Below are 56,005 nucleotides of genomic sequence, written 5' to 3'. Positions count from 1 at the left end.
GCGGTGCTGGCGGCCACCGAGCGTCTGCATGGTGAGCTCGAGGCTGTCGGCCAGCTCGTGCGCGGTCAGCTGCGCATGGGGCTGCCCCCGATGGTGGGCGGTGCGTTTTTCGCGCCGGTGGTGGGCGCTTTCCGCGAACGCCATCCCGGTGTGGAGCTGATTCTGACCGAGGACGGCGCACGCGACCTGGAGCGCGGCGTGGCCAATGGCGAACAGGAGCTGGCGGTGACCGTGCTGCCCTGTGCCATCGAAAACCTCGCCACGCTGGAATTTTCGAGCGAGGACTTGTGCCTGCTCGCTCCGGCCGGATCGGTCTGGGGCACGCGGGAGTCGATTGCCATCGGCGAGCTGCGCGACGAAGCGCTGATCCTCTTCAACACCGGCTTTGCGCTAGCCGACCGGATTGCCGCGGCCTGCCGCGAAGCCGGTTTCGCGCCGCGCGTCGCGGCACGCAGCGGGCAGTGGGATTTCATCGCCGAACTTGTTTCGGCCCGGCTGGGGCTCGCGCTGCTGCCGCGCCGCCTGTGTGAGCGACTCGATCCGGCCCGTTTTGTCTGGACGCCGCTGCTGCGACCGCGGATTCCCTGGCGGCTGGCCATCATCTGGCGCCGCGAGGCCTATCTTTCCCACGCCGCGCGGGCTTTCCTCGCGCAGGCGCGCGAGAGCTTCGGTCTGGACGGGGATCCGCCCACCGCTGCCTGAGTGCGGCGTGGAAGGCGGCCCGGTTCTTGCCGCGCGCATCGTTTGCGATCTGTTACGGCGGCCTCAATTGAATTGACCTCCGTTGATCCGGCGCTAGAGTGAAGCCATTCGGGCGCGCTTGCCATGCACGAGCCAGTGCGGGATTCTTGCGCCGCATTTCCAGTCCAGCGCAGCTGTACCCCCATACTCATAAAAGGAGTTCCATCGATGTTCAAGAAAACCGTTTCGCTTGCCGTGGCCACCGTCTTCACCCTGAGTACCCTTTCCGGCTGTGCCAGCCTGGCCGACAGCAAGGCCGGCAGCACCGGTGCCGGCGCAGGGGCTGGCGCCCTGCTTGGCGCCGCCATCTCGAAGGGCACGGGCGGCCGTCATACGGCGCGTGACGCAGCGATCGGCGCCGCGGTCGGCGCCCTGGGCGGCTATCTGTGGTCTTCCCACATGCAGAAGCAGAAGGCCGAAATGGAAGCGGCTGCCGCCGGCACCGGCATCGAAGTGACCCAGACGGCTGACAACCAGCTCAAGCTCGAAGTGCCGAGCGATGTCTCCTTCGACACCAACCGCGCCGACATCAAGCCCAACCTCGCTCCGGTGCTCGACCGCTTCGCCCAGACGCTCAACGCCAACACCGCAACCACCGTGCGCGTGATCGGTCATACCGACAGCCGCGGCTCGGACGCCATCAACAATCCGCTGTCGGTCAATCGTGCCGCCAGCGTGCGCGAGTACCTCTCGGCACGCGGCGTTCAGGCTTCGCGCATCTCGATCGATGGCCGCGGTTCGCGTGAGCCGATTGCCGACAACAACTCCGACGCCGGCCGCGCCCGCAATCGCCGCGTCGAGATCTTCGTGGCCGAAGCCGCACCCGGCGGCAACAGCGCAGCCCCGGCGGGCAACGGCTACTGAGCGCGATCGCACTGCCGCCTGAAGAAGCCCGCGCAAGCGGGCTTTTTTGCATTTCGGGCCGGATCATGGAACCCTGCAACGGTGTCCATCCCGGGGAGTCCCTTTCATGCATGAAGATTCCGGCAGCAGAGCAGGCAACACGGACTGGCAGGCGCTGCAGGTCGCCAATTTCAACACGTTGAATCTGGCCCGCGCCGGGCATGCCTTCTATCCGAACGAAGAGGGCTATGACGAACATGAGTACGCCCGCAAGGTGGCCTGGCTCGGCGAGCAGATCCGGCGCCTGAATGCCGACGTGGCCTGTTTCGAGGAGGTGTGGGACACCTCCGCGCTGCACGACGCTGCCCTGGCCTCAGGCCTGCATTACCCGGTGGTGATCGCGCCCGGGGCCGAAAACGGCGCCGAGGGCACGCCCCGTGTCGGGCTTGTCACCCGCTTTGATCTGGTCGAGGTGACTTCGCTTGCGGCGTTTCCGCCGGGCATGAGCCTGCAGGTGCCCGAGCTGGGAGAGTACGGCCACTTCGAGCGCCCGGTGCTGCACGCGAAGCTGCGCACGCATGGCGGCACGACCTTCGATCTGCTGGTGGTCCATCTCAAGAGCAAGCGCCCCAAGTTCCTGCTCGACGCGGCAGGCCATGCGCTGGAGGACCGCAATGACCCGGCGGTGGTGGCGCGCGCCACGCTGCGTTCGCTGATCATGCGTGGCGCCGAAGCCGCCGCCTTGCGTGCCACGGTCAGCAGCATCCTGGCCGGCACCCATACGCCGCTGGTGCTGGTTGGCGACCTCAACGACCAGCCGCATTCGGTGACCAGCCAGATCATCGCCGCCACTTCCGAAGTGGTGTTTGACCGCAGTGCGCGTGATACCGCGCTCTGGCACGCCTATGACGTGCAGACCGGCAGCAGCCTGCGCCGCGATGTGGCCTACAGCCATGTGCATCAGGGCTCGCCGGAAATTCTCGACCAGATCTGGGTGTCGGAAGAGTTCGTGGCCGGCAGCCGCTTTGCCGTGGGCGATGTGCGTCGTGTGGACTACTTCAACGACCATCTCAACGAGGGGCGCGACCGCACGCGCTCTGATCACGGCTTCGTGCGTGCCGTCCTGCGCCTGCGCAGCCAGAGCGCACGACGCGATCCGGCCGCCGAACCCGCCCGGGGCTTCTGAGCCGGGCCGCGCTCAGCGGTCCTGCAGCGCGAGGCGGATGCCGAAGCCGATCAGCGCCAGGCCCGCGAGCCGGGCCGCCCCCTGACGCAGGCCGGGCAGGTGACGCAGACGCCGGGCGACCGCGTTGCCGCCCAGCACCAGCAGGCTCTGCCAGATCAGGCTCAGCAGGCTCACATGCAGCATCATGACCGCGAGCGTCATGCCGCTGGAATGCTCCGTCATGAACAGCGGGAAGAAGGCCATGAAAAACATGATTGCCTTCGGGTTCGTCATGCAGACCAGGAAGCCTTCACGGAAAAATGCCCAGCCGGATTGCTGGCGGGCTTCCGCCTGATCCGCGTGGCCTGCGCCCGCAAACAGCAGCCGTGCGCCGAGCCAGCACAGCCAGGCAATGCCCAGCCACTGCAGCGCCGCGAGGATCTGGGGATGCGCGCCGAGCAGGGCGGCCAGCCCCAGGGTGGCCGCCAGCATGAAGAGCAGGTCGCCGGCGAGCGTGCCGGCAACGGCTCCCATGCCGGCGGAGACGCCTGCACGTGCGGTGACCTTGAGGATGGTCAGCGTGCCCGGACCGGGAATCAGCTGGAAAATCAGGATCGCAAGCAGGAAGCCTGCGTAGTGATGAATGCCGGACATCGTCTTGCCTCCCGTGTCGCGGGCACCCGGATGCGCCCGCCAGCAGGCAGTGTAGCGCCGGCGTGGATCAGATGGCGCTCTTGCGCTTGCTGTTGTTCTTGCGGCTCTGGGCCGGCGCGAGTTCGGAGGCGCGCGCGGCGGCGTTCCGCGCCGAAGCCTCGCTGGCGGCTTCGGCCTGCTCCTGCAGCGCGATGGCATCGAGTGCGCGCTCGATTTGGGTGACGATTTCCTGCGCGGTCGCGCCATCGACCAGGAAGAAATTCTTGCGCGCCACCACGTCGACGCGTGTGAGCGTGGGCGAGAGGGGCTGCATTTCCATGGTGATCTCGAGGCCGCTGACGCGTGCCTTGGTGACCTGGCCCCGCTCGATGGTCGCGACTTCGCTGACTTCCAGCTGCATCTTGCGCGAAGCCAGGCGGGCCGCGTCATCGACGCGCGTCAGCGGTGCGCTGAAGGTGCGGCTGGCCTGACCATTGACCTGGTGCGTGATGCCGGCACCGGCGCCGGCGCCGGCCAGACTCACCGCCACGGCCGCACAACCGCCGAGCAGGCCCGGCAGCAGCAGGCAGGCTGCCAGCAAGAGGCTTCGGGATATCTGGACGCAGCGGGCGAGGATCGGCATGGCAAGGACTCCGGGTGACGAGGGAGACTTGCAGGGCGCGTGCCATTCCGCCGCTTTCGGCGTCCGCGCTGACAGATGTGCGGGCTACGATTACGAGCGGTCGGATCCGCACCGCCGGGCGCCTGGCGCACCGTTTCCGGCGCCGCCGGCGCGGCGGCAGAGTGCCGGAAATTGTCAGTTTGCCGGGCGGACTGCGTCAGCCTGGCGCAGGCCTCAGCCGGGGCGCACCTGATTGACCAGGGGTTCGCCGCGCGCGAACGCGCCCGCGTTGCCCAGCGTGGTCTCGGCGATGGCACGCAGGGCCTCCAGGGTCAGGAAGCCCTGGTGGGAGGTGATCAGCACATTGGGGAAGATCATCAGCCGGGCGAGCTGGTCGTCTTGCAGCGGGCGGTCGGAGAGGTCATGGAAGAACACGCCTTCCTCCATCTCGTATACGTCCAGCCCCACACCGCCGACCTGGCCGCTCTTGAGCGCCTCGATCAGGGCCGCGGTGTCGATCAGGCCACCGCGGCTGGTGTTGATCAGCACCATGCCCCGCCGGGTTTTCGCGAGCGCGGCCGCATCGATGATGTGGTGGCTCTCTTCGGTCAGCGGCAGGTGCAGCGACACGATGTCCGCTTCGCTCAGCACGCGATCCAGGCTCGCATATTCGAACCCGACCGACTCGGCGATGGCCGGGTTCTGCCAGGGGTCGTAGGCCAGCAGGCGGCAGCCGAAGCCGCGCGCGATGCGCATCGCGGCCTGGCCGATGCGGCCCGCGCCCAGCGCGCCGAAGGTCTTGCCGTGCAGCGTGAAGCCTTCTAGATTGTCGAGCGAGAAATTCTGTTCCCGCACCCGGTTGTAGGCGCGATGCGTCTTGCGGACCAGGGTGAGGAGCAGCGCGAAGGCGTGCTCGGCGACGGCCTCGGGCGAATAGGCCGGCACCCGCGCGACCGCGATGCCGGCCTGCTCGGCCGCTGCGAGGTCGATGCCGTTGAAGCCTGAGGCGCGCAGCACCACCAGCCTCACGCCGAGCTGCGCGAGCCGGGCCATCACCGGCGCGGTCAGGCGGCAGTTGACGAAGGGACAGACCGCGTCGAAACCGGCGGCCAGCTCGACGGTCTTGTCGTGCAGGCGTTCCTCGAAAAACTCGAGAACATGTTCGCCGCGGCTGTTGGCGGCCGTCAGGGCGTTCTCGTCGTAGGCATGAGTGTCGAACACCGCAATGCGCATGGCGTACTCCTTTGCATGAGGGGAACCCGGATGCCGGACCCGGGGGATCCAGTATGCACCGGTGCGCCGCCATCGTGGCACATGCTCCCCGCATGCCCCCGGCATGCGGCGGGGCCCGCCGGCGGCAAGGACGGCGTCCCGCCGCCTTCGTGCTTACTTCACGAAGCTCTCCGCGATCGGCCGGCGCAGCCGGATGAGCCAGAGCGTGGTCGGCTCCCCGTTCGGCACGACGCTCAGCTCACCGTCGTTGTCGAGCCGGCCGTCGCGCACGGTATAGGCCGAGGCCTTTTCGCCCTTGCTGCCGCTTACTTTGGTGCTGAGTCCGAAGTCGTTGTCATTGATGACCGCGAAGCCGCCCGGGATCAGCGCCAGCCCTTCGGATTTCTCGGCTGTCCAGCCCAGCTCGCGCAGATCCACCAGCGGGCGGGGGCGCAGCATCCTGACGCCGGCGAGCTCGCCTGCGGTGGCGTATTCCAGCGGCTTGCCGGCCGGGGTGTTGAGCGCGCTGATGTCGTCGGCAGCGGCGATGTCGATCAGATAGATCGCGTTGCGCATGCCTTTGCGGCCCATGCCCTGATCGATCACCGCAAAACGGGTGTCGTCGATGGCGACGATGTCGCCGAGCTTTTCATCCCCGGCCCGGGCGAAGTGATCGAAATCCACCGGCCAGGCGAACTGGCGCGTCGCGCCGGTGGCCGGATCGAGCTCCAGGAGGCGGATGAAGCGGGCGCTGTTGCGCGTCTTGCCGTCCACATCCAGCGTCGATTGCACCGCGGCATAGAGCCTGCCTGAAGGCGTGATGGCCAGCCCCTCGAAGCCGCGATTGGGCTGGCGTGAGGCGAGGATCGCCGGCAGGCCCTTGCCCGGCGCGTACTGGCGCAGCACATTGCCCCGGGCGTCGGCTTCGGTCAGGAAGGGGCCGTATTCGTCGACGATCCAGAAGTGGCCGGCGCGGTCGGTGCGCAGGCTTTCCGGGTCGATGCCGACGGCGCTGAAAGGCAGCGGGCGGAGCCGGTCGTCCAGCGCGATTTCGCCGGTCGAGCCGGTCTGGCCGGGCTTGAGCGGCAGGCCGGAGGCGGGTGTGCCGCCGTAGTTGAGCGGAATGCTGCGCACGACTTCAGCCTGCTGGCCCGGGCGAACCCGGATTTCCGCGATGCGCGGCACGAAGTCGGGCGCCAGGAAAACCTTGCTGGCCTGCCGCCGGCCATGCACGTCCACATCCGGCGAGTCGCCATTCGGGCCGCGGTCGCCGATGCCCCAGAAAAGCAGGCTGCCGTCGGCTTCCGTCTTGTTGAAGCTCAGGCCCGAGCCCGGCGCATAGGGCAGGCTGCCACCGAAGGCGGAAGCAAACTTCCCGGTGTAGGGCAGGCGTTCGCGAGCCGGCAGGCGGACTTCATAGCGATCGACGCTGGCGACCACCGGATGGGTGAGGGGCACATGCTCGAAAGCCTTGCCCTGCAAGGGGTCGAGCGCATCAGGGGCGCGGGGTGACAGTGCGCAGCCGGCCAGGGCGGCAAGGGTCGCCAGGCCAAGCAGGCGCAGCGGCGGGGGCAGGTGAGACATCGGCGGACTCCATTCAAACCCTGCAGACTGGCGTCCGCAGATGACAGGCGTGTGACCCGGAGGCATGCAGTCTAGCGCCGGCACAGCATGGGTTGTATTTCGCCGCTTTGCGAAATATGATTCGCTGACTGACGAATTAAATGCCGCCATGCCCGAACTCACCCCCGCCGACATCGACGAGATCCTCAAGGCGCTTGCCCATCCGCAGCGCCGGCAGATCCTGGTCTGGCTCAAGACCCCCGCAGAGGCCTTTCCCACGCACCAGCATCCTTTCGATGCGGGGGTCTGTGCCGGCAAGATCCATGAGAAGTCCGGCCTCTCGGCTTCGACCATGTCCGGCCACCTGGCCGTGCTGCAGCGTGCGGGCCTGGTCAGCACGCAGAAGATCGGCCAATGGATCTACTACTCGCGCAACGAGTCGTTGATCGCGCTCTTCAAGCGCGAGATGCCTGATGTTTTCTGAACCCCGGATTTCCCAACCCCTGCAACGAAGGACGCACTCATGAGCATTCTGTTCGAACCGATCCGCGTCGGCGGCCTGACCTGGCCCAACCGCATCGTCATGGCCCCGCTGACCCGTTGCCGCGCCAGTGCCGGCCGCGTGCCCAACCCCCTGATGGCGAAGTACTACGCCGAGCGCGCCAGCGCCGGGCTGATCCTCTCCGAAGCCACCTCGGTCACGCCGATGGGCGTGGGCTACCCTGATACCCCGGGCATCTGGTCCGACGAGCAGGTGGAAGGCTGGAAGCTCGTGACCCGTGCCGTGCATGCCGCGGGCGGCCGCATCTACATGCAGCTGTGGCATGTGGGCCGGATTTCCGACCCCGAATTCCTCGGCGGCGAACTGCCGGTGGCGCCCAGCGCGATTGCTGCCGAAGGCCATGTCAGCCTGCTGCGCCCGATGCGCAACTATGTGGTGCCGCGCGCACTGGAAACCGGCGAGATTCCCGGCATCGTCGAGGCCTATCGCAAGGGCGCCGAAAACGCGAAGCGTGCCGGGTTTGACGGCGTGGAGATCCACGGTGCCAACGGCTATCTGCTCGACCAGTTCCTGCAGGACAGCACCAATCGCCGCACCGACGCCTACGGTGGCAGTCTGGAAAACCGCCTGCGCCTGCCCCTCGAAGTGACCGATGCGGTGATCGGCGTCTGGGGTGCGGAGAACGTCGGCTATCACATCGCGCCGCGTTGTGATTCCCACACCATGGGTGACAGCGATCCGCTCGCCACCTTTACCGCGCTGGCGCGCGAACTGGGCCGGCGCGGCGTCGCTTTCCTGTTCGCCCGCGAATCGCAGGATGCGCCGCGCATCGGGCCGGCCATCAAGGCCGCATTCGGTGGCGTCTACATCGCCAACCAGGGGCTCACGCGCGACATCGCCGAGGCCCTGATCGAAGCGGGCGAAGCGGATGCGGTGTCCTTCGGCAAGGACTTCATCGCCACGCCTGACCTGCCGCTGCGCCTGCTGCATCGCGAAGCCTTCAATGCCCAGCGGCCGGAGAGCTTCTACGGCTACGGCCAGGCGGACCAGACCGTGGGCTATACCGACTACCCGCGTCTCTGAGCGGGCTCCGGGCTTCCCGGCCGGGTCGCGTCAGCCGGGCCGGGGCAGCCCGCGTCAGCAGGCGAACTGCCGCACGGTGCTCTTGAGCTGCAACGCGCTCTCGGCCAGGGAGCGCGCCGAAGCCTGCACCGACCGGGCGACGCCGTGGTTTTCTTCAGTCATCTGGGACACGGATTCGAGTCGTCTGGAGATGTCCTGACTCGCGTTTTTCTGCTCGACCAGCGCATGGGAAATCTCGGTGATCATCCGGCCTAGTGCCCCGGCTTCCTCTTCGATGTGGCTGATCGCTTCGCAGGCCGTGCCAGCCCGTCCGGCACCGGATGCGGCCAGCCGGTTGGCTTCCTCGATGCTTGCGCGGGTAGATTGGCCGGCTGCCTGGATCGCGGTGATGACCTCGGCAATTTCGCCGGTGGAGCGGGCCGTGCGCTCGGCAAGCTTGCGCACCTCGTCGGCCACCACCGCAAAGCCGCGTCCCTGCTCGCCGGCGCGCGCCGCCTCGATGGCTGCATTGAGCGCGAGCAGATTGGTCTGGTCGGCCACTTCCCGGATCACCATCAGGACTGAGGCGATCTGCTCGCTCTGCGCGCTGAGCTGAGCCATGGTGCTGGCGGAGGTCGTGACCGTCCGGGCGATCCGGTCCACATCGCCCGCCGTGTTGCGCACTGCGGTGACGGCCGAGGAGGCGTGCCCGAGGGATTGCGCCGCGCTCCGGCTCGCGCCGCTCGAGTGGCCTGAAATCAGCTCGATGCTGGCCGCCATTTCTTCCATTGCGGCGGCAATCGCCGACGACGCTTCAGACTGGACGCCCGCACTGGTGCTGACCAGATCTGCCGCTCGCTGGAGTTCGTCTGCCGCGGCAGAGACATGCACCGAGCTCTCGTCGATCTTGCCGATCAGCCGGCGCAGCGCGTCCTGCATGCTGCTCATGGCGGCCATCACGCTGTCCCGGTCACCGGCGCTCACCGGAACAGGCTCCCTCAGGTTGCCGGCCGCAATCCGCCCGGCAATGCGGGCCACGTCGCCCGGCTCGCCGCCCAGCGTGCGGGTGAGGTTGCGGATGATGGCCAGGGCGAGGCTTGTTCCGAGCCCCAGGGCCAGCAGCATGATCACGAGATCTTCCCGGGTTTCGTTCGTGAAGGCTTCATGGGCTTCGTTGAACGCTTCCCTCGCTCCTTCCTGCTGCAGCTTGGCCAGTGCCTTCAGCCCTTCGTTGACCGGATCGATGATCGGGTAGAGCGTCTCAGCAATGAAAGCCTGCAGCGCCGGGCGGTCTTCCTGGCGCACGATCAGGCGCAGACGGGCCAGTGCTTCCTCGGCCTGCTCGAGATCATGCTGGACGCCTTCGGCGAGACGGCGCTCGTCGCCCTCGGTGAGGCTGCGAGAGAAGGCCTCCCAGTTGGTTTTCATCGTGCTCTCGGCGTTTTCCAGGCGCTTCTGGCCGTCGGCCCAGCTCATCGAGCCGTCGGCGAGCTTGTGGGCCGTTTCGCTGGTGGCAATGATGCCGGCTTCCCGGATGCGCATCAGCTCGATCAGGCCCTGGATGCGAACGTCGTTTGTCTGCCGGAAGTGCGCCAGCATGTCCTGACCGGTCCGGTAACCGAGAAAACCGATCAGCAGGGCGGCGGCCAGCAGGCCGGCGCAGAGGAGGATGAGCTTCTGGGCAAGCGTGAGGCCTGGTTTCATCGTTCTCTCCGTTCGGTCAAATGACAGGCCGGATCCGGCCTTGTCAGCGCTTAACGGAGACCCGCATGCAGGCTGAAGCCCTGTATCACAATCTTGCGATTGCCGCCGCCGGCAGGTGCAGCCGCAGGCGAGAAAAAGCCCGCCGGGCAGGGGCCGGGCGGGCTTGGGGCCGAAGTGCTGCCGCGCTCAGATGCGGGCGGTCATCAGCTTCACGATCAGGTCACGCGTGGCCGGGTCGTTCATGAAGGGGCGGTAGATGGTGGAGACGCGCGAGAGCAGGATGCTGCTGTCGCCATAGTCGAGGAACTTCACGCCTTCCTTCTCCAGGCGGGTGCGGGCCTTGGCCAGGCGCTCGGTCCAGAGGTCGCGGTCGAATTTCGAGGATTCGCTGCCGGCCTTGAGCAGGGCAACACGTTGCGGCTCTGACAGGCTGTTCCACCAGGCCTTGGACACGACCAGTGCCTCGAACTGCACGATATGGTTGTTGCCGACGTAGTAGTAGGGCGCGCGCTTGTAGTGGCCTTCGCTCTCGTAGGACATCAGGTCGTTTTCGGCCGCATCGATCTTGTGGGACTCGAAGGAGCTGTTTACGTCCTTGTAGGGCAGTTGCAGCGGCGTGCCGCCCAGCGAGGTGATCAGATCGGACAAGTCCTTCCGGGCCGGAATCCGGATCTTCACATCCTTCATCGCGCCCACCGAGCCGAGCTTGGTCTGGGAGTAGATGGCGCGGGCACCGCCGTCATACCAGCCCAGGTGCACCAGGCCGGCCGCGTCGAGCTTGCGGGCCATGTCCTGACCCAGCTGGCCTTCGAGCAGGCCGAACATCTGGCGGGTGTTGCGCAGGATGAAGGGCAGGCGCATCACGTTGGCCATCGGATCGATCCGGCCGACCATGCTGCCGGAGATGACGGCCACCTTGATGTCGCCCTTGCGGATGCGTTCGAGGAACTTGCCCTGATCCTTGCCGTCGTCGATCGGCACATACTTCGGTGCTTCGGCGCCGGTCGTGGCCTGAACGCGTTCGATGAAGCTGGCCAGGGCGACGGTCGTCGGATGGCCTTCGGGCTGGGGCGTGTAGGCCACCAGCGGGGCTGCCTTCAGGGGAAGGCTGGCAAGGAGGGCCAGGGCAATGAAAAAGCTGCGCATGTTCGCTGTATCCGGGTAGAAGACAATTGACTAACGGCGGCCGGTGAAGGCGCTTGATCGATTGTCACAAAATTCCGCGAATCTGGCGTTTGCTTTTACACATCCGGAAAGTATTGTTCCGGCAGGACGGATGCCCGCAGGAACCCCGTCTGTAGGGGAAAACACCGATCTCGAAAGGGCGGGACGACAAGCGGCAAATTGCCGTTCGTCTCCGACAGAAGGCGCAGGAAGTGGCGCCCTGGAAACACTTCGGGGTGGGGCCACCGGTTTTCCGGCGGCCCTGGCGATCAGATTCGGGTCGTCATCAGACGGATCATCAGGTCGCGCGTTTCGGGGTTATCCATGTAGGGGCGATAAACCGGCGTCAGGCGCGAGAGCAGCATGCTGCTGTCACCGTATTCCACGAACTTCACGCCTTCCTTCTCCAGACGCGTGCGCGCCTTGGCCATGCGCTGGGACCACAGGTCGCGGTCATGGCTGGCCGACTCCAGGCCGGCCTTGCGGAGGCCTTCGCGCTGGGCTGCGGAGAGCTTGTTCCACCAGACCTTGGATACCACCAGCGCTTCGAACTGCACGACGTGGTTGTTGTTCAGGTAGAAGTAGCGCGCCCGCTTGTAGTGGCCTTCGGTTTCATAGGAGAGCAGGTCGTTTTCGGCCGCGTCGATCTTGCCGGCTTCAAAGGCGCCATTGACTTCCTTGTAGGCCAGTTCGAGCGGCTTGCCGCCGAGCGAGCTCACCAGATTCGAGAGGTCACGGCGACCCGGAATCCGGATCTTCACATCCTTCAGCGCACCGATCGAACCGAGCTTGTCGCGGGAATAGATGGCGCGGCTGCCACCGTCATACCAGCCCAGCACGACCATGCCGGCGGCATCAAGCTTGGCCGTCATGTCCTGGCCGACCTGGCCGTCGAGCAGGCCGAACATCTGGCGCGAGTTGCGCATGATGAAGGGCAGGGTCATGACCTTGGCCATCGGCGCCACGCGGCTGATGATGCCGGCGGTGATCACGGCCGCACCCACGTCGCCCTTGCTGATGTCGGCCAGCAGTTTTTTCTGGTCCTTGCCGGCGGTCACCGGCAGGACTTCGGCCGCTTCGCCGCCGGTGACCTGCTGCACTTTTTCGAGGAAGCCGCGCAGCGCCACGGTGCTGGGGTGATCGTCGGTCTGCGGCGACCAGGCCGCCAGCGGGGCGGCCTGAGCGGAAAGATTGAGGGCGAGGGCCAGCGTGGCCAGCGTGAAGCGGAGCATGATTGTTCTCGGTATCAGGGTAGGGATGTCCGAATGATGCCCAAGATCTAGGGTAAACCCTAATCATGTGTCGATATGAAGGCATCAGGCCGGCTTATCCTGTTGCATGCCAGCCACGTCCGTAGCGCGTAAAGCGCCATCTGTCGGACCTTCCGGCGCAAGGGGGGACGATGGGCCCGCGGGCCGCCAGCCGAACGATTGCCGTTCGTCCGCGACGGGCGTTCATCCTGACGGACGGTGTCGGGCCGGTCGGGGTCGCGCGGCAGATGACCGCAGGTCGGCGGCTTCCGGTTCCCGCGGTCGAAAGCCGGTGGTTCGCCGCCGTCCCGTTCCGCGCCCGCAGGCGGTGCTTCAGCGGCCCGGTGTCTCGCGTGCGGCTGACTCCATCGCGGCCGCCAGTTCGAAGTCCAGCGTGGTGATGCCGCCGGCATCATGGGTGAAGAGCGTTACGCTGACGCGGTTATAGACATTGCTCCAGTCCGGATGGTGATCCATCGCTTCGGCAACATGCGCGACCCGCGTCATGAAGGCAAAGGCCTGCCGGAAGTCGCGGAAGCGGTAGTGCTGCAGCAGCCGGCCGTCCTGCAGCTGCCAGGGGCTGGCACTGTGCTGGTTCAGGGTCTTGAACGCCTTGAACAGCGCCGCATCATCCAGAAGTCCGGGTCGCATGATCTGCTCCGCAAGAAGGATCGCCTCCGGCAGCAACCGGCATGGCCGGGCTGCGCGATGATCAGCGCGACCAGATCGAGGTGTCGATGCGGCCGCTCAGTTCAGGATAGTCCGCCGCATGGAAGACCGGCCTGCCGTGTGCCTGCTTCTGCCCGAAGTAGTCCCGGCTGAGTTTCACGACCGTGCCCGAGAGCAGCACGATGGCGACCAGATTGATCGTGGCCATCAGGCCCATCGAGGCGTCGGCCGCATCAAATACCGTGCCGACGGACTCACAGGCACCCCAGACCACCATCGCGAGGCCGGCCAGGCGCAGCGTGGCGATGCCGGCACGCTTGCCGAGACCGAGGAAGATCATCGAATTCTCGGCATACACATAGTTGCCGATGATCGAGGTGAAAGCGAAGAAGAAAATCGCGATCGCGACAAAGCTCTTGCCCCAGCCGCCTACATGCGCTTCCACCGCCGCCTGGGTGAGCTGCACGCCGGTCAGGCCCGAGCCGGGGGTGAGCAGGTCCGAGAGCAGGATCATCAGCGCGGTGCAGGTGCAGATCACCAGGGTGTCGATGAATACGCCCAGCGCCTGCACGAAGCCCTGGCTGCAGGGGTGATGCGGCGCAGGCGTGGCGATCGCGGCGCCATTCGGGGCAGAGCCCATCCCGGCTTCGTTGGAGAAGAGGCCGCGCTTGGTGCCGTTGAGCATCGCGGCGGCCAGCGAGCCGGCCGCACCGCCTGCGGCTTCCTGCAGGCCGAAGGCGCTCTTCACGATCATCAGCAGCACCTCGGGCACATGGCCCAGATGCGTCACGATGACGTAGAGCGCCACCAGCACATAGCAGATCGCCATGAAGGGCACGACCAGCTCGGCCACCCGGGCGACGCGGCGCACCCCGCCGAAGATGATCACGCCGGTCAGCGCCGCGAGCACGACGCCGGTGGCGAGCTTGTCGGTGCCGAAGGCGCCCTGCATGGCGTCGGCAATCGAGTTCGCCTGCACCGCATTGAAGACCAGGCCGAAGGATAGGATCAGCGCGATCGAAAAGATCCTGCCGGCCCAGCGCGCATTGAGGGCCGCGCTCATGTAGAAGGCTGGCCCGCCGCGATAGGTGCCGGCGGCGTCACGTACCTTGTAGAGCTGGGCCAGCGTGCTTTCGGCAAAGGCGGTGGCCATGCCGAGGGCGGCCACGACCCACATCCAGAAAATCGCGCCGGCACCGCCGAGATAGAGCGCCACGGCTACGCCGGCGATATTGCCGGTGCCCACGCGCGAGGCGAGCGTGGTGCACAGCGCCTGGAAGGGCGTGATACCGGCGCTGTCCTTCTCGCCCGCGGTCAGGATCGAGCGGAAGAACTCTCCGGGATGCCGCAGCTGCGGAAAGCCCAGGCGCACGGTGAAGAAGATGCCGACTGCGAGCAGACCGTAGATGAGGACGTATCCCCAGAAGATGTTGTTCAGGACATTGATCACGCTGGTCATCGGGCAGCTCCGGAAAGAGGGGCATGAACATCCCCGCTCCGGAGGCTGGCTGCCGGTGAGGGGAGAGAATTGTCTGCGACGCGTTACGGCTTGCCCGGAGCCGGGGAGCGGCTTGCGCATGCTGCGCGGAGATGACCGGCAGGCGGCGGGACGGGGCCGCGCTGGGGTCGGATCGGGCGCCGTGAAGGCGGTTAGCGCATGGCCGCAGGATTCTTGCATCTGCGGGCCATGAAAATGCTGCGGGGAGCGTGTGTTTTTTAAGCCGTATGCGAGTGGGCGTGACGGATCTGGCGCTCAGCCGGCGTGGCGCCCGCCCGCCTGCAGCGCGAGCAGCTCCGCTTCGCTGAACCCGGCGGCGCGCCGTGCGTCCAGATTGAAGGGGCCGCGCGGCAAGCTGGCGCCGTAGTCGCTCGCCAGGCGGTCGAAGCAGGCGACCGGGTCGAGCCCTTCCTCGGCGCAGAGGAGCTTGTACCAGCGGTTGCCGATCGCGACATGGCCGATCTCGTCGCGCAGGATCACGTCGAGAATCGCTGCCGCCGCCGTGTCACCCGCGCCCAGCAGCTTCGCCTTGATGGCGGGGGATACATCCAGCCCGCGGGCTTCGAGCATGCGCGGCACGAGCGCCAGGCGGGCGAGCAGGCTGTCGCGGGTTTTCTGCGCCATCTCCCAGAGGCCGTTGTGGGCCGGAAAGTCGCCATAGGCATGGCCGAGGCTCGCAAGATGGTCGCGCAGCAGGCCGAAGTGGAAGGCTTCTTCCTTCGCCACCCGCAGCCAGTCGCGATAGAAATCCTCCGGCATGCCGGGAAAGCGCCAGAGGATGTCCAGCGCCAGATTCACCGCATTGAGTTCGATATGCGCCAGCGCGTGGATCAGTGCGGCGCGGCCCTCAGGCGTGCCCAGCGAGCGCTGCGGCACGTCACGCGGCATCACCAGTGGCGGGCGTGCTTCGCGCCCCGGCAGGGGCAGCACGGGCGTGTGGGCGCTGGCGGTGTCGAGCGGGATGTCAGCCGGAATGGCCTCGACCGCCGCGCATTTGCGGGCGGGCGAGGCTTCGGCGAGGGCGGCAAGCGCCAGCTGGCGGAGTTCGGGCATGCGGCATTCTAGCCGCGCCGGCCAGCCGCTTCAGCGGCGCAGCAGGCGCAGGCCGTTGCCGACCACCAGCAGGCTCGCGCCCACATCGGCGAACACCGCCATCCACATGCTGCCGGTGCCCGCCAGAGTCAGGGCGAGGAAGACCGCCTTGATGCCCAGCGCCAGCACGATGTTCTGCACCAGCAGCCGGTGGGTGCGGCGCGAGAGCCGCACGAAGGCCGGCAGCTTGCGCAGGTCATCGTCCATCAGCGCGACGTCGGCCGTTTCGATGGCTGTCGCCGAGCCGGCCGCGCCCATTGCGAAGCCGATGTCGGCGCGCGCCAGCGCCGGTGCGTCGTTGATGCCGTCGCCCACCATGCCGACCGCGTCGTCCGGGCCGACGCGGCTGGCAATCGCCGCGAGCTTGTCTTCCGGGAGGCATTCGCCGCGTGCTTCGTCGATACCGGTCTGCTTCGCAATGGCGTCGACCACTGCCTGGTTGTCACCGCTCAGGATCAGGGTGCGGATGCCGAGCGCATGAAGGCTGGCGACCGCTTCCTGACTGTGCGGACGCAGGCTGTCCGCCACGCTGAAAAGCGCTTCGACCTGCCGGTCGCGCAGCAGCGCGATCACGCTCGCCCCTTGCGCTTCGAGCGTGCGGATGCGGGCTTCGAGGGCTGCGTCGCACAGACCGAGTTCGTGGATCAGGCGATGGTTGCCCAGCTGCACCACGACGCCGCCGGACAGGCCGCGGCTGCCACGGCCGGGCAGGGCTTCGAAGGCTTCGATCTCGGCCGGCGTGACGCCATCACGCAGGGCGGCTGCGCTGAGCGCGCGGGAGACCGGGTGGTCCGAGCGTGCCGCCAGCCCTGCGGCGAGGCTGCGCAGCAGGCCGGGCTCGGTGTCGCCCAGCGGCAGGAAGCCGGTCTGCTCTGGCTTGCCATGGGTCAGCGTGCCGGTCTTGTCGAGCGCGATCCAGCACAGCTTGCGGCCAGCTTCGAGGAAGGCGCCGCCCTTGACCAGGATGCCTTGGCGCGCGGCGGCGGCCAGTCCGCTCACGATGGTGACCGGGGTGGAGATCACCAGCGCGCAGGGGCAGGCGATCACCAGCATGACCAGTGCCTTGTAGATCCAGGGCAGCCATTCGCCACCGCCCAGCAGCGGCGGCAGCACCGCCACGCAGAGCGCGACGATGAACACCGCCGGGGTATAAACGCGGGCGAACTGGTCAACAAAGCGCTGGGTTGGCGCTCGCGCGCCCTGGGCCGACTCCACGGCGTGGATGATGCGGGCCAGCGTGCTTTCAGTGGCGGCCGCCGTGCTGCGGAATTCGAAGGAGCCGGTTTCATTGATCGTGCCGGCAAACACCGCGTCGCCCGGCTGTTTCTCTACCGGCAGGCTTTCACCGGTGATCGGCGCCTGATTCACGCTCGACTGGCCCCGCGTCACCAGACCGTCCAGCGCAATGCGCTCACCCGGCTTCACCCGCACGATGCTGCCGGGCGGCACGCTGGCGGCGGGCTGGTCCTGCCAGTTGCCATCGGCCCGCCGCACGGTGGCGGTTTCGGGCGCCAGGCGCATCAGGCCGGCGATCGCGTTGCGGGCGCGGTCGAGCGAGCGCGCTTCGATGAGTTCGGCCACGGTGAAGAGCAGCATCACCATCGCCGCTTCTGGCCACTGTCCGATCAGCAGGGCTCCGGTGACCGCGATGCTCATCAGCGCGTTGATGTTGAGGTTGCCGTGGCGCAGTGCCACCCAGCCCTTGCGCCAGGTGCTGCTGCCGCACGCAATGATCGAGACCAGCGCCAGCAGGGCTGCAATCCAGCCGGCCAGGCCGGCGAAATGGCTGGCTTCCGATGCGATGGCGGCCAGCGCCGAGAGCGCGAGCGGCCACTTCGGCCGCGCAGGCGCTTCGGCGACCGGGCCGGTGGCGGCGGTTTCAGGCGTGAAGCCCAGCGAGCGGATGGCATCCAGCACGGCCTCCAGCCGGTCCGCGTCATGGGTGACGGTGAGCACGCGCTGCATCAGGTTGAAGTCCAGTCCGCTGACGCCCGGCATGCCGCCGAGCTTCTTGCGGATCAGGCCTTCTTCGGTCGGGCAGTCCATCTGCATGATGCGGATCGGCGTGCGGACGCCGTCGGCAGCCATCTCGGGCTCGGCCAGCGCCAGCAGGGCAGGGCTGGCGGCCGGTGCGCAGCATGCGCCAGCACTGCAACAGCCGCTTGCCGCGCCGGCCGCCGCCGGCTGGGGATGCTCATGTGCATGGTCCTCAGCCCGTGCGTGATCGTGATCATGGTCGTGACTGCAGCAGGTCGAGGCGCCGTGATCCGGGGCGTGGCGATGGGTATGCGGGCTGGCGGACATGAGGGATTTCTCCTGAAGATGTCCGTATTGCACAAGCTGTAGCTACTATAGAGTCAACCCCTGTTTCAGGAGCTGCATCATGAAGATCGGCGAGCTGGCCAAAGTCGCGCGTTGCCCGGTGGAAACCATCCGTTATTACGAGCGGGAGGGCCTTCTTGCGCCGCCGCTCCGGTCGGCCGGGAATTTCAGGCTGTATGGCCCGGCCCATGTCGAGCGCCTGCGCTTCATCCGCAACTGCCGCGCGCTCGACATGAGCCAGGACGAGATCCGGCGTCTGCTTGAACTCTCGGACAACCCGGCCGCTGCTTGCGGGGCGGTCAATACGCTGTTTGACGAGCACATCGCCCATGTGGAGGAACGCATCCGCGAGCTCTCTCAGCTGCGCGAGCAGCTCGCCGCGCTGCGGCGCGGCTGTCAGAACGATGCGCGGGTGAATGACTGTGGCATTCTGCAGGGGCTGGCGGAGATGGACTCCGGCCCGCGCGGCACTCGCCACACGCATCTGGGCTGAAGGCGCGAGGCCACCGCCCTCAGTGGCTGACCGACTTCAGCAGCGCCTGCAGCTGGGTGTTGCGGCGCGTGATGCGGGTGACGCCGTCGCGCTCGGTGCTGTCGCGGTGCACATCGAAGAAGCCGCTGTTGAAGCGCGACATGGCGCTGCTGTGCTGTTCCACGGCGTTGAGCAATTCGTCGACGCGGTTCTCGAAGCGGGCCGAAAGGATGTCGCGGGTCACGATTTCATGCACCGATTCCGAGATCGCGTTGATGCGCTCGGCGTGTTCCTCGGCGCGCGCCACGCTGCCGCTGATCTCGCGCGCGAGCGTGGCCACATGGGCCTGCGAGGCATGAAGCTGGTCGAGGTCGGTCGAGGAGGTCACATCGATCACCTGGCCCACTTCGTCGATGATGCCGCGGATGCCGTCCAGCCTGCCGCCGATTTCCTTGCTGAATTTCTCGGTGCGCTGTGCCAGCTTGCGCACTTCGTCGGCGACGACCGCAAAGCCGCGTCCGGCTTCCCCGGCACGGGCCGCCTCGATGGCCGCGTTGAGTGCGAGCAGCTCGGTCTGGCTGTTGATCTGTGCGACCTCGCCGATCATTTCATGGGCGGCATGCACGCTGTTGCGCATGTGGTCAAAGCGCTCCGAGATGTGGCTGCCGCTCTTCCTGAGGGCTTCCACCGTGCTCACAAAACCCTGGATGGTGCTCTGGGTCTCGTCGGCAAAGGCATGCAGGCCGGCGCTGCGCGCATGGTTCGCGTCGCTCGCGGCGAGTTCGGAGAGTTCGTTGATCAGGCCGCGCAGGGCCAGCTTGCGTGAGCCGCCGCGGCCGGTCTGGTTGTCGCTCTCGAGCCCTTCGCGCAGGTCCTGCACCGCGTCGCTGACCACCGAGCGCACCTTGAGCAGGGAGTCGTTGAGCGCGACGAACTGGGTGCTGCTGTTGTCCGCCACATTGGCGCAGAGCTCGTCGTAGCGCAGCACGCTTTCATTGATGCGGGCCATGTGTGCGGCGGCTGCCATGCGGGCCCGGTTGCGGGCCTTGAAGCTCAGCATCAGGGCCGCGCAGGTACTGGCCGCAGCCGTCAGCGCCAGCAGCGCGACGCTCCAGCCCGGCGCCCCTGCATAAAGGAGGATGGGAATCACCAGGCTCGTGGCCAGGGTGCCCAGGCTTGCTATGTCGTCGGCGCGGAACTGCATTGGATGCCTCTCGCAGGAAGGTTGCTCCTCCGGCTAACGGAGAACGGCTCCGCTTCTTGAGTGCCCGGCCGTACAGGGTTTCCCGTGGCGTGGACGTGAAAAGGGCCGCAAGCGCGGCCCCCTTCAGGCATGCCGGAATCCGTCCGGCGCGGGCTCAGGGCCGCCAGGTGTAGGTCGGCGGGGCCGTGACTTCCACCACCGGCGCGGTGCGGGCAGCTCCCTGGGCCGTGTCGGCAGCCACCGAGCTGTCGACGAAACCGTAGAACACACCCTTGGAGAGCGATACGCCGCGCTCCTCCACATCGCCATAGAGCTGCGCGGTGCCCGACAGCGTGATGCCGGTTTCGTAGGCGCCGGGGCCGTAATACACGGTGCCGACCTTCGCACTGCCGGTGACCGCCGTGTTGCCGGAGAGCACCGTCAGCCCGCCGACCACGGCGCTGCCGCTGACCGTGCCGTTGAGGATGACCGCGTGGTCTTCGATGCGGGCGTTACCCGACACCGTGCCACCCAGCACCTGGGCATAGGGGCCGACATAGGCGGTGGAGGCGACGGACGCCGCGCTCGCCACCCAGCCGCCGCCGTTGCTGTGCCAGGCGCCTCCCGTGGTGGGCGTGGCGGCGCCGGTCTGGAAGCCTTCAGGCATCGCGTTCTGGAACTGCACCATCCACGGATAGCGATAGACGGAGTAGTACATCTGGTCCCAGATGATCTGCTGCATCGTCAGCGGCGCGGCCATCACCACCATCCACAGCGACTTGTCGCCGGTCTGCAGGCAGAAATTCACCTCGCCGTCCGAGCCGCTCTGCAGGGCGCTGTAGCGCGACTTGCCGTCGGCATCGATCGCGACTACGCCCCAGCGCCAGCCGGAGTTGGCGTTCGGAATGCTGGAAGGCTGGTTCAGGTAGCTGCCGAAGGCGGTGTTGACCGGCGAAGTCTGCACGACGCCACGGAAGGTGACCTTCACGGTGCTCGCGCCGCTGTCCGGATACAGGCGGACCAGGTTGTAGCCCCAGCGCTGCGGTGCCCAGGCGGCCGGCACCGAGAAGCGGCGCAGGCTCTTGTCCATCGGGTCGAGGCGGGTCACGCGCAGGCGGCGCACGCCGCTGCGGTCGTCATAGGAGCCGTACTTCGCCCGATACACCGTGCCCTGGTCTGTTCCGTCGTGGTTGCGGTAATCCCAGTTCACGTTGTGCAGCGCCCATTCGCCGAGGAAGTCGTTGAGCTGGCTGACCGACCAGCCCATGTTGCGGGCGAGCACGGTGAAGGGATCCTCGTTGAGGTAGCCGCTCTGGCCGGGCTTGAGTGACTTAGTCCAGATGTCATTGACGGCCTGGTAGCAGTAGCGGTCCTTCAGGTATTCCCAGACCTGCCAGTTGCAGTAGCGGTCGCGGGTGGAACCGAGGTAGAGGTGCGGGCCGTTGACCAGCATCTCGGAGCAATGCACTTCGCTGCGGAACTGGTCGAGCTGGTGCGCCATCCAGTTGGCGTGGCTTTCCCAGATCCAGCCGACATAGGGCGAATCACGCATGCCTTGCGACGAGCCCTGCAGCGCATGGGCGAACTCATGTGCGAGGCCCCAGTTGTCGGCCAGTGCCAGCGGGCCGATCCACATGCCCATGTCACGCGTGCCGGTCACGCCGCCCGAGAGCCCGAAGGTGGAATCGATGTGGATATTGGCCTTGTACTTGGTGGCGGTGTCGCAGTAGGGCTCGGTGAAGCCCACCTTGTTCATGTAGGTCTCCCAGATCGTTTCCAGCATCGCGCCAGCGGCCTGGGCTTGGGCCTGGGTAGCTGTCGTGCCGTTCCAGCGGAAGGCGAAGTGGGCGGTCTGATACTGCACGGCGGGCATGCCGGACGGATTGGTCACGCCCCAGGTGCCGGCGACGCAAGTCGTTTTCGGCACGCTGCAGCTGGGCCAGCTGGTGCTGCCGCTGCCGGCGGTGCAGCTCGCAGTGGTCGTGCTGCTGCTCGACGAGGACACGCTGCTGGATGCGGCCGCACTGCTCGCCACCGAGCTGCTGGCGGATGAAGCCTTGCTGGAGCTGGAGACCGCCACACTGGAGGCTGAAGACGCCTTGCTGCCGGAAGACGACACGGCCGCCGCACTGGAGCTGGACGAGGCCTTGCTGGAACTGGCAACACTGGCACTGCTCGCCGCGCTCGAAGAGGCCTTGCTCGAACTCGAGGACACCGCGCTGCTGGAGCTGGCGCTGCTGCTAGCTGTCGGGATCGAGCATTCGTTCACGCCCCCGGTGATGCGGCCGCCGAAGGTCGCGTTGCTGCAGACAAAGCTGCCCGACAGCGTGCGGTAGAAGAATTTGTCGGCGCGGCCGAAGGCGACATTGCTGCTGGCGGCCAGCGTGCAGGTCTGGCCTTCCTTGCAGATCGTGACATAGCCCGCGGGGCGGTTGGCCGCATGGCTGGCCGTGGCTCCGAGAGCCAGCAGCAACAGGGCTGCGTGGCGTAAGGCTTTCATCTCGCTGAACTCCCTTTCCGGCGCCTCGCGTTGAGCCCGGGCGGGCGAGTGGGCGCATATGACGGCGGATTATGCGGGGCTGCCATGCCGCCGATCGTCGCCCGGCGATCGGCGCGCGGGACGGATGCGCTGGCGGCGCAGGAAGCGGGATGAGCGGCAAAAACCTTTTCGCCGGCAGAGGCAGGATTGCGCTCCGGCGGGTCTGTGCGGGCGCCTGTTTTTAATCTCCGCACGATGGTTGTTCCGCCCGCCGCGTGGCAAGCTTGCTCCCTCGCCGGGTACGCCGGCAGGCTTGTTTCAGGATGGAGGAATGGCATGAATCCGCAACACGGGCAGGCATCAACGCCTTCCAGCAACCGCAGTGCGCTGATCGCGCTGACGGTGCTGTTCTTCATGTGGGGGTTGATCACCTCACTCAATGACATCCTGATCCCGCATCTCAAGGCACTCTTCACGCTGAACTACATGCAGGCCATGCTGGTGCAGTTCTGCTTTTTCATGGCCTATTTCGTGATGTCTTTCCCGGCGGGCGTGGTGGTCGAGAAAATCGGCTACAAGGGCGGCATCCTGATGGGCCTGCTGATCGCGGCCAGCGGTTGCCTGATGTTCTACCCGGCGGCCGGCATGAAGTCCTATCCGCTGTTTCTCGGTGCGCTCTTCGTGCTTGCCAGTGGTATCGCCTTCCTGCAGGTCGCGGCCAATCCCTTCGTGACTGCGCTCGGCTCGCCGGAAACCGCCTCCAGCCGGCTCAACCTGACCCAGGCCTTCAACTCGCTGGGCACCACGGTGGGCCCGGCCCTGGGCGCGGCTTTCATCCTGGCCGTCGCCGTGAAATCGGCCCCGGAGCTGCAGGCCTTGTCTGCGACAGAGCTTGCCGCGTATGAGCAGGCCCAGCTCAACGCCGTCCAGCATCCCTATCTGGTACTCGCTGCCGTGCTCGGTGCGATTGCGGTGTTCATCGCGGTCTTCAGGCTGCCCCGGGGGACCGGCGAAGCCGGTGCCGACGATGGCGACGCGCTGCCGGCCCGCCGCAGCATCTGGCAGTACCCGCATCTGGTGCTGGGCGCGCTGGGCATCTTCGCGTATGTGGGGGCCGAGGTCTCAATCGGCAGTCTGCTGGTCGCGGTGATGGGGCAGCCCTCGATCGCAGGCCTGCCGCCGGAGGTCGCCGGCCGCTACCTGTCGATCTACTGGGGCTGCGCGATGGTCGGACGCTTCGTCGGCAGCGCGCTCATGCAGCGGATTCCGGCCACCCGCCTGCTCGCCTTCAATGCCTTGTTCAACATTGCGCTGCTGGCCCTGGCGATCCTGCTGCAGGGGCGGCTCGCGATGTGGGCCATGCTGTCGATCGGTCTTTTCAATTCGATCATGTTCCCCACGATCTTCTCGCTTGCGGTAGCGCGCCTCGGCCGCTTCACCAGCGAAGGCTCGGGCATGCTCTGCATGGCCATCGTGGGCGGTGCGGTAGTGCCACTGCTGCAGGGCTGGGGGGCGGACAGCTTCGGCCTGATGCCGTCCTTCATCATTCCGGCGCTGTGCTACCTCTACATCGCCTGGTATGGCAGCGCCGGCGCGCGGCCGCGCTGAGCGCCTTGCCGCTCAGGCTTCGCTTCGCCGCCCCGCCGGGCTTGCGATCCGGTGGTCGTGGGCAAAGCGCAGCAACTCGGGCAGCTGCAGCGGCGGGCTGAGGTAGAAGCCCTGCGCGTTGGTGGCGCCGAGCTTGCCCAGCAGCGCATATTCGGCGGGCGTCTCGATGCCTTCTGCCAGCACGCTGCAGCCGGTCTGGCGGCCGAAATCGATCAGCGCGGCGGCCAGCGCCCGGCGGGCCGGGTCCTGGTCGATGCCGCGGGTCAGGCTCACGTCGAGCTTGATCATCTCGGGATGCAGATTGAGGATGTGCCGCATGCTGGCGTAACCGGCACCGGCATCATCCACCGAGAGCCGCATGCCGCGCGCGCGCAGCCGCGCAATGCGCTGCATCAGGCCGGCATAGTCGCGCACCCTGACATGCTCGGTCAGCTCGAGCACGATCCGTGTCGGATCGACATCCTGGAACAGGGCGTCGAAGCTGGCGTCCATGAGGGTTTCGGGTGAGGCGTTCACCGCCAGGTAGAGCGAGTCGGGCAGTTGCCCGAGCGCCTGCAGGGCATTGCGGATCGCACTGGTTTCGAGCGCCAGGCCCATGCCTGCCTCGTTTGCGTCGCTGAACCAGGTTTCCGGGTCGGCGTCCGGTCCGGAGGGAAAGCGCGACAGGCTTTCCACGCCGACAAGCTCGCCGTCGCTCAGGCGGCAGATGGGCTGGAACAGGATCTGCGGCCCGCCCTGGTCGAGAACCGCGCTGACCCGCGCGCGTTTCTCTTCCTGCACATGCTGGAGGCAGATCTGGCGCTCGACCTGGAAGGCCACCAGTTCGCCGAAGGTTTCCATGATGCGCAGGTCGCGCTCGTTGAGCGTGGGTTCGGCCTTGAAGCCGAAGCAGCAGAAGGTGCCGTAGAGGCGGCCGTCCGAGAGCCGCACCGGCACCGAGATGTGTGCGCCGATCGGTACCGCCGCGGTCTCGGGAATCGCCACCGCGGCCGGCACCTGGGCGGTGTCGGGGATCAACCGGGGCAGGATGCCTTCCACCACGCGCTTGCAGTAGCCGGCGTCCAGCGGAATGGCGTCTCCGGTCTGCACCGGCGTCCAGCCCGCCGCGTCGACATGCCGGAAGATCCGGACGTCGTCCATGAACTCGGATACGAATGCGACATCCATGTCGAGATGCGCGCGCACCGCACGCAGGATGCGGTCGATTTCCGCCGAGATGCCGTCGGCCGGCACCTGGGTCGGCAGCAGCCTGGCCAGTGAAGCGGTGTCTGAAGTGTTTCCCATGCCCGGCCTCCGGGGGATTGGATGAGCCCCACTATGTGGCAGGCCGCCCGGATCCGGGCATGAACAGGCGGGCAGACACGGCTCAGGGCTTACCCCGGTGCCGTGCGCTGCGCGGCTGGCCCGAGCGGCCATCCGGCAAGGGCTGCGCGTGCGGCGCGCGGCACACTGCGGCCTGATCCTGTTTCAAGCCGAATGATGAAGATGCTGCCTCGCCACCCCTTGTCCGCGCTGACTGCTGCGCTCCTGATCCTCTTGAGCGCCTGTGGCGGTGGAGGTGGCGGTGACGGCACTGCCGGCACGACCGGTTCGGTGGCTTCGTCCTCGCAGTCGTCTGCGCTCAGTACCTCCTCGGTGGCTTCCTCCCGGGCGGCCTCGTCCGCGGCTTCGGCGTCCAGCGCCTCGTCGGCGGCGTCATCCAGCGTTGCCGCCGCGGTCGATTACGGCGTGAGCGCGAGCTTTGCCGCCAGTACCGAAGACCTGCCCAATCCGGAGCGCGGCTTCTATCGCTGGACCTGGGCGGGACTGGACGCGGTGACCTCGGCCGACATGAAGGATGCCTACACCAGCGGCTATCGCCTGGTTTATTCGCTGCTGCGCCTCGACAGCTACCGCAGCACGACCCTGCCGGACAGCCTGCTCACCAAGCTGGATGCGAGTTTTGCGAATGCCCGCGCCAATGGCGTGAAGCTCGTCATTCGCGCCGCCTACAACTATCCGGAAGACGAAACCGGCTACCAGAATGCGCAGGATGCGAGTCTTGCCCAGGTGCAGGCGCACCTCGCGCAACTCGCACCGGTGCTCACACGCAATGCCGATGTGATCGCCTTCGTGCAGGCCGGTTTCATCGGTGCCTGGGGCGAGTGGCACACCTCGTCGAACAATCTGCTGACTGCCTCGAGCCGCGCCAGCGTTCGTGATGCACTGCTGGCCGCGGTGCCCGCCAGCCGCTTCGTGCAGATCCGCTATGCCGGCTACCTGATGGAGTGGACACCGACCCTGCCCGCACTCTCGTCGGTGCTGGCCGGCAATTACCGGCTTGGCATGCACAACGACTGCTTCCTCGCCAGCGACACCGACGTCGGCACCTATTCCGACAGTGCTGCCACCCGTGCCACGCAACGCAGCTACGTCGCCTCGATGAGCGGGCTCGCGCCCTTCGGCGGCGAGACCTGCAATCCCGCGGACGAGAGCGGAGCCGTGGCCCGCACGAGCTGTGATGACATCCTCGGCGAAGGCGCGCGCTATCACCTGAGCTACCTGAACGACGAGTACTACCGGCCCCTGTTCCATGAAAACTGGACGAGCCAGGGCTGCATGGCCGAAGTGCGCCGCAAGATGGGCTACCGCCTGCAACTGGTGAAGAGCAGTCATCCGGCGAGCGTGGCGGCGGGGGCGGCCCTGCCGCTGTCGCTCACGGTGCTCAACGCCGGCTGGGCGCGCCCTTTCAATCCGCGCGGCATTCGCGTGCTGCTGCGCAACCGTTCGACGCTGGCCGTAACGCAGATCGATGCCACCGGCTCGGACCCACGCGGCTGGCTGCCCGGGGACACCAGCGTGGCCGCACTCACGGCGATGGTGCCGGCAGGGCAGGCGGCAGGCACTTACGACCTGCTGATCGCCTTCCCCGATCCGCTGCTGGCGTCTGATGTGCGCTACGCGATCCGCCCGGCCAACGCCGACAACAGCAGTGCCGGGCAGGGCTGGGACGCCACGCTGGGCGCCTTTGCCACCGGCAGCAGCCTGAGCGTGACGCGCTGAGACGCCGGGCGTTCGCGGGAGTCCGTGTGGAACCCCGCGCACGATGTGCTTCCGCCCTTGCCGGACGCAGGGGCGGGGACGCGCTACAATGCGCGCTTCATTTGACTCCCTGTCCGAGACGTCTGACGTGACCGCAACCATCCTCCAGAAGATTCCCGCCGGCGAGCGCGTCGGCATCGCCTTTTCGGGCGGCCTTGATACCTCCGCCGCCGTGCACTGGATGCGCGGCAAGGGGGCCGTGCCCTGTGCCTATACCGCCAACCTCGGCCAGCCGGACGAATCCGACTACGAAGAGATCCCGCGCAAGGCCCGCGCCTACGGCGCCGAGATTGCCCGCCTGATCGACTGCCGCCCGCAGCTGGTGGCCGAAGGCATTGCCGCCATCCAGTGCGGTGCTTTCCACATCAAGAGCGGCGGTGCCACCTACTTCAACACCACCCCGCTGGGCCGTGCAGTCACCGGCACTGCGCTGGTCGTGGCGATGAAGGAAGACGGCGTCAACATCTGGGGCGACGGTTCGACCTACAAGGGTAACGACATCGAGCGTTTCTACCGCTACGGTCTGCTCGCCAACCCGGCGCTGAAAATCTACAAGCCCTGGCTGGACCAGAGCTTCATCGACGAACTCGGCGGCCGCAAGGAAATGAGCGAATACCTCATCGCCAACGGCTTCGACTACAAGATGAGCGTCGAGAAGGCCTACTCGACCGACTCCAACATGCTCGGCGCCACGCACGAAGCCAAGGATCTGGAGTTCCTCAACGCCGGCATGCACATCGTCAAGCCGATCATGGGCGTGGCTTTCTGGCGTGACGACGTGGTCGTCAAGAACGAAACCGTGACCGTCCGTTTCGAAGAAGGCGTGCCGGTGGCGATCAACGGCCAGACCTTTGCCAGCGCGGTCGAGCTCTTCAACGAAGCCAACATCATCGGTGGCCGTCATGGTCTGGGCATGTGCGACCAGATCGAGAACCGCATCATCGAAGCCAAGAGCCGAGGCATCTACGAAGCCCCGGGCATGGCCCTGCTGCACATCGTGTATGAGCGGCTCGTCACCGGCATCCATAACGAAGACACCATCGAGCAGTACCGCATGAACGGCATGAAGCTCGGCCGCCTGCTGTATCAGGGCCGCTGGTTCGACCCGCAGACCCTGATGCTGCGCGAAACCGCCCAGCGCTGGGTGGCCCGCGCCATCACCGGTGAAGTCACGCTGGAACTGCGCCGTGGCAACGACTACTCGATCCTGAACACCGAGAGCCCGAACCTCACCTACGCGCCGGAGCGCCTGTCGATGGAGAAGGTGGAAGACGCAGCCTTCACCCCGGCCGACCGCATCGGCCAGCTGACGATGCGCAACCTCGATATTTCCGACACGCGCCAGAAGCTCGGCATCTACAGCCGTACCGGCCTGCTGGGTGCGCAGTCTGAAGGCAGCATTCCGCTGCTCACGGGCGGCGACGAGCAGAAGTAAGCGCGAGCGTTCGCCGCACCGAAAAAGCCCGCCGTCATGGCGGGCTTTTTGATGAACGCTACCGGGCTGGACTCCCTCAGCGTGAAGGCTCGCGCGACCGGCAGGCGTCTCATGATCGCTTCTCACCGGAAGGCGGCAGTGCCGCGCGGGCCTGCCCGAAGACTCACCATGCGCCGTGGTCTCCGCCAGCAAAACCGCCTGCACTCGGCAGGCAACAAAAAACCCGCCAGCGGCGGGTTTTTCGTGGATCAGGCCTTGCAGCGCAATCAGCCGGTGATGCCCTTGACGTAGGCGATGATGCCTTCGTCGGTGGCGTTTGCGAAGAAGTATTCCTTGAACTTCTCGCCAGCGATCGCACCCTTGACCAGTTCCTGGTCCAGACCCTTCAGGCCGCTGACCAGATCCTTGGTGGTGGAAGCCTTCACATCCTTCAGGATGCCACGGTTCTTCGCCATGATGGCGGCGCGTTCCTTCGGGTAGCCCAGGCCACGCTCGCCGTCGAACAGCTTGCGGTACACGTCTTGCAGGTTCAGCTCGGCAGCCCAGCCGAAGCCCTTGGCGTAGGGCATGGAGATGGCGTTGCCGTCGTTGATCTGGCCGAACAGGAAAGCGTCGGTCGGGTCGATCACCAGGCCGCAGAACACGCCCGGGAAAGAGTTCAGGGCCAGCATGGCGCCCATGCCGGTGCCGCAGCCGGTCACGACGAAGTCGGCAGCCTTGGAGTTCAGCAGGATGGCGGCCAGGATGCCGTTCTGGACATAGGTCAGCGAAGCCTTGTCTTCAGCGCCGTACATGCCGTAGTTGAAAACCTGGTGGCCCAGGGGCTCGGCAACGGTCTTCAGTGCGTTGAAGATGATTTCGTTCTTGGCTGCCTGGCTGTTCTCGTTGATGAGTGCAATCTTCATGGAAGGCTCCCTTGGAAAATGTGACGCATGAGGTCGTCGGTTACTGGAATTCTGCCGCTCTGGCGCCCGCCGGGCATCCCGGTGCGAAACAGGGACTTTGATGCCGGACGGGGTGGAAAGAGGGGCTAGGGTAAACCTGAGCCGCCTGCAACGCAAACTGATTTTGGCTTGATGCGATGCAGCATGCGCAGGATCAAGCCGGCAGCGCGATCCGCGCCATCCGGCGGCCCGATCCGGCGGCCCGTTCCACCCCGCACCGGGTGCTGATAGCATTTTCGGGCTGCGGGTATTCCGCAGCGGGCGGCCAGGCTGCCCACACTTCCAACAAGGCAAGACCAGGAGACGGAAACATGAATCACGCACTCATTGCTGCGGGCCTCGGCCTGCTCATCTTCGGCGGCCAGGCCTCGGCCGTCACCATCACCGGCTGCGGCACCGAGACCAGCAACCTTACCGCGTCCAAGGTGTATTACGTCACCCCCGGTGGCTCGGCCAGCGGGGCGGGCACCAGCTTTTCGGCGCCGATGAGCTTCTCGGCCGCGCTGTCGAAGGTGTCGGCAGGCCAGATGATCCTGCTGCAGCCGGGCACCTATACCATTCCCTATACCGCAGGCGCGAAGAACACCATCACGCTGTCGAAGTCCGGCAGCGCCAGCGCCAGGATCTACATGGTGGCGGCCAACTGCGGCCGCGCGGTGATCGACTTCTCCTTCCCCGCCAACACCTATGTCGATAGCTCCTACGGCTTCTATGTGACCGGCAGCTACTGGTACTTCAAGGGCATTGCAGTCACCCGCGCCGGCTATCAGGGCGCCTACGTGACCGGTTCCTACAACACTTTCGAGAACACCGCCTTCTACAACAACCGCAACAGCGGGCTGGAAATCAACAAGGGCGGCTCATATACCAATGTCATCAACACCGATTCCTACATGAACTACGACCCGAAGAAGCTGGGCGGCATGGCGGACGGTTTCGCTTCCAAGCAGACACAGGGCCCCGGCAACTATTTCTATGGCTGCCGCGCCTGGAACAACTCGGATGACGGCTTCGACACCTTCGACAGCACCGAAAAGGTCGTGATCGAAAAGAGCTGGGCCTTCAACAACGGGGTGGACAGCTGGGGCTACGGCGGCTTTGTCGGAAACGGCAACGGCTTCAAGCTCGGCGGCAACAACGTGGCCGAAAACAACGTGATCACCCAGTCGGTGGCCTTCGGCAACACAAAGAAGGGCTTCGACCAGAACAGCAACACCGGCAGCGTCACGGTCTACAACAACATCAGCTACAAGAACGGCATCAACTACGGCTTCGGCCAGGCGGTGGCTTCAGGTTCGAAGCACATCTTCAAGAACAACATCTCGCTCTCCGGTGGCAGCGCAGACAGCATCGCGAACGCCACCTCCACCAACAACACCTGGAACACCGGCCTGGCCGCCAGCAGCTCGGATTTCGCCAGCCTGGACACCAGCCTTGCTACCGCTGCACGCAATGCCGACGGCAGCCTGCCGAGCAACAACCTGTTCCGTCTTTCTTCCTCCAGCAAGATGATCGACAAGGGCGTCGACGTCGGTCTGCCCTATCTCGGATCGGCGCCTGACCTCGGCGCCTTCGAGCGGCAATAAGCACTCGCTGCGCGAACTGCGCAGCCTGCCGGGCCGTCCGCGCGCATGTCTTGCGCCCGGGCGGCCTTTTTCATGCCGGTTGCAGGCGAAGGACGTGCCCGCAATGTGCGCAGTGTTCAGTCGCTCATCACGATCCGGCCGCGGCCTTCACGCTTGGCCCGGTAGAGCCGGTCGTCGGCGATCCGCACCAGCCCCACTGCGGCGCCGCCAGCAGCGTGGCCCACCGCAGCGCCAAGGCTCAGACTCACATCGATCCGCCGGCCTTCATACATGATCTGCGCGTGGCTGACGGCCGCCAGCAGGCGCTCGGCCACCTGCAGGGCGATGCCGGCGTCCGCGTTGTGCAGGATGATCAGGAATTCCTCGCCGCCCACCCGTGCCAGCCGGTCTTCCTCGCGCAGCTGGGCCTGCAGCAGGCGCGCGGTGGTGCGCAGCACTTCATCGCCGCCGAAATGGCCGTGCGCGTCGTTGATGGCCTTGAAGTGGTCCAGGTCGCACATCAGCACCGCCACCGGGCGGGGGTCGCTCATGCGCTGCATGTAATCAAAGATCGCCCGCCGGTTGAGCAGGCCGGTCAGCGCGTCATGCTCGGCCAGCGCAGTCAGCGTGCGTTCGAGCGTCTTGCGCTCGGTGATATCGAGAATGGTGCCGACCATGCCGGTGATGCTGCCGGTGGCGTCGCTCAGCAGCGCTTTGTAGAAGAGCACATCGCGCCGCTCGCCCGACTGTGTGATGACCTGCGCTTCGTACTGCTGCATCTTGCCGCTCGCCATCAGGGCCTCGTCGGCATCGAAATAGATCTTGGCCAGATCCGGCTCCCACAGATTGAAGACGGACTTGCCCGCGATCTCGTCCGGCCGCTTGCCGACCAGTGTCGAAAAGGCCCGGTTGCAGCCGAGATAGAGACCGTGCCTGTCCTTCACGAACACCGGGGCAGGCAGCGCATCCAGCACATCCTGGATCAGCTCGGGCGACAGAAGGGAAGGGGGGAGGGATTTCATCAAGTGATACGCGAGGGAAACTCCTTCGAATCACGGCCGCGCGAGGCTGAGCTTGAGCCGGGTTTCCGCCAATGCAGCCCGTCCCGGCGCGCGGGGTTCAGGTGATGGTCGCCGGCGTGCCGATACAGCCGCGCAACAGCGCATGTCGAGATCGCAGCAAGCCGATGGCGAATTGTGCGCATTCCTGCCGGAAGCCGCGGGCGCGCAGCCCGGCCCGCAATCATCGGCTTGCGGGAGGGCGGGGCGTGCAGCCGGTGGCCCGCTCCTCCTTAGGCTGCATGTGTGCCCACCACCAGCGTCAGAGGAACGAAATCGTGAGACCGATCCGGGATTTCGTCATCACGGCGCTCGGCGCGGCAGCATCCGTCCATGCCATCAGGCTGCTGGTCGCGGCCATCCTCTGAAGGGCTGCAGGCGGTGCGACAGCCGGGGTTCACCCGGCCGCGCCGCGATCGCATTCACCGCCAGCGCGAAGGGCGCGGCGCTTCCTCATACTGCGTGGTCGGCAGCTCGTCGAACTCCAGCTTCATCGCCTGCATGCCGGCCGGCTCACCAGCCGGGCAGCTTGCCGCCAGCGCCGCACCGCAGCGCCCGGCATGGCTGCGCTGACCATCGTGCAGGATGTAGGCGGTGAAGAAGTAACGTTCGCCGGCCTGGTACTGGCTGGCCTTGCCGAGGCTGAAGGGCAGGCGCGTCGCCTTGCCCTGCACATGCGCCTCCAGCGGCGTGCGGCTGCGGTCGACCAGCTCGGCGGCACGGTCTGCCGGCCCGATGTGGTAGAGGCTCAGCTCCAGCTCGCTGGCCGGAAAATCAGCCAGTGCGGGGTCGATATGGATCTCCCCTTTCAGCCAGGGGAGTGGATCCGGCGCGGCATTGAGACAGGCGGACATGCCCAGACTCAGCGCCGCGAGAAGAAAGCTGCGAAGCAAGCGTGCCATGAGTGCATTCGATCCATTCTTCGTTGGGGGAAACTGCCAGTGTTGCCTCGATCGCGGCCGGACTCAAGCTTCCGGCCGCGTCTCGGTCTCAGCGTACGGTGACGGTCAGATCAAAGCTGCTCATGCGTCCGCTCGCCGAGGTCGCATAGAGCCGGATGGTACTCGTGCCACGGCGCGAGGGCTTCACCAGCAGCCACTTGTCTGCACTGCTGCTGCCATTCGCGATGCCCAGGCCGGAGATGCCCACCACGGCGCTGTTGCTGATGCTTGCGGCATAACGCGTCGCGCCCGAGAGCTCCGTGCTCGTGCCCTGGATCGCGAACGCCAGGCTGCCGGTGCGGCCCAGTGTCACGCTCAGCGTGTTGCTGCTCGGGGTGATCACGAATGCCTGGCTGGCCGTGCTGGACGAGCTGCTGGAGCGGCTCGATGCGCTGCTGGAGCTGGCCGCCTTGCTGCTCGACGACGATGCGGCCGACGAAGCACGGCTGGACGACGCGCTGCTCGCGCTCGACGCCCGGCTGCTGGAGGACGAAGCCGCCGCAGACGAGGAGGACGAGGACGCACGACTGCTGGACGACGAAGCCCGGCTGCTCGAGGCCGACGAGGTGGCCGAGCTGCTCGACGAGCTGGCCGGGTAGAAGTGGTTCAGCGCATCCACGTCACCGGCGCTCAGCGTGGTCGACTGGCCGAAGGAGTTCAGCCCCACGCTGCTCGAGACCGGCACCATCGTCGGCTTGCCGTTGCTCGAGAAGGCATATGCGTCGTAATGCATGATCGAGGCGAAGTCATAAGCGCCGTAGGCTTCCGATTCGGTGGCCGGCAGCTTGTCGAAGTTGTACTCCATGCCGCTGGTGATGTTCGCCAGATTGATCGTGAGGTAGGCATCGCGGTCAGCGCGCTGATGCTCATGCTGCCAGCCCAGCGCGTGCATCACTTCGTGCGCCACGACAAATGAATATTCGCAACCGCTGCCGAGCGAGATGTCCTGCTTGCCGCCGATCATGCCCACATAAGACCAGCAACCGCTGCCGGCGGTGAAATTCACATAGTTGGCTTCGCTCGTGCGGGCCACGAAGCGGATCGGGCTGCGTGCGGCGAGCATCGCCAGACCATCGGTGATCGCCTGACGGCCCTTGGTGTTCATCGAGCTGTCGATCACGTAATAGAGCACGTTGTTCGGCCAGCGGCTCACGGCACGCGTCACCCCGTTCGAGCTGGAGCCGGCCGGCGCCGAGAGCGACACATTGCTTGCCGCGATCTGTGCCTGGCGAGCCTTGGCCGCTTCCGGCGAGCGGTGGGCGAGCAGGCGGCCGAAGTCCGGCACACCGTGCTGGCGCACATAGTCGGCATTGCCCAGCATCATGTCACCGCCCAGCATCGCCGAGCCATTGATCACCTGATAGCGCAACTGGCTGCTGCGGCCCTGGATGCGGGCTTGCTGCACCGGGGCGGCGATGGCGCTGTTCGCAGCACGCGCGGCTTCCGTCTGGCTGGCGACCGAATGGCCACGGTGGGCGGCCACCATGGGGTGCTCTGCCATGGCGCTGCCGCAGAGCAGGGTGAAGCCGAGCGCGAGCCCGAGTCGTGAAGACACATGCATTGAAAAACTCCCTGATTGTTGTGCCGGGGCATGAGCCGCGTCTCATGCCTGATCCGTCTGAAAGCGTCGGAACCTCAGACCGCAGGCCATTGGCCGGCGCTGCCGCCTGAACTTTTATGTTTCTGATTTGCCGGAATTTTCCCTTGCGCCACCGCTGCCACTGCGCGAACGCCGCCGGTCGCCGCTGAAAGCGGTGTGGCGGGCATGAGCGGCCGCTTATGCCGAACGAGTGGAGGAAATGCCTTCCCTTTCGGGCTGGAATGCCCCGTTCCGCGCTGATTTTCGAGGGGCTTGACGCCTCGCCGTCCGTCGGACGGCGCTGTCGATTGTGATGACTCCGGCATTTCTGCCGGATTGGCGGCGCCTGCCCGGGGCGAACAGGGCGCGCCGGGCCCGGCGCAGCCTCGCCGGCGGGGTCGCCTTGCGAAGCTGCGTCAGCCCCGTCGCGTTTTTTCTGCAGAAGCCGCGCGGCACGGAACGCCTCGGCCCGGCACCGGGTCTGTCAGAGCGAAGACGATGCGCCGGAGCACTCCGGCCCGTCTGGCAGGCCAGGGCGGCGCCATGCGGTGCGTGTTGCATGACGTTGTCCTGAATGTCGAAGCCTTTCCACTTCATCCGAACCACGGGAGACACACCATGCGATTCCTTCGCGATTTCTGCATCACCGTTCTGGGCGTCGTCGCGTCCATCTTCGTCATCAACATCGGCATCGCCTCCATCCTCTGAGCGACAGGTGCCGGATCAGCCGTGCGCAGGCCAGGGCTCGCGCACTGCTGATCGCTCGCCGGGCAGGCGTTCGCCGGCTCGCGGACCCGGCGCCCTGCAGGCAGGCACCCTCTCACGCATCCACCGCCGCACTCACCGCTTCATGCAGACGGCCACGCCCGCATCCGCCTGTCATGCGCCGGACGGCCCGCAGACCGCGCCACATGTTTCTGTTTCGAACACGCCGGGCGGCGCTGCGCACAAAACCACAGCAGCGTGAAGAAAGTCCGCCCGCGCATTCGCCATCCTGACAAAAGGGGCTTTCCGCTTCCTACAATGAGCGCACAAGCACGCCTCAAGGCAAGGCGGCACATCTGACGCATCACGGGGGAGGGCATGGCCACACGGATTCCGGCGTTCAGCACTCGCACACACGCGGGCAAGCCATTGCCTGTGCGGCCGCCGCTGCGCAGTGATCCGTACAACTGTCAGCGTTCGTGTCCACGCGACCCACGCGGCGCGGATCGCCGTACCCTCGGCCAGGCCATGCTGCATGCGAGCCCGCACACCGCCGCGTGGCCGCTGGCTCCGCTTCGCATCGTGATTCCGCCTCAAACCGTTCTCTCCGCGCGACACATCCTGGCCCCGACCGGGCTGGAGGACTCATGGCCACACTGATTCCCGCCTACGGCAGTTGCGCCGGGCGCATGCAGGCGGGCGAGCGGCGCTTTGCGCAGCGCCTCGAAGCCAAGCTCGAAGACGACTACCTGTGCTGGTACGACGTGCCGTTGGGCGGCGCGCGCAACGATCACCCCGATTTCATCGTGCTCCATCCCCGGCGCGGCATCCTGGTGCTGGAGGTCAAGGACTGGAAGGTCGATACGCTGCAGTCCATGACCCGCAGTGACGCAGCCATCCTGACCCCGACCGGCCTCAAGCATGTCGCCAATCCGCTGGAGCAGGCGCGGCACTACGCGCAGGCGGTTTCCAATGTGCTGCAGCGCGACCCGCAGCTCGTCTTCAGCAGCGGGCGCGAGCAAGGCAAGCTGCGCCTTCCCTGGGCCTATGGCGTGGTCTTCAGCCACATGACACGCAAGCAGTTCACCGAGGGCCAGCTCGGCGAGGTGATTCCGGAAAACCTCGTGATCTGCATGGATGAGATGACCGAATCGGTCGAGCCGGAAGCCTTTCAGGAACGTCTGTGGCAGATGTTCCGCATCCGCTTCACCTGCCTGCTGAGCCTGCCGCAGATCGACCGCATCCGCTGGCAGCTCTTTCCCGAAGTGCGCATTGCCGCCCCCACGCAGGGCGGGCTGTTCGAGAGCGTGGCCGAGACTGAGGCCGAGCCCGTCCAGCTGCCGGACATCATGCGCGTCATGGATCTGCAGCAGGAGCAGCTCGCGCGCAGCCTGGGCGAAGGCCACCGCGTCATCCACGGCGTGGCTGGCTCCGGCAAGACGCTGATCCTTGGCTACCGCGCCGAGCACCTCGCGCGCGCCGCCACCAAGCCCATCCTCGTGCTCTGCTACAACAAGTCGCTCGCGGCCCGGCTCGAAGCCTGGATGAAGGCGCGCGGCGTGGCGGACAAGGTCAATGTGCGCTCTTTCCACAGCTGGTGCTACGCCCAGCTCAAGGCCTACCACGTCGACATGCCGGTCAAGGGCGAAGACAACGACGCCTACTACGCCGCACAGGTGCAGGCCGTGATCGACGCCGCCACGCGCGGCCAGATTCCCGGCGGGCAGTACGAAGCCGTGCTCATCGACGAAGGCCACGACTTCCGCCCCGAATGGCTCAAGCTCGTAACAGGGATGGTCGACCCGGCAACGAATTCCCTGCTGGTGCTCTACGACGACGCCCAGTCCATCTACGACGCCGGCAAGAAGCGCAACTTCAGCTTCAAGAGCGTGGGCATTCAGGCGCAGGGCCGCACCACCGTGCTCAAGGTGAATTACCGCAACACCCGCGAAGTGCTGGACTTCGCCAAACAGTTTGCCGCCGAATGCCTCACGCCCAGTGAGGCCGACGAAGACGGCGTGCCGCGCGTGGCGCCGATTTCCGCCGGGCGGCATGGCGAGGCGCCGCTATTGATCAAATTGTCGAAACAGCAGGATGAAGGCGAATGGATCGCCCGCCACCTGAAAGAAGCTCATGAGGCGGGCACGCCTTGGCGGGACATGGCGGTGCTCTACCGGCATTACCCGACCTGCAAGGTAGTGCGCGCCGCGCTGAACCGCCTCGGTATTCCGGCGACCTGGAAAGATGACATTCGTTTTGATTCGAAGCAGGACACCGTGCGCCTGCTGCCCTTCCACAGCAGCAAGGGCCTGGAATTTCCGCTGGTGGTGATTCCGGGTGCGGATTCGCTCACGAGCGAGGATGAGGAAGAGGCGCGGCTGATGTATGTGGCGATGACGCGGGCGACGGAGAGATTGGTGGTGGTGGGTTCGTGAGAAACAAGGCCGCTTCAAAGATTGGTTTAGTTAACTTTTTATTGAAAGCTACTTATGTCCCTGAATTTTGATGTTGTTATAGATTCTCCGGAATACTCTGTTGATATGAAAACCGGATTGGAGACGCTCCAAGGAGCCTCTGACTCAATCAGATTTATATCTGAAACAATAGTTTCAGGAAAATGCCCGCAGCGACTTAATCACAAAGACAGTATAAGGACTAATTTAAAAAAATAGTTTTTCAGGGTCTTATGGCCAAATTTTTAGCTTAGATATATACGACCAAACTCTTAAATCAAAATTCAACCGAATTGGTCGGCAGTCTTTTTGTGAGCTTGTTTCCTATTTTTTGAACGAATCTGTATATGTTTATAGCGGAGATTTGTCTGAAAAATCAGAAGAAATACTAACCAAAATTGGCGAAGCATCTGAAGATCTTTTGTCTCAGCTTAGACACTCACCGTTGGTAAATATTCACGCCGCTTCAAATAGGTTTGATTTTTATACAAAAATTCGAATTAGGCGCTCACGCTCTGAGCAGACCATCCTCGCTCTGTTCAATAGAGATACGGCTGACGCGCTTTTGGCTGAAGAGTCTTCCGAAGTGATTGAGATTGTTGCCGGGATTACAAGGCTCAACATAAACACAGGAAATGGTCGCCTGGAAATTATTGACGAACGCGAAACTGTAGCCTTTGGGTTTGATAGTGAATATAGGTTTATGAATGTTTCTGGAAAGAAAGTATTTTCAGAAAATTTAAATCACAACAACGGTCTAGAAAAAGATCGCTGGGAGTATCTCAGGCTTAATGTGTCTCCTGTAAGGCTTAGAAACGGGAAGGTTGTAAAATATATAGTCAGAGGGTTTTGAGCTATGGTGAATAGATACATTTTTTTCGCTGCTATAGCTGTTTTTCTTGTCGGTGCCTTATATTCTGTAAATTTTTTTTATTTCTTCGGCGGAGCGCTGTCAAATGATGGTGCGAATTGGGATCAGTTTGGCGACTATTTTGGTGGCGTTTTAAATCCGATTCTTAGCTTTATTTCAATATTTCTTGTTGTTAGGTCTTTGGTTCTGCAGAGCGAAGCAAATCAGGCTGGAGAAAGAGGCGAAAGAATTAGGGCGTTTGAGTCATTGTTTTTTAACATGATTGATCGTCAATCGGCTGGTTTTAGCGATTTTTCAATAAGAAGCAAAGGAAGAGTTCTAACTGCATCAGAAGCGGTAAGGTTTATAGAGGGTGAAATAGAAAGAATATCTTCGAATAGCATTGAAGAAATACCAAACGCAATAAAATTTTACGATGACGGTGATGAGATATTTAAGCTTTCTAGAATGTTTTATGTGTCAGAAAAAATAGTTCACGAAAAATTATCTGATGAAAATGGATTTTCAAAAAAAGACAGAGAGATGTATTACAACGTTCTTATAAACATGTCTGATTTTGCGCTCCTTAGATTAATCATGATTAGTATGAGATTTTTGTCTTATAAGTCTTCTGATTTTTTAAGAAACAATTCTGAGTTGGTGTTTGTGATGAATGGTCTCGGTTTGGATTACAAAATGTACGGGGAGATGCCGTAAATTTTCACCGCGCAAAAAGGGGGCACCGCGTACGGCGGGGTCGTACCGCGTACGGCGGGGTGGCTGAAGCGGCCCGATTCGTAGGGTGCGGTGCCAACCCCACCGGTTGTTCCCCCGTACGTGACCGCGTGCGATGTTCCGGTTGGCGGAGTTTGCACTCCGCCCTACGCCTGTCGCCTTTTTTTGCGTTTTGTTATTCGTGACCGAACCGATGTTTTCGGCGATCGCGTAAGGTGGCGTCCGGTTCGTAGGGTGGGGTGCAAACCCCACCGGATGTTTCCCCCTGCACGTGACTACGCGGTGTTCCGGGTGGTGGAGTTTCACTCCACCCTACGCCTATCCCCTGTCGCCTTGTTTTCGCGTTTTGTTATTCGTGGCCGATGTTGTCGGTGAGGCTGATATTGCCCCAATCGGCTGGGTAGGTGCCGGCGGCTAGGTGGTGGTGGAAGCTGGAATGGGGCCAGTCGATCACGCGGGCTACATGCCCGTGTTTCACCGGGTTGAAATGTACGTAATCCATGTGCGCCTGAAAGTCTTTTTCGTCGCGGATCAGGTGTTCCCAATACCGGCGCTGCCAGATGGCGCGCTCCTGCCGCTTGCGGCGGGTGGCGCTGCGCCATTCGGTTTTCGGGATGGCGAATGAAAACTCCTGCTTGATGCGCATCCAGCGGGTGGCGAAATCGGCGTCGCCTTCGGGCAATTCGAGGATGCAATGCAGGTGATCGGGCAAGACGACGAAGGCGTGGATGTGGAACGGATATCGCTGGCGCACCTTGCGCACGGCGGCACGCAGGCTGTCGATGTGGCGCACGAGTAAATCATTGCCCCGCCGTTCAAGCAGCGTGACGGTGAAAAAATAGGTGCCGCCTGGGCGCCAGATGCGTCGGTATTCGGGCATGGCGGGAGTGTGCCGCAGCCTGCGTGGCGAATCCGGAATCGTGCCCGCGAGTGTTGTCGCCGACGACGGGGATTCGTAGGGTGGGGTGCCAACCCAACCTGATGTTTCGCCCGTGCGTGACGGCGTGCGTTGATCCGGGTGGCGGTGTTTTCACTCCGCCCTACGCCGTTCTACAAGTTACTACGTCATTGATTGTTGAGGCTGCTGATGTGCTACGGCCTGGATTGTCGGAAGGCGCTGCGCTTTTCCGACCTGCGCGGCTGCCCTTGACTGACTATGTTGCCCAAAGCCGCGATAAAGCCAGCCGCAACGCAGCGATCTGCGTGGCCTGGGCCAGCGGTGATGACACACAACAGGAAATCGCCGCAGCTTTCGGAATGCATTACGCAAGCATCATCCGGATCGTGACCGCGTCTGAAATGCTTTAATTCAAGATCTGACTCTGCCACGTGTAGTGACCCGACTTCTTCGGTCCTCCGACATTGACGATTGACCTCTGCATGCCTCCTCGTTCGCCTTCACGCAGATTGCTGCATCTTGTGCTTCTCGCTGCCTTGCCACTTGACGCCTGGGACGGTCCGCGAACGACTTGGCCTTCCACGATTGCCCTGATCGTCCTCATGGCTGCGCTGCTCGGTATCCGGATGGTATGGCGACGCTTTACCGGGAAGGAGGGCGAAGAGCGTGAGGCGCGCGAGCGGCCTCTCAAGCCGTCACCCGCAGGCGCGTTGGCTGTCATCGTGCTCGGTGCTGGCGGCAGCATCCTCGGCCTGGTGGCCCACCTTCTCGGCCAGGCGGGCGGCATGCTGGCGATCCTGAGCAGCGTGCTTCCCTATGCCATCGGGATTCTGTGTCTTGGCCTCTACCTGGCATTCAGGGCTCGTTAAGGTTGCGCAGCTCAGCTCAGCTTTTGAATGGCCCTGTGCTCGACCTCGCTCCCCGGATATCGGCAGTCCGTCGCCAGGTGAAGCTCGCCGGCGCTTCCTTGCCGCGAGCATCCGGCGTCCGCGCGGCCAGGATCCGCCTGGTGGGCAGTTGAGCAGGCAATGGGAATGCTCAGCTGCTGGATTCCGGAGGCCGAAGCAAATAAGGGGAAGCCTGATCCCCTGCGCTTTGCGCGTTCTTATTTCTGAAGCGTGCAGCGCGCTTTGAGGGCGCTCTCTGTTTTCGTGCCGCAGCCGGTATTGCCGCGCCTGATGTAGATATCCAGCGCACAGGTTTGTGATTGCGCGGGCGTGCTGCTTGTCCAGTAGTCTCCTTCCCAGCCTTTGCTCTTCATGCAGGCCTGATAGTTCTCGTTTGCCTCATTTTCGTCCGGAAAATAATCGCCGGTCAGCGTTCCGCCGCAGGCTTTTATTTCTTTCTGGATTTCAGCCTCCGTTGGCAGACGGGCGCCTTTGCCTGCGCAATAGGCGCTGGCTGCGTTCCAGTTCATTTTCTCCGTCGCCTCTGCAAGCCATTGCGGTTCTGCCGCCAGGCCGAGCGTGCTGAACAGCGCCAGGCCCAGAGAAACCAGGCGAGGAAGAGTGACAGACGACTTATGTTTCATGGCAGGTAGTTCTCCGTGTTGAGGTCATGACAGCTGCGTGTTCCCACGTTTTTTCAAGCGTGGTCGGGCGCGACGTCGAGGGCATTCCCTGTGGAAGCGATCTTCGATGCGCCCACCCAAGGGATGGATAGCCGGTGTGAGGCATGAAGGCAAGCTCGTCCCCCGGGTGCCTCGCGCCAGGTCGCAGGGCAGCACTCTGGCGGGGCCTCCTCCCTTCCGGGGACGACCTCAATGAATCTTCGCCAGAAGGCGGGGTGGGGCGAGCCGCTTTGCGTTCCACCCCGGGGGTATCCGGGGCGCGTGCCACGCCCGCCTTGCTCTTGCTGCGCAGAGTGGCCGATGCGCCCGGAGCGCGAGCTTTCATCCGGAGGTGTTCCGCGCCGCTCGCAGCTGCCACACTGTCGGCTTCTTCAGTCGAAACGAAATGGAAACGTCATGGAAGCCATCCATCTGCTGGTGCTGATCGAAACTCAGCCGGGCAAGCGGGCGATTCAGATCGAGGCCTTTGAAGCGCTCAGGCCGCTGGTGCTGGCCGAGCCGGGCTGCATCCAATATGAGCTCTTCAGTGATGACGAGGATGAAAACCGGTTCATCCTCGTTGAAAAGTGGGCGTCCCGCGAAGCGCTTGTCGCGCATGGCAAAACGGCGCACATGGTCGCGGCGGTGGCGAGGAACCCTGGCTTCCGCGCGAAACCGGCAAGCGTCATCAGGATGAGTCCGGTCGGCAACTGATCCGCTCACACCACGCGCTTCGCGCACGCGGCCGTGGCGGCTTCGCCTGCCGCCTTGATTCAGGAAGGTGGGCGCGGGATGGTGCGCTCAGGCGCTGCGGCCAGCCCCCGGGTGACTCGCCGGAAGCGCCCGGCTTCGCTGGCAGCGGGTTCAGAGATCGGCATCAATCACTGGATCGCTCAACCATTCGCTGATCAGCTCAACCGTTTTTTCGATGAGCGCGTCGACGGATCGGCAGGTCGTGACGCCACGCCCCGATGTGGTGTGCGAATGGAAGCTGCCGACGAGCAGCTTGCCGTCACGCAATTCGCCCGACATGTTCATCCACTTGGGGCCGGAGAAGCCACCGCCGCCGAGCGCATGAACGTTGTTCACGCGCAAGATCAGGCGCCGCCCGCTGTACTGCTCGATGTCGATGCTTCGCGCTTCGAGCCGGGCACGCGAGGGCCTGTCGCTTTCATTGAAGGCCTTGACCAGGCGTGTGACCAGCGCCGTCTGGAATTGGCAGTCATCGCGCACGGTGTCGTTGATGGCGTCGGCATGAGCGATCAGCACCTCAGTCGCCACGACAATGGGTTCATCGGGGTGGAGGCCGGTACAGCCTTCCGCGCAGGTCGGCAGCCGCGTTTGCGACATCCATTCGCCAGCGCTTTCGCCAAGCGATGCGCCGATCCCGTTGAGGGTGGAGCAGGCGGTCTGGCTCTCGGTGAAGGAGGCGTCTTCCTCGAAGTCGCGCGTGGCGAGGAGTTTGCCACCTTCGCTGACGTTTGCCCGCATGCGCACGGTGTATCGGCTCTTTCGCGAAGAGCGCTCGAGTTCGAACCCGATCACCTGGATGGAGAGCCGGGTGTCGCCGGCTGTTGGCGTTCCGCTCAGGGGGATGAGGGCCCCTCCGGAATGGGCCAGGGCGGCTTTGACGATGGCGGGCTCCCAGACGCAGGCCGCGTTCTCAGACCGCACCGCGGGCAGATAGGTGATCGTGTCCTCGACCTGGACCGCGCCGCAAGCGGCGCTGACCGTGAAGACGCCGATGATCAGGATCAGGAAATGACGGAGCAGGGACATGGCGCTTGAGCCTGAAGTTCATTGATGGAGAGAGCGTGCGATCCGGACAATGACCATGACAAATGCAAGGATTGGCTGGCCGAGCGATTGCAGCCGACCGGCTGGCCGGCATCAATGCCTGTGACGAGCAGCGCTGCGTGATCCAATGCCGCCAACCGGCGGGTTTTCCGGATATGCGCAGATCATACCCGGACTGCTGCCGCCGTTCCGGATCATCACGTATCCGCGGCAAGACGGCCACCGCAGCACCATGCGCCAGCCGCCTCAGCCTGAATGCCGGTTTGCGCTGCCAGCCTTGACCAGCGGAACAATCTCGGCCGGCACGACGGGCCTGGAGAAGTAGTAGCCCTGTACCTGGTCGCAGCCGATGTCCTTGAGCTTCTGCAGCTGTTCAGGCGTTTCCACGCCTTCGGCGACGACCTGCATTGAGAGCGCGTGACCGATCCGGACGATGCCGTTGACCAGCTTGAAGGCTTCTTCGCTGTCGAGCGCGGAGACGAATGAGCGGTCGATCTTCAGCACATGGAATCTGAAGCGGGCGAGGTAGGAGAGGGAGGAATAGCCGGTGCCGAAATCGTCGAGCGAGATTCGGATGCCGAATTCCGACAACTCCTGAAGCGCGAGGATGCCGGAGTTGATGTCGCTGATCATCACGCTCTCGGTCACCTCCAGCTCGACGCGCTCGGGCTTGCAGCCGGCCGCGCGGACTTCGCGCTTCATGAAGGCCGCAAAGCCTTCGGTGAGGAAATGCGGGGCGGAGACGTTGATGGCGATGGCCAGATCCAGGCCGGATTCATCCAGCCATCGTTTCTGCTGGGCCAGCGCGGATTTGATGACCCAGTTCTCGATCTCGACGATTTGCCCGTGGCGCTCCGCGATGGGGATGAAGCGATCCGGCGGCACCGGGCCGAATTTTGCACTGTGCCACCTGAGCAGGGTTTCGACCTTGCCGGGCCGGCCGCTGCGGGTGTCGACGATCGGCTGATAGACCAGCGAGAGTTCGTTCGCGGTGATGGCGTTCTGGAGCTCGGCCCCGAGCCTGATTTCGTCTTCGCAGATTTTCTTGTCGAAGACCGAATAGTTCTTGCCGAAGTAATTGATCAGCTGGTTGATTTCGTTGGCGACGAGCCCGAATTCGTTATTGATGGCCGGAATCCTGATGCCCAGGTCGAATTCCTTTTTCACCTTCATCAGCGCGAGCTTGATGGTTTCTGCGGAATTCCGGATTTCGTCCTCCATCATTTTCGAGTGACGGAAGGTGATCAGGATCCGGATGACCATCGCGACCAGCACCGAGGCGAAGAGGGTCACGATCCAGAAGCGCAGGCGGTTCTGTCTGGCGGCGAGTTCGTTCTTGAGATAGGCCAGGTGAGAGTCGATCGCGAGCACCGAATCGCCGGATTGATTCATGTACTCCCACCTCAGGTAATTCTTGGCGGCGGATTCGTCGTAGTACTCGGCGTTGCGGACGACGATGAGGTGGCGCTTCCAGGTTTCGTAGATCGACAGCTTGTCTTTCTCGTACAGGAGTTGTTCCGCCTCTTTTCTGGGCAGCACGCTGTAATTGTCCAGCTGGCTTTCAAGCTCGTCGAAGCTCTTGAAGGATCTTTCCTTGTGAACGACGACCCGGCTGCGGTCATCTTCCAGCGTGATGTAGAGCGCGTGCGTCCTGAGCCGGAGGATCTGGGATTCGATCTTGCGCAGCGCGTCGATCTTCGGGATCAGTTCTTCCCGGATCACGAGGTATTCCCCGTGGAAGAAGTTGATGATCAGCAGCACCGAGCCGCTGATCGTCAGGGTCAGGGCGACCACGAACCACTTCATCCGGGTGATGCGTGCGGTGAGGTTGTTTGCGTTTCCCTGCATGGTTTCAGTGCTTGGAGTCCTGGGCTTCTCGTGCCGGGAAGCATCCGCCCGGGGACTTTCGGTCGATCTCGAACTGTCCGGATCGGGCAGTCTGATGTGTTCAAGTGCCCGGCTTCGTCACTTCAACGGCTCAAGAGGCCCGGGCCTGAAGCTGCGCTTGCAGCATGCTGCGTGCGGCGCCCGGCCGCGCGGCTCCTGACGATGCGCGGTTCCGGCGGGCCGTCCGGCAGGCTGCTTCCCGGATCGTACTAGCAGGTTTGATGCCGGGTCTCGCCCGGCGTGGTGCCGGTGGGCGACTCCGCGGGCCGGCCCCGTCCTGTGCTGCTCAGTTTCCCGTCCGCACCAGGCGCACGCCGAGCGGGTCCGAGCGGTAGCAGAGCTGGGTATAGCCCTGGATGAAGCCCGTCGTCCGGTGTAGCAAGGCGAAACATCGGCGGCCCGGTACCAGCCATAGCAGGTGTAGCCGCACACCCCGGTGGTCTCCACATCGGGGAAGTCGCGGGTGTGGATCTGCGGTGCAGTGCAGGCACAGCGCCGGGCGTGGCCACGAGACTCAGGCGTCGGCGAGAGGTTCGGAGATTTCGATCAGATTCAGGTCAGGGTCGCGCAGGTAGATCGAGCGCAGGCGATGCGTGGCGCCGGTTCGGGCGACCGGCCCCTCGAGGATGGTTCCGCCTGCGGCGGTGATGCGGGCGATGGCTTCATCCAGCGGAATGGTTGCAATGAAGCACAGGTCGAGCGAGCCGGGCACCGGCAGATGGGCCTTGGGCTCGAACTCGCTGCCGCGCACATGCAGATTGATTTTCTGCTGGCCGAATTTCAGCGCCAGTCGCCCCTGGCCGAAGGTCTCCAGTTGCATGCCCAGCACGTCGGTATAGAAGCGGATGGTCGCTTCCGGATTCGTGCAGGTGAGGACGAGGTGGTCCAGATGATCGATCATGGCAGGCACTCCGTGAGGCGGGTGAAAGGGCGTCGCGCGGGTCGTCGGCCTAGCCGGCCAGCGCCACCAGCAGCAAGGCCACCGCAGCCGGCAGCCCCTGCACGAAGAGGATCTTCCGGCCGACCGTGGCCGCGCCGAAGATGCCTGCGGTAAGCACGCAGCCGAGGAAGAAGCAGCGCACCGCGCTGCCCTCCGCCCCCAGCCACAGGCCCCAGAACAAGCCGGCGGCGAGAAAGCCGTTGTAGAGCCCCTGATTGGCCGCCAGCACGCGCGAGGCCGTGGCGAACTCCTCGCTGAGGCGGAAGGTCTTCCTGCCCAGTGGCCGGGTCCAGAAAAACATTTCCAGGATCAGGATCCAGCTCTGCAGGAGCGCGATCAGCAGGGTGGCGAGGCTGGCGGCGGTCTGCATGGGCTCAGCCTGCGGCGTCGACCGCGGTGGTGATGCAGATGGCGATCGGCTGCGCCAGCAACGGCGTGATCTTTTCCTTCAGCGTCTGGAAGTGGGCCGACTGGGCGTGCACGGCCAGGGCTGCCTGATCGGCATAGGTCTCGAAAAACTGGAAGCAGGCCTCGCCCTGTACCGACTTGAAAAGGTCATAGCGCAGGCAGCCGGGCTCCTGGCGCGAGGCCGTGACGGCTTCCCGCAGGATGGCTTCGGCGGCGTCCATCTGGTCGGCTTTCGGGGTGACGCTGGCAAACACGTGAATGCTCATGGTCTTGCTTTCGGAGAGGGTCTGGAAGGAAGGGGGCGCGAAGCTGCGTCCGGCGGAAGCGGTCAGACGCCGAGACGGCAGACTCGCCCTAGTGGCGCACTTTACCCCGCCGGGCGGATCTGCGCTCGGGCGAGCGGAGGGGGCGGGAAACCGGGCGCTCAGGATTGTGCCAACGCGTTGCGGTGCAGGCGTCCGGATTGCGGCTTGCCGGACTCTTCATCGCAGCCGTCTGATTGGCGCGGATAGCGGTTTCGCACGGCCAGGACCTGCGCGGGGGCGCCCGCCGCTTGTCCGGCTCATGCAGAAGTCATCGGCTGGGCGGATCACCGCATGCTGCTGCGCGTGATGCGGGCCTGCAGGGGAAACAGACCCGGGCGCCACTCGGGAGGGCGGCGTGTGCGATCCGCCCTGCGCCCGGGTGCGTGCTCAGCGCTGGTGCGCCTTGCCCCAGCCCCAGGAGGCGAGTGGGGTGAAGGCCAGCAGCATGGCGAGCACCGAGACCAGGCCTACATAGTGCGCGCCGGCGAGCGGGTCTTTCTGCAGCCAGAGCTGGGTGAGCACCGGGGTGAGGCCGCCGAAGATGGCGTAGGCCACGTTGTAGGCAAACGACAGGCCGGAGTAGCGGATGGCGGGCGGGAAGGCGCGCACCCCGACGATCGCCATGGTGGCGATGGCGCCCACGAAGAAGCCCATCAGCGCGTAGTTGAACACCAGCTCGCCGTAGCTTACGCCGCCGGGCAGGGCGGTGAAGAAGTGGTAGGCGGAAAGTGCCAGGCCGCCCCAGGAAACGAGCAGCGTGAGGCGCATGCCGATGCGGTCGCCCAGCCAGCCGAAGGCGCCGCAGCCCAGCACCAGCATCAGCGTGCCGACGCAGTTGGCTTCCAGCGCGTCGGCAGGTGCAATGTGATACATCTTCTGCAGCAGCGTGGGCGTCATCAGGATCAGCACCACCACGGCGGTGGAGAGGCCCCAGGTGTAGGCACCGGTGAGCGCGCAGGCGCCGCGGTGCTCGCGCAGCACGGTCTTCACCGGCATTTCCTCGGCCAGCGCACGCTTGGCAGCCAGTTCGCGGAACACCGGGGTTTCCGACAGGAAACGGCGCAGATACACGGAAATGAAGCCGAACAGGCCACCGAGGATGAAGGGGACGCGCCAGGCGTAGGCGGCGATTTCGTCAGCGGCGAAGCTGCGGTTGATGGCAATCGCGATCAGCGAGCCGAGCAGGATGCCGCCGCAGATGCCGGCGGTCAGCGCGCCCACGGCGAAACCGGAATGGCGGGGCGGCACGTGTTCGGACACGAAGACCCATGCGCCCGGCATTTCGCCGCCGATGGCCGCTCCCTGCAGCACGCGCATGGCGAGCAGCAGCAAGGGCGCGGCGACGCCGATGGCCTCGTAGGTGGGCAGCAGGCCGATGACCAGCGTGGGGGCGGCCATCAGGAAGATGGAGAGCGTGAACATCTGCTTGCGGCCGAGCTTGTCGCCGTAGTGGGCGATGATGATGCCCCCTAAGGGGCGCGCCAGATAGCCGGCGGCGAAGATGCCCAGGGTCTGCAGCTGGATCATCCAGTCCGGCAGCGTGGAGGGGAAGAACAGGTGGCCGAGCGTGGCCGAGAAGAAGACGAAGATGACGAAATCGTAGAATTCGAGCGTGCCGCCGAGAGCGGAGAGCGAAAGCGTCTTGTAATCCTCGCGGCCCAGGGCGCGCGAGGGCGCGGAAGCAGAGTCTTGGGTGTTCATGGTGTTTGATTCGGATGGGCGCCAGACCGGGAGCATGGTGGGGGCTGCAGCAGGACGGGGGTGGGGCCTGGGCTGCAGTTGCCGCGATCTTGTGGAACATGCCGAACGGGGGCTGACCGGGCGTGGCGCAAAATCCGGCGGTCAGCTGCGCGGCTGACCGGGTAGCCGGCCGCGAGGGCGGAATTCTAGGCTTTTTGGTCCGGCCCTGGCAATTTCGGGACGCTCCCGCCCGCCACCGGCCCTGGCGCTTGACGAAGCGCTGCGCCCGGCAAACCATGCCTCACCCCATCCTCTTTCGTCATGACATGGCAGACACTCCGGAACTCGTTTTGTACGGTGCGGCGGCCTCCGGCTCGGTTGCGGTCGAGGCCGCGCTCACGCTGCTGGAGATTCCCTTTCGCGTGATCGAAGGCGCAACCTGGGCCTCGGAGGTGGCGCGCCAGCAGGTCGGCGAAGCCAATGCGATGCGCCAGATCCCGACCCTGCTGCTCGCCGACGGCAGCATGCTGACCGAGAGCGCCGCGATTCTGATCCATCTGGCCGATACGCATCCGGATGCGGGGCTCGCCCCCGCAGTGGGTGACCCGGCACGCGCGCAGTTCCTGCGCTGGATGGTGTTCGTCTCGTCGGCGATCTACGCCCTGCACTGGATCAAGCCCGACGTGCGCCGCATCGGCGCGCCGACCGGCGCGCGTGAGGCGGTCGTGCAGGCGGTGCATGAGCGCATCGCCTTCTGCTGGCGCACGATGGACGCCCAGCTCAAGCCGGGCCGCTATCTGTTGGGCGACTCGCTCACCGTGCTCGATCTGTATGTGGCGGTGGTCTCACGCTTCGGGCCGTGGCGCGAGCGCTTCCATCAGGAGGCGCCGCGCATGAGCCCGGCGATCCTGCGCGTCGATGAAGACCCGCGCCTGCGCGAACTCTGGGCGCGGCGGTTTCCGGCGGACTGATGCCGAGGGCATGAAGGCGGCGCTGGCTGAGCAGCGGCGCCTCTGCGTAACGCGTCAGACCCGCTGACGCTTTGAGACGGCATCCGGATGGCGCGGCGGCCACCCGGATGCCGCGTGCTCAGCGCTTGGGGCTCTGCAGTTCGCGCACCAGGCTGCCGGCCTGATAGACCTTGTCCAGCGCTTCGAGGATCGCGGCCGGGTGCACGGCGACGGCGCGTTCGGTGTCTTCGGCGTACTGGTAGTAGTTGCCCAGCGAGGCGGGGTTGCCGTCGAAGATCAGGCCGACCAGATCGCCGGCACGATTCACGATGGGCGAGCCGGAGTTGCCGCCCACGATGTCGGCCGTCAGCACATAGTTGAAGGGCGTGTCGGGGTTCAGCGTCGTGCGGGCCTTGCGCCAGCTTGGCGTCACATTGAAGGGGGCGACTTCGTCGAAGCTCGCGGCGCGATCGAAGAGGCCGCCGATGGTGGTCTTCCAGGGATGGGCCACGCCGGCGCTGGCGTAGCCCTTCACTTCGCCGTAGGAGAAGCGCAGCGTGCCGGTGGCGTCAGGCGCCACGCTGCTGCCATAGGCGGCATAGCGGGCCTGCTCGATGCGGGCGGCGGCGCGGCCGATCGGGCCGGCGACCTGGTCTTCGGCGAAGTGGCGGGATTCGCGCACGAAGGGTTCGAGCCTGCGGGCGAGCACCAGCATCGGGTCATTCGACGCGTCAATCGCATCGGGGCCGGCTTCGATCAGGCGGCGTCGCTCTGCGGCCTGATCCAGCTTCGTGCCGGCGATGGCCTGCTCCAGCGCGGCGGCGCCTTCACCTTCAAAGGCCTTCACGAAGGGGTGGCCGGCGCCCAGCAGCTCGCGCGCTTCGGCGAGGCGGTCGAGCAGCAGCACGCGATCGAGTTCGCGATATGCCGGGCTGTCGGCCAGCAGGCGGGCCTGGGTTCGCGGCAGGCTTGCCTGGCGGAATTCGGGCAGGCGCTCGGCTTCGGGCAGGCGGGTTTCATGCGCCCATTGCACCAGGGTGCCGGCCCGGGCGAGCAGGTTCGGGCCGCGGAAATCCGAGACCCAGTCGAGCTTGGCGCGGGCGCTCTGGCGTGCGACCACGGCGGAGATGTCGGCCCACGGATCGCCCTTGACCTTGCCGGCCGCCCTGGCGCGCAGGTCGCTCTCCTGAGCGGCCTTGCGTTCCAGGAAACCCGTCTTGCTGAGCGCGGCCTGAGCGCCGCTGAGGCTCTTGTACCAGTTCTGCAGGCCGAAGAGCTCGTCCTTGGACTGGCGTTCTGCTTCCGGCGAGCGCTTGCCATAGGCCAGCACGACGTCGATGCGGCGCTGGGCGCCGGCCAGCGCGAGCGGGTTCTGCACATCACGCAACTCGCGCAGCTGGGCTTCGGTCATCAGGCGTTGCGTGGCCCCCGGGTGACCTGCCACGAAGAGCGGCTCGCCCGGCTTCGGGCCGGCCGGGTCGATGTGCAGCCAGTGCGCCGGGCGCACCGGTTTGCCGTCGCGATAGAGGCGCACCAGACCCACGTCGAGCGCGAAGCGCGGATAGACGAAGTTGTCCGGGTCGCCGCCGTAGAAGCCCGCCTGGTATTCCGGCGCGAAAACCAGACGTACATCGTCATAGCGATCGCTGCGGTAGAGGTTCCAGACCGCGCCCTGGTAGAGCGACACCACGCGGCACTGGCCGGTGGCCCCTGCAGCCTGCTGGCATTCCTGCTCGATAGCGGTGATGGCGGCGCGGCGGGCCGAGGCCTGGCCGGCTTCGTCCTTTGCGTTGTCTTCCGCCGCACGGATGCGGGCGGTGACATCTTCGATGCCAGTCAGCACGCTCGCTTCGCCGCCGGGGCAACGGAGCTCTTCTTCGCGGCTGCGCGCCACGAAGCCCTTGGCGACGATGTCTTTCTCCGGCGTGGCGAGCCGGCTGGCGCAGCCCAGCACCACATGATGGTTGGTGAGCGCGAGTCCGTCGGGCGACACGAAGGAAGCCGAAGCGCCGAAGTTCACGGCCGCGCCCTGCAGGGCGGCGAGCCAGGCGGCGTCCGGCGCGAAACCGTACTGCTTGCCGAGGGCTTCGACCGGCGGACGATCAAAGGTCCACAGGCCTTCGGCGGCGTGGGCGGAGAGGCAGGGGAGCAGCGCGAGCAGGACTGCGCGAAGGGGGCGGGATCTGAGCATGCGGACCTTCCTGTCTGGCAGCGCCGACGGCATCGGGAGACGCGGCCCGGGCGCAGCGAAAGCCTTCGACTTTATACGTTTCGCATGATCCGGCAAGCCGCCCTCGCGGCATGAATGACATCATCCTGCCGCGATGACAGGGCGCGCCCTGCCGCTGCGCCATGCGGTCAGGACTTGACCGGCCTGCTTGCCGGCCGTCAGGATCCTGTCCGCGCAGCGCGTCTCCGGCGCCTTCATCGCCGGCGTGTCTGCAGAGGAGCCCGTCATGAGCAATCCGGAACAGAGCCGCGCAGCATTCGCCGAGGCGGCGATCAGCGCCTACCTGGCGCGGCAGCCTTTCGCGGCGGATAGGATCGAAGGCATTCACCAGTGGTGGATTGACTGGCAGGGGCAGATTGAATCCATCGAGCTGACCGCCCAGGCGCTGGAGCGCCTGAAGGCGGCCGGTGTGGTTGAGTGCATGCCGTTTGGCCACACGCGCATCTGGCGGGCGGCACGACGGGCCTGAGCCGTGGTGCGCCCGGACAGGCCGGATCTGAACGAGGGAATCATGGTGGAAGAAGCAATCCGGATCGAAGCCGCCCGTGAGTCGGATGCCGATGGCATTCGATTGCTGATGGAAGCCAACCTGGCCGCAAACGGGGGCTCGCTGTCGGCGGATCTTTCTCGCGGGCAGATCCTGGCGCTGATGCGCGAGCTGCCGATGGTGGTGGCGCGCCAGGGCGAGCGGATCGCGGGCTTCCTGCTGACCAGCAGCATCGAGTCAGGCAGGGCGATTCCGATTCTGCAAGCCATGCTGGCCGCCTATGCCGGCGGGCCGGATGCGTATGTCTATGGCCCGGTCTGCGTGGCGGCAGACTTGCGCGGGCAGGGCGTCGCACAGGCGATGTTCGAGGCGCTGCTGCGCCTGCTGCCGGGGCGCGAGGGCGTGCTCTTCGTGCGTGCCGACAATGAGCCTTCCTTGCGGGCGCACGCGCGCATGGGCATGCGTGAAGTGGCGCGCTTCGATTACCGCGACACCGCGCATGTGGTGTTCGCCTATCGCGGCTGAGCCGGGCTGCGTCTGCCTGGGCTGATTCAGCCGGGCTGGCTGGAGCCGCGCACGATCAGCTCGCCGCGCATCACGATGCGGCGCATGGCCTGTTTGGGCTCGGCGATACGGGCCAGCAGCAGTTCGATGGCGCTGCGGCCGATGTCCGCCGTGGGCTGGGCGATGACGGTGAGGGCCGGGCTGGTGATGCGCGTCCAGGCCATGTCGTCGAAGCCTGCGATGATGACGTCATCAGGCCAGCGCAGGCCGCGCTCGCGCAGGCCTTCGATCAGGCCGAGCAGGATCAGGCCGCTGCTGGCGACGATGGCGTCGGGCAGCGCGGATTGCGTGTCCAGCCAGGCGAGCAGGGCCTGGCGGGCGTCTTCGGTGGTCGGCCGGATCGGCACCGGCACCGGTTCCAGCCCGGCGTCAGCCAGTGCGCTGCGGTAGCCGGCCAGGCGCTGGCTGCCGGTGGCGCTCGCCGCGCCGTAGAAAAAGGCAATGCGGCGGCAGCCCCGGTCGAGCAGGTGCCGGGCGAGGCGCTGGGCAGCGTCCGGATTGTCGAGCACGACCGCGTCGGCATGCGTGTCGGGATTGCTGCGGTCGACCAGCACCAGCGGAAAGCTGAAGTCCTCCGGCCGGAAGCGCGAGAGCAGCTGCAGCGTGGGGGAGAGGATCACGCCGGCGACATTCTCGTCGCGCATCATGTCGAGGTAGAAGCGCTCCTTGGCCGGATCTTCGTCGGCATTGCAGAGCAGTACCCGCATGCCGCGTGCATAGGCGACGTCCTCGATGGCGCGGCTCACATCGGTGAAATAGGGGTTGCGGATATCGGAAACGATCAGGCCCAGCGTGTCGGTCTTGCCCGAGCGCAGCCGCCGCGCGGCCAGATCCGGGTGGTAGTCGAGCGCCTTGACCGAGGCGAGCACCCGCTCCCGGGCCGACTCGCTGACGCTGCCTTGCCCGGCCAGCACGCGTGACACCGTGGCCACCGACACCCCGGCATGCTTTGCAACATCAGAAATCCTGGCCATCTCTCACCACAAGACTGAGAACGTTTTCACGAAGTCCAACCGGAATCCGGCCCGCCGCAGGCGCGGCCGCAAGCCAGGCTGCGCCTTGCAGGCACGACGATTGCCGCAATCTACGCCGGGGAACGGGGTTTCCGGTCAGGAAGAAATTCTATATCAATCCGATTAATTGACACATAAAATGTAATCGATTACAAATAAGCAAGCAAATCCGTCGGACCCGTGTCATGGAAATCATCGTTCCCGCCTGTATTGCCATCGCCGCTCCCGTGACTTCGAAGGAGGCGGCCATCCGCCTGGCCGGCGAGCTCCTGGTCAAGGCCGGCTACATCGCCGCGCCCTATGTCGAGAGCTTTCTGAAGCGCGAGGCGGTGTCGAACACCTTCCTCGGCAGCGGGGTCGCGATCCCGCACGGCATGATCGAAGACCGGCATCATGTGCTGGGTACCGGCATCGCCGTGGTGCAGGTCCCGCAGGGCGTGCGCTGGAAGGATGACAACGCGGCGCGGCTCGTGGTGGCGATTGCCGCGCAGTCCGACGAGCACATTGCCATCCTGCGCCGGCTGACCCGGCTGATGCAGCAGGAAGGCGCCATCGAGGCCCTGGCGACCACGTCCGAGCCCGGTCGCATCATCTCGGCGCTGACCGATACGCCCTTCGTGCCGGCCGCGCAGGCGGCACCCTGGCCGGCGGACGCGAGCCTGGAACTGAGCCTGGATTATCCGAATGGCCTGCACGCCCGGCCGGCCACGCAGTGGGTCGAGACTGCCAGGCGGCATGCCTGTGACATCCGCGTGATCAAGGACAACGATGCGGCCGACGCCAAGGCGCTCACCGCGCTGCTGGGTCTGGGCATCACCCGTGGCAGCCGCATCGTGCTGGCGGCGCGCGGCGCGGGTGCGGAGCTGGCCGTGAAGGATCTGGCGGAAACCGTGACCCGGCTGAGCGCCGAGGAGTTGGCCGATGCCGAGCGCGCACGTGTGGCGGCAGCACAGGCAAAAGCCAACGCGCCGACCTGGAGGCCGCAGGGTGCGGCCCGCTTGCAGCAGGGCGTGTCGGCCAGCCCTGGCCTGGCGGTGGGCAAGCTGGTCCGCCATGAAAACCATGTGCTGGAAGTCGTGGATACGAGCCGCGGTGCGATCGCCGAAGGCGAGGCGCTGGAAGCCGCGCTGGGCAAGGTCGCTGTCGAACTCGCCGCGCTGGAGGCCGAAACACGCGAGCGGCTGGGTGCCGGGGAAGCTGCGATCTTTGCGGCGCAACGCGAGCTGCTGGCCGACCCCGGCCTGATGCGCGCCGCGATCGGCGAGATCATGCGCGGCCACGGCGCGGCCTGGGCCTGGAAGAAGATCCTGAGTGCCCGTGTCGATCAGCAGCGTCAGCTGCAGGATGCCTTGCTCGCCGCTCGCGCGCTCGACCTGCAGGACGCCGGCGAGCGGGTGCTGGCCACGCTGCTGGGGCTTGAGCGCCGCGCAGTGCTGCTGCGCGAGCCCAGCATCCTGATCGCCGAAGACCTGACGCCTTCCGACACCCTGCAGCTCGACATGCGCTATGTGGTGGGCCTCGCGATCAGCAGCGGCGGCCCCACTTCGCATACCGCGATTCTCGCCCGCACGCTGGGCCTGCCGGCGCTGGTCGCGGCCGGCCCTTCGCTGCTGGCGCTCTCGGCCGGGCAGGAGGCCGTGATCGACGGCAATGCCGGCTGCCTGTATCTGAAATGCTCCCCTGCGGATCTGGAGTCCGCCCGGCTGGCTGTGCGCGCCTACACGGCCCGCCGCGATGCGATGCGGGCAACGCGTGACCAGCCGGCGGTGACGCCGGACGGTCATCGCGTCGGCGTCTTTGCCAATGTGGCCAATGCGCGCCAGGCCGCCGAAGCGGTGGAAGCCGGCGCCGAAGGCGTGGGCCTGATGCGTACCGAATTCCTCTTCCTGGAGCGGGATACCGCGCCGGGCGAAGACGAGCAGTACATCGTCTATCGCGACACCATCGCGGCGCTGGCCGGCCGCCCGTTGATCATCCGCACGCTGGACATCGGCGGCGACAAGCAGGTGAGCTACCTCGATCTGCCGAAGGAAGAAAACCCCTTCCTTGGCGTGCGTGGCGCACGCCTGCTGCTGGCCCGCCCCGAGCTGCTGCACACCCAGCTGCGCGCGCTCTACCGTGCGGCGGCCCATGGCCCGCTGCAGATCATGTTTCCGATGATTACCGA

Annotated in this window: 48 protein-coding genes (2 of these 48 cut by a window edge); 20 read left to right on the top strand and 28 right to left on the bottom strand. The window is 65.3% G+C overall.

Going from position 1 to position 56,005, the window contains the following annotated elements:
* The 3 genes from ABDB87_RS02210 to ABDB87_RS02200 all read left to right on the top strand — a co-directional run.
* Nucleotides 1–702: the 3' portion of a LysR family transcriptional regulator gene (locus ABDB87_RS02210; protein WP_345923711.1), read on the top strand. The gene continues 210 nt to the left of window position 1, outside the view; 702 of the gene's 912 nt are visible here — the last part of the coding sequence; its start codon lies off the left edge, out of view; its stop codon occupies nt 700–702.
* A 207-nt stretch (nt 703–909) separates the two neighbouring features.
* Nucleotides 910–1,605: a YiaD family glycine zipper/OmpA-like lipoprotein gene (locus ABDB87_RS02205; RefSeq protein ID WP_345923709.1), complete on the top strand. Its 696-nt coding sequence runs from the start codon at nt 910–912 to the stop codon at nt 1,603–1,605.
* Nucleotides 1,606–1,711: 106 nt separating this feature from the next.
* On the top strand, nt 1,712–2,770 hold the full coding sequence (locus ABDB87_RS02200) for an endonuclease/exonuclease/phosphatase family protein (RefSeq protein WP_345923707.1): 1,059 nt from the start codon (nt 1,712–1,714) through the stop codon (nt 2,768–2,770).
* A 12-nt stretch (nt 2,771–2,782) separates the two neighbouring features.
* Here the strand turns inward: ABDB87_RS02200 and ABDB87_RS02195 are convergent, their stop codons facing one another.
* The 4 genes from ABDB87_RS02195 to ABDB87_RS02180 all read right to left on the bottom strand — a co-directional run bounded on the left by ABDB87_RS02195 (nt 2,783) and on the right by ABDB87_RS02180 (nt 6,800).
* Nucleotides 2,783–3,403, bottom strand: a complete 621-nt coding sequence (locus tag ABDB87_RS02195; protein ID WP_345923705.1) for a LysE family translocator — start codon at nt 3,401–3,403, stop codon at nt 2,783–2,785.
* Nucleotides 3,404–3,470: 67 nt separating this feature from the next.
* On the bottom strand, nt 3,471–4,025 hold the full coding sequence (locus tag ABDB87_RS02190; RefSeq protein WP_345923703.1) for a DUF3568 family protein: 555 nt from the start codon (nt 4,023–4,025) through the stop codon (nt 3,471–3,473).
* Nucleotides 4,026–4,238: 213 nt separating this feature from the next.
* The gene (locus ABDB87_RS02185; RefSeq protein ID WP_345923701.1) at nt 4,239–5,237 is read right to left on the bottom strand and encodes a 2-hydroxyacid dehydrogenase; all 999 of its coding nucleotides are present in this window, start codon (nt 5,235–5,237) and stop codon (nt 4,239–4,241) included.
* Between the two features lie 153 nt (nt 5,238–5,390).
* Nucleotides 5,391–6,800, bottom strand: a complete 1,410-nt coding sequence (locus ABDB87_RS02180) for an esterase-like activity of phytase family protein (protein ID WP_345923699.1) — start codon at nt 6,798–6,800, stop codon at nt 5,391–5,393.
* Nucleotides 6,801–6,948: 148 nt separating this feature from the next.
* Between ABDB87_RS02180 and ABDB87_RS02175 the strand changes: the two genes are divergently transcribed.
* Complete coding sequence (locus tag ABDB87_RS02175; RefSeq protein ID WP_345923697.1) at nt 6,949–7,263, top strand: ArsR/SmtB family transcription factor; 315 nt, start codon at nt 6,949–6,951, stop codon at nt 7,261–7,263.
* Nucleotides 7,264–7,302: 39 nt separating this feature from the next.
* Nucleotides 7,303–8,364, top strand: coding sequence for an alkene reductase (locus ABDB87_RS02170; protein WP_345923695.1), 1,062 nt, complete (start codon nt 7,303–7,305; stop codon nt 8,362–8,364).
* Nucleotides 8,365–8,418: 54 nt separating this feature from the next.
* Here ABDB87_RS02170 and ABDB87_RS02165 read toward each other — a convergent pair whose 3' ends face one another.
* The 7 genes from ABDB87_RS02165 to ABDB87_RS02135 all read right to left on the bottom strand — a co-directional run bounded on the left by ABDB87_RS02165 (nt 8,419) and on the right by ABDB87_RS02135 (nt 18,024).
* Nucleotides 8,419–10,047, bottom strand: coding sequence for a methyl-accepting chemotaxis protein (locus tag ABDB87_RS02165; RefSeq protein WP_345923693.1), 1,629 nt, complete (start codon nt 10,045–10,047; stop codon nt 8,419–8,421).
* A gap of 186 nt (nt 10,048–10,233) precedes the next feature.
* A complete protein-coding gene (gene dctP, locus ABDB87_RS02160) occupies nt 10,234–11,193 on the bottom strand; it encodes a TRAP transporter substrate-binding protein DctP (RefSeq protein ID WP_345923691.1) in 960 nt (319 codons plus the stop codon).
* A gap of 287 nt (nt 11,194–11,480) precedes the next feature.
* Nucleotides 11,481–12,443 (bottom strand): TRAP transporter substrate-binding protein DctP, encoded by a 963-nt coding sequence (dctP, locus tag ABDB87_RS02155; RefSeq protein ID WP_345923689.1) that lies wholly within the window; start codon nt 12,441–12,443, stop codon nt 11,481–11,483.
* 351 nt (nt 12,444–12,794) lie between these two features.
* Nucleotides 12,795–13,112, bottom strand: a complete 318-nt coding sequence (locus ABDB87_RS02150; RefSeq protein WP_345923687.1) for a 4a-hydroxytetrahydrobiopterin dehydratase — start codon at nt 13,110–13,112, stop codon at nt 12,795–12,797.
* Between the two features lie 61 nt (nt 13,113–13,173).
* A complete protein-coding gene (locus tag ABDB87_RS02145) occupies nt 13,174–14,589 on the bottom strand; it encodes an alanine/glycine:cation symporter family protein (protein WP_345923685.1) in 1,416 nt (471 codons plus the stop codon).
* A 294-nt stretch (nt 14,590–14,883) separates the two neighbouring features.
* Nucleotides 14,884–15,681 (bottom strand): ferritin-like domain-containing protein, encoded by a 798-nt coding sequence (locus ABDB87_RS02140; protein WP_345923683.1) that lies wholly within the window; start codon nt 15,679–15,681, stop codon nt 14,884–14,886.
* A 30-nt stretch (nt 15,682–15,711) separates the two neighbouring features.
* On the bottom strand, nt 15,712–18,024 hold the full coding sequence (locus ABDB87_RS02135) for a heavy metal translocating P-type ATPase (protein ID WP_428715114.1): 2,313 nt from the start codon (nt 18,022–18,024) through the stop codon (nt 15,712–15,714).
* A 79-nt stretch (nt 18,025–18,103) separates the two neighbouring features.
* On the opposite strand from ABDB87_RS02135, the gene cadR reads away from it, so the two are divergent.
* A complete protein-coding gene (gene cadR, locus ABDB87_RS02130; RefSeq protein ID WP_345923681.1) occupies nt 18,104–18,535 on the top strand; it encodes a Cd(II)/Pb(II)-responsive transcriptional regulator in 432 nt (143 codons plus the stop codon).
* 19 nt (nt 18,536–18,554) lie between these two features.
* On the opposite strand, the gene ABDB87_RS02125 is transcribed toward cadR, so the two are convergent.
* Both ABDB87_RS02125 and ABDB87_RS02120 read right to left on the bottom strand, forming a co-directional pair.
* Nucleotides 18,555–19,523: a methyl-accepting chemotaxis protein gene (locus ABDB87_RS02125; protein WP_428715119.1), complete on the bottom strand. Its 969-nt coding sequence runs from the start codon at nt 19,521–19,523 to the stop codon at nt 18,555–18,557.
* 349 nt (nt 19,524–19,872) lie between these two features.
* Nucleotides 19,873–21,588: an Svx/AvrXca family virulence/avirulence protein gene (locus ABDB87_RS02120; RefSeq protein WP_345923676.1), complete on the bottom strand. Its 1,716-nt coding sequence runs from the start codon at nt 21,586–21,588 to the stop codon at nt 19,873–19,875.
* Here ABDB87_RS02120 and ABDB87_RS02115 point away from each other — a divergent pair.
* Both ABDB87_RS02115 and ABDB87_RS02110 read left to right on the top strand, forming a co-directional pair.
* Entirely contained in the window at nt 21,569–22,033 is a 465-nt protein-coding gene (locus ABDB87_RS02115) for a hypothetical protein (RefSeq protein ID WP_345923675.1), read from the top strand. The two genes, ABDB87_RS02120 and ABDB87_RS02115, sit on opposite strands and share 20 nt — an antisense overlap.
* A 479-nt stretch (nt 22,034–22,512) precedes the next feature.
* The gene (locus tag ABDB87_RS02110) at nt 22,513–23,784 is read left to right on the top strand and encodes a sugar MFS transporter (RefSeq protein WP_345923674.1); all 1,272 of its coding nucleotides are present in this window, start codon (nt 22,513–22,515) and stop codon (nt 23,782–23,784) included.
* A 12-nt stretch (nt 23,785–23,796) separates the two neighbouring features.
* Here ABDB87_RS02110 and ABDB87_RS02105 read toward each other — a convergent pair whose 3' ends face one another.
* The gene (locus ABDB87_RS02105; protein ID WP_345923673.1) at nt 23,797–25,068 is read right to left on the bottom strand and encodes a sensor domain-containing phosphodiesterase; all 1,272 of its coding nucleotides are present in this window, start codon (nt 25,066–25,068) and stop codon (nt 23,797–23,799) included.
* A gap of 192 nt (nt 25,069–25,260) precedes the next feature.
* On the opposite strand from ABDB87_RS02105, the gene ABDB87_RS02100 reads away from it, so the two are divergent.
* Nucleotides 25,261–26,826: a DUF4832 domain-containing protein gene (locus tag ABDB87_RS02100; protein WP_345923672.1), complete on the top strand. Its 1,566-nt coding sequence runs from the start codon at nt 25,261–25,263 to the stop codon at nt 26,824–26,826.
* A 127-nt stretch (nt 26,827–26,953) separates the two neighbouring features.
* Nucleotides 26,954–28,300 (top strand): argininosuccinate synthase, encoded by a 1,347-nt coding sequence (argG, locus tag ABDB87_RS02095; protein ID WP_345923670.1) that lies wholly within the window; start codon nt 26,954–26,956, stop codon nt 28,298–28,300.
* Between the two features lie 266 nt (nt 28,301–28,566).
* On the opposite strand, the gene ABDB87_RS02090 is transcribed toward argG, so the two are convergent.
* Nucleotides 28,567–29,205 carry an RpiB/LacA/LacB family sugar-phosphate isomerase gene (locus ABDB87_RS02090; protein WP_345923668.1) on the bottom strand — a complete coding sequence of 213 codons (639 nt, stop codon included), beginning with the start codon at nt 29,203–29,205 and terminating at the stop codon, nt 28,567–28,569.
* A 350-nt stretch (nt 29,206–29,555) separates the two neighbouring features.
* On the opposite strand from ABDB87_RS02090, the gene ABDB87_RS02085 reads away from it, so the two are divergent.
* The gene (locus ABDB87_RS02085; RefSeq protein WP_345923666.1) at nt 29,556–30,830 is read left to right on the top strand and encodes a right-handed parallel beta-helix repeat-containing protein; all 1,275 of its coding nucleotides are present in this window, start codon (nt 29,556–29,558) and stop codon (nt 30,828–30,830) included.
* A gap of 116 nt (nt 30,831–30,946) precedes the next feature.
* On the opposite strand, the gene ABDB87_RS02080 is transcribed toward ABDB87_RS02085, so the two are convergent.
* The 3 genes from ABDB87_RS02080 to ABDB87_RS02070 all read right to left on the bottom strand — a co-directional run bounded on the left by ABDB87_RS02080 (nt 30,947) and on the right by ABDB87_RS02070 (nt 34,369).
* Nucleotides 30,947–31,831 carry a GGDEF domain-containing protein gene (locus ABDB87_RS02080; RefSeq protein WP_345923664.1) on the bottom strand — a complete coding sequence of 295 codons (885 nt, stop codon included), beginning with the start codon at nt 31,829–31,831 and terminating at the stop codon, nt 30,947–30,949.
* Nucleotides 31,832–32,289: 458 nt separating this feature from the next.
* Entirely contained in the window at nt 32,290–32,769 is a 480-nt protein-coding gene (locus ABDB87_RS02075; protein WP_345923662.1) for a hypothetical protein, read from the bottom strand.
* Nucleotides 32,770–32,857: 88 nt separating this feature from the next.
* Complete coding sequence (locus tag ABDB87_RS02070; protein WP_345923659.1) at nt 32,858–34,369, bottom strand: M12 family metallopeptidase; 1,512 nt, start codon at nt 34,367–34,369, stop codon at nt 32,858–32,860.
* A gap of 1,370 nt (nt 34,370–35,739) precedes the next feature.
* Between ABDB87_RS02070 and ABDB87_RS02065 the strand changes: the two genes are divergently transcribed.
* The 3 genes from ABDB87_RS02065 (at nt 35,740) to ABDB87_RS02055 (ending at nt 39,112) form a co-directional block, all read left to right on the top strand.
* Entirely contained in the window at nt 35,740–37,527 is a 1,788-nt protein-coding gene (locus ABDB87_RS02065) for a DEAD/DEAH box helicase (RefSeq protein WP_345923657.1), read from the top strand.
* Between the two features lie 349 nt (nt 37,528–37,876).
* Entirely contained in the window at nt 37,877–38,398 is a 522-nt protein-coding gene (locus ABDB87_RS02060; RefSeq protein ID WP_345923655.1) for a hypothetical protein, read from the top strand.
* 3 nt (nt 38,399–38,401) lie between these two features.
* Complete coding sequence (locus ABDB87_RS02055; protein WP_345923652.1) at nt 38,402–39,112, top strand: hypothetical protein; 711 nt, start codon at nt 38,402–38,404, stop codon at nt 39,110–39,112.
* A gap of 367 nt (nt 39,113–39,479) precedes the next feature.
* Here the strand turns inward: ABDB87_RS02055 and ABDB87_RS02050 are convergent, their stop codons facing one another.
* Nucleotides 39,480–40,010, bottom strand: coding sequence for an REP-associated tyrosine transposase (locus ABDB87_RS02050; protein WP_345923650.1), 531 nt, complete (start codon nt 40,008–40,010; stop codon nt 39,480–39,482).
* A gap of 500 nt (nt 40,011–40,510) precedes the next feature.
* Here ABDB87_RS02050 and ABDB87_RS02045 point away from each other — a divergent pair, with 500 nt between their 5' ends.
* Nucleotides 40,511–40,897, top strand: coding sequence for a hypothetical protein (locus tag ABDB87_RS02045; RefSeq protein ID WP_345923648.1), 387 nt, complete (start codon nt 40,511–40,513; stop codon nt 40,895–40,897).
* A gap of 236 nt (nt 40,898–41,133) precedes the next feature.
* Here ABDB87_RS02045 and ABDB87_RS02040 read toward each other — a convergent pair whose 3' ends face one another.
* Complete coding sequence (locus tag ABDB87_RS02040) at nt 41,134–41,559, bottom strand: SUMF1/EgtB/PvdO family nonheme iron enzyme (RefSeq protein WP_345923646.1); 426 nt, start codon at nt 41,557–41,559, stop codon at nt 41,134–41,136.
* A gap of 339 nt (nt 41,560–41,898) precedes the next feature.
* Here ABDB87_RS02040 and ABDB87_RS02035 point away from each other — a divergent pair, with 339 nt between their 5' ends.
* Entirely contained in the window at nt 41,899–42,291 is a 393-nt protein-coding gene (locus ABDB87_RS02035) for a putative quinol monooxygenase (RefSeq protein WP_345923644.1), read from the top strand.
* Between the two features lie 150 nt (nt 42,292–42,441).
* Here the strand turns inward: ABDB87_RS02035 and ABDB87_RS02030 are convergent, their stop codons facing one another.
* The 6 genes from ABDB87_RS02030 to ABDB87_RS02005 form a co-directional block, all read right to left on the bottom strand.
* Nucleotides 42,442–43,356 carry a hypothetical protein gene (locus tag ABDB87_RS02030; RefSeq protein WP_345923642.1) on the bottom strand — a complete coding sequence of 305 codons (915 nt, stop codon included), beginning with the start codon at nt 43,354–43,356 and terminating at the stop codon, nt 42,442–42,444.
* Nucleotides 43,357–43,620: 264 nt separating this feature from the next.
* A complete protein-coding gene (locus ABDB87_RS02025) occupies nt 43,621–45,222 on the bottom strand; it encodes a putative bifunctional diguanylate cyclase/phosphodiesterase (protein WP_345923640.1) in 1,602 nt (533 codons plus the stop codon).
* A 553-nt stretch (nt 45,223–45,775) separates the two neighbouring features.
* A complete protein-coding gene (locus ABDB87_RS02020; RefSeq protein WP_345923638.1) occupies nt 45,776–46,162 on the bottom strand; it encodes a VOC family protein in 387 nt (128 codons plus the stop codon).
* Nucleotides 46,163–46,211: 49 nt separating this feature from the next.
* Nucleotides 46,212–46,571: a DUF1304 domain-containing protein gene (locus ABDB87_RS02015; protein WP_345923636.1), complete on the bottom strand. Its 360-nt coding sequence runs from the start codon at nt 46,569–46,571 to the stop codon at nt 46,212–46,214.
* Between the two features lie 4 nt (nt 46,572–46,575).
* Entirely contained in the window at nt 46,576–46,875 is a 300-nt protein-coding gene (locus ABDB87_RS02010) for a putative quinol monooxygenase (RefSeq protein ID WP_345923634.1), read from the bottom strand.
* 426 nt (nt 46,876–47,301) lie between these two features.
* Nucleotides 47,302–48,615 (bottom strand): MFS transporter, encoded by a 1,314-nt coding sequence (locus tag ABDB87_RS02005; RefSeq protein WP_345923632.1) that lies wholly within the window; start codon nt 48,613–48,615, stop codon nt 47,302–47,304.
* Nucleotides 48,616–48,890: 275 nt separating this feature from the next.
* Between ABDB87_RS02005 and ABDB87_RS02000 the strand changes: the two genes are divergently transcribed.
* A complete protein-coding gene (locus tag ABDB87_RS02000) occupies nt 48,891–49,565 on the top strand; it encodes a glutathione S-transferase family protein (protein ID WP_345923630.1) in 675 nt (224 codons plus the stop codon).
* A 118-nt stretch (nt 49,566–49,683) separates the two neighbouring features.
* Here the strand turns inward: ABDB87_RS02000 and ABDB87_RS01995 are convergent, their stop codons facing one another.
* Nucleotides 49,684–51,735 (bottom strand): S46 family peptidase, encoded by a 2,052-nt coding sequence (locus ABDB87_RS01995; RefSeq protein WP_345923628.1) that lies wholly within the window; start codon nt 51,733–51,735, stop codon nt 49,684–49,686.
* Nucleotides 51,736–52,000: 265 nt separating this feature from the next.
* On the opposite strand from ABDB87_RS01995, the gene ABDB87_RS01990 reads away from it, so the two are divergent.
* Together ABDB87_RS01990 and ABDB87_RS01985 are read left to right on the top strand one after the other, a co-directional pair.
* The gene (locus ABDB87_RS01990; RefSeq protein WP_345923626.1) at nt 52,001–52,243 is read left to right on the top strand and encodes a hypothetical protein; all 243 of its coding nucleotides are present in this window, start codon (nt 52,001–52,003) and stop codon (nt 52,241–52,243) included.
* A gap of 42 nt (nt 52,244–52,285) precedes the next feature.
* On the top strand, nt 52,286–52,786 hold the full coding sequence (locus ABDB87_RS01985; RefSeq protein WP_345923624.1) for a GNAT family N-acetyltransferase: 501 nt from the start codon (nt 52,286–52,288) through the stop codon (nt 52,784–52,786).
* A 26-nt stretch (nt 52,787–52,812) separates the two neighbouring features.
* Here the strand turns inward: ABDB87_RS01985 and ABDB87_RS01980 are convergent, their stop codons facing one another.
* On the bottom strand, nt 52,813–53,799 hold the full coding sequence (locus tag ABDB87_RS01980) for a LacI family DNA-binding transcriptional regulator (RefSeq protein ID WP_345923622.1): 987 nt from the start codon (nt 53,797–53,799) through the stop codon (nt 52,813–52,815).
* A 224-nt stretch (nt 53,800–54,023) separates the two neighbouring features.
* Here ABDB87_RS01980 and ptsP point away from each other — a divergent pair, with 224 nt between their 5' ends.
* Nucleotides 54,024–56,005: the 5' portion of a phosphoenolpyruvate--protein phosphotransferase gene (gene ptsP, locus ABDB87_RS01975; protein WP_345923620.1), read on the top strand. 493 nt of this gene lie beyond the right edge of the window; 1,982 of the gene's 2,475 nt are visible here — the first part of the coding sequence; its start codon is at nt 54,024–54,026; its stop codon lies beyond the right edge, outside the window.

Source organism: Uliginosibacterium paludis (assembly GCF_039631355.1).
Lineage (GTDB): Bacteria > Pseudomonadota > Gammaproteobacteria > Burkholderiales > Rhodocyclaceae > Uliginosibacterium > Uliginosibacterium paludis.
This window is presented reverse-complemented; position numbering and strand designations above follow the sequence as displayed.

What these genes read in the sequence shown, in the direction of transcription:
- ABDB87_RS02205 (WP_345923709.1), top strand. Translation starts at nt 910, where the DNA reads ATGTTCAAGAAAACCGTTTCGCTTGCCGTGGCCACCGTCTTCACCCTG.
- ABDB87_RS02200 (WP_345923707.1), top strand. Translation starts at nt 1,712, where the DNA reads ATGCATGAAGATTCCGGCAGCAGAGCAGGCAACACGGACTGGCAGGCG.
- ABDB87_RS02195 (WP_345923705.1), bottom strand. Translation starts at nt 3,403, where the DNA reads ATGTCCGGCATTCATCACTACGCAGGCTTCCTGCTTGCGATCCTGATT.
- ABDB87_RS02190 (WP_345923703.1), bottom strand. Translation starts at nt 4,025, where the DNA reads ATGCCGATCCTCGCCCGCTGCGTCCAGATATCCCGAAGCCTCTTGCTG.
- ABDB87_RS02185 (WP_345923701.1), bottom strand. Translation starts at nt 5,237, where the DNA reads ATGCGCATTGCGGTGTTCGACACTCATGCCTACGACGAGAACGCCCTG.
- ABDB87_RS02180 (WP_345923699.1), bottom strand. Translation starts at nt 6,800, where the DNA reads ATGTCTCACCTGCCCCCGCCGCTGCGCCTGCTTGGCCTGGCGACCCTT.
- ABDB87_RS02175 (WP_345923697.1), top strand. Translation starts at nt 6,949, where the DNA reads ATGCCCGAACTCACCCCCGCCGACATCGACGAGATCCTCAAGGCGCTT.
- ABDB87_RS02170 (WP_345923695.1), top strand. Translation starts at nt 7,303, where the DNA reads ATGAGCATTCTGTTCGAACCGATCCGCGTCGGCGGCCTGACCTGGCCC.
- ABDB87_RS02165 (WP_345923693.1), bottom strand. Translation starts at nt 10,047, where the DNA reads ATGAAACCAGGCCTCACGCTTGCCCAGAAGCTCATCCTCCTCTGCGCC.
- dctP (WP_345923691.1), bottom strand. Translation starts at nt 11,193, where the DNA reads ATGCGCAGCTTTTTCATTGCCCTGGCCCTCCTTGCCAGCCTTCCCCTG.
- dctP (WP_345923689.1), bottom strand. Translation starts at nt 12,443, where the DNA reads ATGCTCCGCTTCACGCTGGCCACGCTGGCCCTCGCCCTCAATCTTTCC.
- ABDB87_RS02150 (WP_345923687.1), bottom strand. Translation starts at nt 13,112, where the DNA reads ATGCGACCCGGACTTCTGGATGATGCGGCGCTGTTCAAGGCGTTCAAG.
- ABDB87_RS02145 (WP_345923685.1), bottom strand. Translation starts at nt 14,589, where the DNA reads ATGACCAGCGTGATCAATGTCCTGAACAACATCTTCTGGGGATACGTC.
- ABDB87_RS02140 (WP_345923683.1), bottom strand. Translation starts at nt 15,681, where the DNA reads ATGCCCGAACTCCGCCAGCTGGCGCTTGCCGCCCTCGCCGAAGCCTCG.
- ABDB87_RS02135 (WP_428715114.1), bottom strand. Translation starts at nt 18,024, where the DNA reads ATGTCCGCCAGCCCGCATACCCATCGCCACGCCCCGGATCACGGCGCC.
- cadR (WP_345923681.1), top strand. Translation starts at nt 18,104, where the DNA reads ATGAAGATCGGCGAGCTGGCCAAAGTCGCGCGTTGCCCGGTGGAAACC.
- ABDB87_RS02125 (WP_428715119.1), bottom strand. Translation starts at nt 19,523, where the DNA reads ATGGCCCGCATCAATGAAAGCGTGCTGCGCTACGACGAGCTCTGCGCC.
- ABDB87_RS02115 (WP_345923675.1), top strand. Translation starts at nt 21,569, where the DNA reads ATGCCGGACGGATTGGTCACGCCCCAGGTGCCGGCGACGCAAGTCGTT.
- ABDB87_RS02110 (WP_345923674.1), top strand. Translation starts at nt 22,513, where the DNA reads ATGAATCCGCAACACGGGCAGGCATCAACGCCTTCCAGCAACCGCAGT.
- ABDB87_RS02105 (WP_345923673.1), bottom strand. Translation starts at nt 25,068, where the DNA reads ATGGGAAACACTTCAGACACCGCTTCACTGGCCAGGCTGCTGCCGACC.
- ABDB87_RS02100 (WP_345923672.1), top strand. Translation starts at nt 25,261, where the DNA reads ATGATGAAGATGCTGCCTCGCCACCCCTTGTCCGCGCTGACTGCTGCG.
- ABDB87_RS02090 (WP_345923668.1), bottom strand. Translation starts at nt 29,205, where the DNA reads ATGAAGATTGCACTCATCAACGAGAACAGCCAGGCAGCCAAGAACGAA.
- ABDB87_RS02085 (WP_345923666.1), top strand. Translation starts at nt 29,556, where the DNA reads ATGAATCACGCACTCATTGCTGCGGGCCTCGGCCTGCTCATCTTCGGC.
- ABDB87_RS02080 (WP_345923664.1), bottom strand. Translation starts at nt 31,831, where the DNA reads ATGAAATCCCTCCCCCCTTCCCTTCTGTCGCCCGAGCTGATCCAGGAT.
- ABDB87_RS02075 (WP_345923662.1), bottom strand. Translation starts at nt 32,769, where the DNA reads ATGGCACGCTTGCTTCGCAGCTTTCTTCTCGCGGCGCTGAGTCTGGGC.
- ABDB87_RS02070 (WP_345923659.1), bottom strand. Translation starts at nt 34,369, where the DNA reads ATGCATGTGTCTTCACGACTCGGGCTCGCGCTCGGCTTCACCCTGCTC.
- ABDB87_RS02065 (WP_345923657.1), top strand. Translation starts at nt 35,740, where the DNA reads ATGGCCACACTGATTCCCGCCTACGGCAGTTGCGCCGGGCGCATGCAG.
- ABDB87_RS02055 (WP_345923652.1), top strand. Translation starts at nt 38,402, where the DNA reads ATGGTGAATAGATACATTTTTTTCGCTGCTATAGCTGTTTTTCTTGTC.
- ABDB87_RS02050 (WP_345923650.1), bottom strand. Translation starts at nt 40,010, where the DNA reads ATGCCCGAATACCGACGCATCTGGCGCCCAGGCGGCACCTATTTTTTC.
- ABDB87_RS02045 (WP_345923648.1), top strand. Translation starts at nt 40,511, where the DNA reads ATGCCTCCTCGTTCGCCTTCACGCAGATTGCTGCATCTTGTGCTTCTC.
- ABDB87_RS02040 (WP_345923646.1), bottom strand. Translation starts at nt 41,559, where the DNA reads ATGAAACATAAGTCGTCTGTCACTCTTCCTCGCCTGGTTTCTCTGGGC.
- ABDB87_RS02035 (WP_345923644.1), top strand. Translation starts at nt 41,899, where the DNA reads ATGCGCCCGGAGCGCGAGCTTTCATCCGGAGGTGTTCCGCGCCGCTCG.
- ABDB87_RS02030 (WP_345923642.1), bottom strand. Translation starts at nt 43,356, where the DNA reads ATGTCCCTGCTCCGTCATTTCCTGATCCTGATCATCGGCGTCTTCACG.
- ABDB87_RS02025 (WP_345923640.1), bottom strand. Translation starts at nt 45,222, where the DNA reads ATGCAGGGAAACGCAAACAACCTCACCGCACGCATCACCCGGATGAAG.
- ABDB87_RS02020 (WP_345923638.1), bottom strand. Translation starts at nt 46,162, where the DNA reads ATGATCGATCATCTGGACCACCTCGTCCTCACCTGCACGAATCCGGAA.
- ABDB87_RS02015 (WP_345923636.1), bottom strand. Translation starts at nt 46,571, where the DNA reads ATGCAGACCGCCGCCAGCCTCGCCACCCTGCTGATCGCGCTCCTGCAG.
- ABDB87_RS02010 (WP_345923634.1), bottom strand. Translation starts at nt 46,875, where the DNA reads ATGAGCATTCACGTGTTTGCCAGCGTCACCCCGAAAGCCGACCAGATG.
- ABDB87_RS02005 (WP_345923632.1), bottom strand. Translation starts at nt 48,615, where the DNA reads ATGAACACCCAAGACTCTGCTTCCGCGCCCTCGCGCGCCCTGGGCCGC.
- ABDB87_RS02000 (WP_345923630.1), top strand. Translation starts at nt 48,891, where the DNA reads ATGCCTCACCCCATCCTCTTTCGTCATGACATGGCAGACACTCCGGAA.
- ABDB87_RS01995 (WP_345923628.1), bottom strand. Translation starts at nt 51,735, where the DNA reads ATGCTCAGATCCCGCCCCCTTCGCGCAGTCCTGCTCGCGCTGCTCCCC.
- ABDB87_RS01990 (WP_345923626.1), top strand. Translation starts at nt 52,001, where the DNA reads ATGAGCAATCCGGAACAGAGCCGCGCAGCATTCGCCGAGGCGGCGATC.
- ABDB87_RS01985 (WP_345923624.1), top strand. Translation starts at nt 52,286, where the DNA reads ATGGTGGAAGAAGCAATCCGGATCGAAGCCGCCCGTGAGTCGGATGCC.
- ABDB87_RS01980 (WP_345923622.1), bottom strand. Translation starts at nt 53,799, where the DNA reads ATGGCCAGGATTTCTGATGTTGCAAAGCATGCCGGGGTGTCGGTGGCC.